Raw genomic sequence first — 57322 nt, 5'->3', positions numbered from 1 at the left:
AGACCCCTTGCAGTTCCGGCGAAAAGCCCGGCAGCAGGTTAACCCCCTCCTCCAGCGCCAGGAAGTAGCGCTGCACCGCGCCGCCCCACACTTCCCCCGGCACCACGCAGAGCACGCCCGGCGGATAAGGCAGCGCCCCTTCGGCGGCCACCCGCCCTTCCGCCTCGCTGATACGCACCAGCTCGACGTTGCCGCGAATAAATTCGCTGTTGGCATCCTGCGGGTTCATCACCACAGGCGGGAAGCTCTCTTTGCGGAACATCGCCTTTTGCAGATCTTTAACATCAAAGCTGACGTAGAGATCGTGCATCTCCTGGCAGAGCTGGCGCAGGGTGTAGTCACGATAGCGCACGGGGTATTTGTTATAGATGGTCGGCAATACGTCGGCGAGCGGCGTATCGTCTTCAATATGCTGTTCGAACTGCGCCAGCATCGCCACCAGCTGCGCCATTTTCTCCGCGCTCTCTGCCGGTGTAAGCAGAAACAGAATGGAGTTCAGGTCGCATTTCTCCGGCACGACGCCGTTTTCACGCAGGTAGTTGGCAAGAATGGTCGCCGGGATGCCAAAGTCGGTGTACTCCCCGGTTTGCGCATTGATACCGGGCGTGGTTAGCAGCAGCTTACAGGGATCGACAAAGTACTGATCCTGCGCGTAGCCGGCAAAACCATGCCAGCGGGCGCCCGGCTCAAAGCTAAAGAAGCGACGCTCACGGGCGATGATATCGGTGGGATGATCCTGCCAGGGGCGACCGTTTATCTCCGGCGGCACAAAGGGCTGAATCATTTTGCAGTTAGCAATAATCGCTTTACGCGCCTCGATGCCAAGCGCCACGCACTCCGCCCACAGGCGGCGGCCGCTTTCACCCTGGTGGATTTTGGCGTTCACGTCCAGCGCGGCGAAGAGCGGATAAAACGGACTGGTTGAGGCGTGCAGCATAAAGGCGTTATTCAGTCGCTTATGGGGGCAGAAGCGCGCCTGGCCGCGCAGGTGGTTATCTTTTTTATGGATCTGCGAGGTCTGCGAGAAGCCGGCCTGCTGTTTGTGCACGGACTGGGTAACGAAAATCCCCGGATCGTTTTCGTTCAATTCCAACAGCAGCGGGGAGGTGTCCGCCATCATCGGGATAAACTGCTCGTAGCCAACCCACGCCGAGTCAAACAGCACGTAATCGCACAGGGTGCCAATCTTATCGATCACCTGACGTGCGTTGTAGATGGTGCCGTCGTAAGTGCCAAGCTGAATGATCGCCAGGCGGAACGGACGCGGCTGGTCGGCCTTTTCCGGCGCAACTTCGCGGATAAGCCCGCGCAGATACGTTTCGTCGAAACAGTGGTCGTCAATGCCGCCAATAAAGCCGAAGGGGTTGCGGGAGGCCTCAAGATAGACCGGCGTCGCCCCCGCCTGTATCAGCGCGCCATGATGGTTGGATTTATGGTTGTTGCGGTCGAACAGCACCAGGTCGCCGCGGGTCAGCAACGCGTTGGTGACCACTTTGTTGGCGGCGGAGGTGCCGTTAAGCACAAAGTAGGTTTTATCCGCGTTGAACACCTTCGCCGCGAATTTCTGCGCGTGTTTGGCGGAGCCTTCATGGATCAGCAGGTCGCCCAGCTTGACGTCGGCGTTACACATGTCGGCGCGAAAGACGTTCTCGCCGAAGAAATCGTAAAATTGCCGCCCCGCCGGATGCTTTTTGAAAAATTCACCGTGCTGATGCCCCGGACAGGCGAAGGTGTCGTTTTTCATCTCCACGTACTGGCGCAGGGTGTCAAAAAAGGGCGGCAGCAGATTTTCTTCATATTCACTGGCGGCGGTTTCCAGCTCCAGCCAGTCCTGCTCTTTACCGTCAATAACCGCCGTCACCCCTTCCGGCAATTCGACAGGCTCATGTGCGAATAAAAATACCGGCAGGTTGAAGCCCGTCCGTTTGAGTAAAGCCAGAATGCCGCTGCGGCTCTCCGCAAGCGTAATGACGACTGCCGCCACGTCCGTGAAATCGGTACTGTCCAGCGTCACCTGTGCGCGATGAGTAGACAGCTGTGAAATCAGCTCGCGGCTGACGGCAATTTTCATTGTTTTCATAAGCACAAATACCCGTTGCAGGGGAAGAAAAGGCCCCGGGCGAAGCTATGACTTCACCCAACGAACGTGTCTGGCTGGAACCAGCTCCGACCGCCAGACATCAGTAAAAGCAGACCGCTTCTGATTTTACTGTTGTCCTGCAGCGAGCGTGCGTTAGCCTCACCGCATGGTGAGCAGAGTACAGGAGAAAACAGGAAGGCCGCCCTTACGCGCGCTGGCGCAATGCGTCTGGCGTAACGATGATGATGTGCTCATCCCAGGCGGCTCCGTTCAGTGAGAGGAAAATTTGCGCAATCATGTCATTATTTATAAGCAGGCGCAACCAACGAAGAGGCCCCCTTAACTGCATGCTTTTGCATGCGGATTTGTCGTTATTTTCATAAATAATTATTTTATAAGGCTTAAAGATTAGACAGCGTCAGTTCTCAAGGCATAATTACGCGTTTCGCTTCGCCTGGCTATGCCGTTTTTTTACCTCTCTGGAGATTATGTGTGTTAACTGGACCTTATATCAACGCCGCCGCGGTTTTACTGGGTGGTTTGCTCGGCGCGTTAATGAGCCACCGTTTGCCGGAACGTGTACGCGCCAATATGCCGTCAATTTTCGGGCTCGCGTCACTGGCGATTGGCGTATTACTGATTATCAAATGCGTTAATTTACCGGTGATGGTGCTCGCCACGCTGGTAGGCACGTTGATTGGCGAAGTGTGTTATGTGGAGCGCGGTATCAGCGGCCTGGTGAACGGCCTGCGTAAGCTAGTGCAAAAACGCCGGGTGGGTGACCATGTGGTCAACGCCCATGAGTCTTTTATTCAAAGTCTGGTGGCAATCATTATTCTTTTCTGCGCCAGCGGCACCGGTATTTTCGGCGCGATGCGCGAAGGGATGACCGGCGATCCCAGCATTCTTATCGCTAAATCCTTTCTCGACTTTTTCACGGCGCTGATCTTCGCCACTACCCTCGGTTTCGCCGTGGCGGCGATTTCCGTGCCGATGCTGATTATTCAGCTCACCCTGGCCACCTGCGCGACGCTTATCCTGCCGCTCACCACGCCAGGCATGATGGGCGATTTCACCGCCGTGGGCGGCGTGCTGCTGCTGGCGACCGGGCTGCGCATTTGCGGCATAAAGATGTTTGCCGTCGCCAATATGCTGCCCGCGCTGGTTCTTGCTATGCCCCTTTCCGCCCTCTGGACGGCATTTTTCGCCTGACAGCGCGTGCATCAGCGGCAAAGTGATGATAGATTGTGCAGTCTGCGTTAATTTGAAGAAATTTCGTTGACGCGACGAGGCGGATCGGTTTTAATGCGCCCCGTTGCCCGGATAGCTCAGTCGGTAGAGCAGGGGATTGAAAATCCCCGTGTCCTTGGTTCGATTCCGAGTCCGGGCACCACTATTCCAAAGGACCCGCCCAAAAGGCGGGTTTTTGCTTTTGGAGAGCCGGACTCTCCATCGAACTACGTTCGATTATTCGCCGCAGGCGGCCTGGAGCCTCTCTCAATACCCCTTACTGAATCAGTAATCCAGCGTCGACAGCGCATCCTTGCCGGCCTGTGTATATTTATCTTTCAAATCTTCTGTGACATTGAAGGAGGAGATCAATAACTTGCCATCCAGAGAAGAGAGCTGCATCACGTTAAAAATCTTCCCATCCGCAGCAGGGGTGGTGATTTCCAGGCGACTCATTTTTTTGCCATTCACGGTCACATCGGATATTGACGGTGAAAATGCCTTCATCTGGTTTTTCATCATCCCGGCAAACTGTTGAATTTGCGCTTCGCTCATGACATTTTTCGTCACGCTAAAGGCAATGGCGACTTTGCCATTCTCACTTTCCACATACCATGCTTCTTTTGGTCGCTGTGAGGCAGGATATTTTTTCTCCAGCAACTCTTGCGGCATTCTGACATAACCTTCCGGCAGTACCATTGTAGCCTGACCGTCCAGTATGCTGGTTCCTTTCTTCGCTGTTTCATCTGATGTATTGCTACTGTCACAAGCTGACAGCGCCAGCACTGAGCAGAATAAAAGCGGGGCGAGCAGCGTTTTGCAATTCATTGTTAAAACTCCATTTTCTGATTAAAGTGTGCAACTCGACTTCTTGTTTACTTCATAAAATGCTGACGCACATTATTAATAACGGTTGCGTCGTCCAGATACCCTATTTCCAGAACTTCTGGTTTCGATTTACCGTCCTTCATTCGCATGAATACATAGTCGCCAGTCCTTTGACTCGAAATACCATAGACCTCAGGGCCCGTGTTGATCAGCAGCCCTTCTTTCATATCTCCGGTATTGAACACCACTTTCAATTTACGGGGTCCGTTTGCCTCGTTCATTACAGCAGAGTGGTTTATTTTTCCTGCATAATAAGACACCCCCGTAGCCCGCTTACAGACCAGTACTTCTTTGCTGTTATCTTGCGACTGACCGTAAAAAACGACAGGCTCAGGCGCACAACGCTTTGCCGCCATCTCCGGAATTTTCTCAGCAGCGATTGCACTGTTCAGTAACATACCTAACGGAATGGTAAGCAATGCGATATATTTATTCATAATTTACTCTCTTAATAGTTCCCCTGAATTAATAAACACCCTATATCCTTACAACAACACGATGATGGAATATCCGCACCGTGAGACAGGAGATATCGGTATTTACTGAAGGTGTAATGCAAAACAGTGCAAGAAAAATGGCTCCACCATCTGCTAAAGACATTATTTTATCGAATGGTATTGATTGTCATTTTAAATGATTTTATATTGCATTAAATAAAAAACAGTAGAGTTTAAGATAGGGATCGCTTAGATTAAGCTATTGATTTTTAATTGATATATTCTTATATCTATAATGCTATCTTATATGTAATAAGCTTTCATTATGAGAATAAGAGTGGCTTCGTAAAAAAATAGCATAATGGTTATTTAATAATGACTACTGGCACTTTGCAAGTTTGCAACATAAAACCAACATAAAGAGTAATCAGGTTTTTTAGCAAACCTGCTGAGTATTGATGGCGTTAATTATCATCTCGTCAGGAGTCGGGATGGGGCCACATGATATGCCATTTAACTGTACCTCACTGCCGCAGTACCAGGAACAAAAGTCCATCGCCACGGATAATCCAGACGCTGATCAACCGTTGATAAGGTTCAATTCCAGTTCCTGGCCCTTTCCCTGCCACCATAGCGCCTTCAACACTGGTTGACAGAATAAATTAATGACATTAATTTAATGCAATTAATTTAACGAAAAAAGGGGCTGTATGTCACGTCCACGTAAAGATCAACAGCTTGATATTCAGCGTCAGGCTATCAGGGAAACCATCCGCCTGCTTGATGAGCGGGACGCGCATGAGATCACGCTTGCCGATGTCGCAGCGGCGGTTGGATGTAAAGCCCCCGCGCTGTATGCCTATTTTGCAGGTAAGGAGGCGCTGTTAATCGCGGCGCACAACGAAGGCTTTCGCATTTTGCTGCGAGAAAAATTAGCCGTCGCCAGTAAAAATGCCCGCGATCCCCTTAATCAGTTGTGCGAGGGTGGTCTCATTTATTTACGTTTTGCGTTTGAACGACCAGGCCTGTATCGACTGATGTTTTCTCCGCCGCTCGTTAAGGGTTTATCCCGGGATCCCTTTGCTACCGATCCCGGCGCGGAATGTCTTACTGTTTTACGCTCCGCCGTCACCGCCTGCCAGAAGGAAGGATATTTACCCGGAATGGATGCCGCACATATGGCTTTTGTCTTATGGTCTGCTGTGCATGGGGCTGCGTCATTGCTTTTACTGGGAAGAGCGCCCGGTCAGACGAAGCCGGACTCCCATGCCGCCGCGAGCGTTATTCACTCCATCATGTCCTTCATCCAGTCAAGCCAGGCTGGCAATTAATCGCTGATAATACATGCTAATAGGGATATTTTATGCGCCGTTTCATTCGTTTTCTCTGTATACCTCTTATTGCTCTTGCCGCCTGGATTGGAATCTCTACGCTGCTGACGGAACGCGAAATTAACGCGCATTTCGAATCCGTCCGGCAGGTGGCCAGACAAAATGCTCCCGTCCTCACCAGCCCCGATGCGCTACATGCCCTCCCCGCCCCCGTTCAGCGCTATTTCTTGTTTGCGATCCCTGACATGAACGTTCGCTACAGAATGGTGGAGATATCGGCAGAAGGGCAATTCAGACGCCCGCTAACCACGGAATTTGAGCCCACTACCGCAACACAGGTGATTGCAACGCAAACCCCGGCAATGATGTTTGCCGCGACAACACCGGTCGGATGTTGCTTATGGGCACGGGCTTATGATGCCTATACTGACGGCCATATGGAGATGCGGGCAAAGGTCGCCTCAACGCTTACCGTAATGAATGAGAGTTCCACAGAAGCATTGAACCGCACTTCGCTGCGACGCTGGTTACTGGAGAGTCCGCTTTATCCAGTTGCGCTGCTGCCCGGCGGACCAGTGCGCTGGGAGGCCATTGATGATAACCACGCTAAGGCTATTGTTTCTGCTTTTGGGCTGGAAGAGTCGCTCATTGCCACTTTCGATGCCGATGGCAGTCTTGCGAGTTTCAACGCTATACAGGATGGTGATTTAACAACGCCTTACCACGGCGCTGGAGAACACGTCACACGCAGCGACTATCGTCTGGTTGCGGGCATGATGATTCCTCACGCTTTCGAAATATCCCGCGCCGCTAAAGGCAAGATCCTGCCATTCTGGAAGGGGCATATCACCGCTATTGAATTTAAATAAGACATTGCTCTTTCTCATTATTAAACGCCCGCGCCAGATCCGTTTTCTTAAATCTGGCGCAGCGTTTCGCAGGCCTCAGATTTTTTCCTGGCGGTGCTATAAAAGTAGGAATTATAGTTCCCGAAGGGCACTTCACATCTTATTTTAATCATACAACAAAAAAATAACTCGTTGATTTAACTGCCTATTTAAAATGCAAAACCATAAATAAGAGTATTTAAGGGTAAATAACTTTCATTAACCACATATATAAATATGATAACTAAACAGGGGATTTTTTAGGATTAGAACAATAAAACAGGGGTTGTCCGTGGCTGTTTTTATTATTAGCAATAATTGCTTCTTCCAGCATGGAATCATCTGCGCCGGGAAAGATAAGGGCTGGGAGATTGTTTGCTGTCAGTTTGGAGATGCGTTACTGGATAAGTTAAGTTATAACGATATCGTCATCTTGCATCTCAATTTGGAAAATAAATCTCATGCCCGGAAGATATCCTCACTTAATCAACAATGTAAAATATTACTGGTTGTTGGTTCGACCCAGGGAGTATTAATCTGTGATGCTGATATTGTTATGAATGACAGAGTTTCGCCTGACTCCATCATGGAAGCACTTCTTCGGCTGAGCAATCAGATAAAATTCAAACCTACAAAAAACCGTCCGTTAAATAGAATAGAGAGGATAATTATTAATAAATCTCTTGAAGGGAAAAATGCTCACGTCATCGCTCACGCGCTGTCTATGTCCAGCAAGCTTGTCTGTAATTACAGGCACAAAGCCTGCCGCAAGATTGGCGCGAGAAGATTAACCGATCTACTAATCATTAAGGAACATTTGATAGATGATTGCGTAATATAGAAGTGGATGATGAAGCGCCAGACCCCATCATCACTTTTTAGTTAGCACAATATAGTAGTGGCCTTGAGCCAATTTTTATCAAAAAGCTATGCTGATTTTGCTTTGAGATGATATAGCTAATCTTTTCATTTGGATAGACGTAAAAGTCCGGCAGCATGCTGGCCAAAAAATCATCACTTACAGAGTCAATGTTACCATACTTGTTGATTTCTAAAGAATGGAACTGGTAAGCGTTATAATTCTTATCGAAATCGTAAATAACATCTCTTCTGATATTGCCTTTTACTTTCCCGCCATCAAGATAGCTGCCGCTAACAGCAACAATACCTTTTTGTTCATCAAGTTCATACATAAAATTCAGCGTCAAATGTGTCTGTATGTTCTTGTTGAAAACGAAAAGGGATGCTGTGCATTCGTCTTTACGATGCGCTCTGTCACTTAAAAAGTTATAAACGAGGCTTAAGACAACACCGGTAACAAAGAAGAAAAAACAAACTTCACTCTATTCATGTGTAAGCCCACGAAAAGACAGAGTCACGCACCCTGCGGAATCCTTGACCATATAGCTTTTGCGACAAATAAAAGCTATAAACGTTGGTGAGATTTGTGGCAGTGAAAAATAGACATAGGGGTATCGCTTACAATTAAGTCCTGAATTGATAACCAGAGATTTATAACGATTAAATCTATCATCACTGGTGTGATTTTCATCTTTGATATAAAAGTTGCAACCATTTTCCTGTGCTACCAGGGCGTAGTCACTAAAAAAAGGCGTCTCATTATGGAAGTGCCAGATGTAATGAGTCAGCTGAAAGCCGGCCAGCAAAGCCAGTGCCATTACGATAAAAGTAGAAACCCTCGTCAGGTAAGTTTTTTTATCTGTGGTCGGTATAACATTTACCGAGTCTGCGCTGGCAGTAAAGTCAGGCTCAACGTCCTGCGCGGGCACTTCGGGATCGAGAGTATGGCCCGCGTTTAAGGCCTGCTTCTGGCATTTTTCGACATCCACGCTGGCATTAATATGAAAACCTTTCCGTGGCACCGTCACCACCAACGTCTCATCAGTTTCGCCGACATCGCGTAAACCGCGTCTGATAATGGAGATGTTTTGATACAGCGTGTTTGCGGGAACCAGAATGCCCTCATCTTCCCAGACCTTTTTAAAGAACACCTGCTGGCTTACCAGATCCGGTGCGGCTTCCAGTAAAAGCGTAAGGCAGTGGCTGGCCGGGGCAGTCAGCGTAACGCCCAGAGCAGGATTATTCACAGAGGTTAATCTTTTGCTCTCGGGCCAAAATTCAATATTTTTGTTTATGATCCAATACATATGCTGCTCACAGCTGATACGTTGCAAGAGGTTTATGGGAAAAAGAGATAATCAGTGCAGCCTTGAGTAGTATGTATTATAGCTAATCATATGCTGGAAAAAACACAGGGAACATTCATTTTTTAATTTTCGTCAGATTCAACCTATATGACATGGTTAAGCCTCTCCTCACAGCTTTCCGCCTGATGCTGGCGATACCCTGCAAGCCAATCAGTACGGCACAATAGAAAGCGTTTAAACAATTTTTAAAACAATCTATTACCCCTCTTTCTCATAAGGTTATCATCAAGGAATGCCATTACCTGGACAGGTTTAAGCCTTTCACCCGGTTTATCAAAAGCCCTCTTTATTTGCTTTTCAATAGCCTTACTAAATTTCATAGTACAGTAGCTCGCAAATATTCCCTTATGAGCCTCTTCCATTACGGCGGTTGCACAATTTCGAATACCTTCATGGCTAATAATATTGTAACCTGTTTTGCAATTAAACTGCCTGGCATTGGCTTACGCAGGTTACTGTGGCAAGCGACAGCCTTGAGTCAGGATTAGAAAGCCCATAGGTACATCCTGCCTTTTGCAGCCTCATTATATTAGCCCCGCCCACAATGCGTCTAAGACCATACTCAAAAGTACGTGAATCACTCATTGGCGTGTAGCCAGGGAAATATCGTTTGTTTTCAGCATGATTATCTCACCAACCATTAAAAACTGTTACGACATTTTTCATTAAGACATCTTAAATAACCTTAAAAGGCCTTAATTAGATTTGACCGCAGAGAATAGCGCCGAAAAGTATGGCGCAACCTATTGATTTTAGGGGACATAAAGTTTTTTCACAAAATCACTATTGAACTGATAAAAATAAATCACTTTTTTTGCTAACAGGACCCATGCTATCAATGTTAAATAGAGTTTAAATTCAGCCCGCCAAATATATACAAAAATTTAACATCAAAAACAATATTATTACCACAAATAAAAGCCGCTGACGGCATAAATAACAGAGACCGGCACCAGGATAAATCATTAACGACGGATTTTCTTCAACTTTTCGGCAAAAGGCTATCGCATTACCAGAGATAACAAAAACTAAAGCCGGAATTATTCTCACCAGGATAAAATTTATTTCTATGCCCCCTGCTACAACACCCTACCTCCTTAATAAGACGCTTTCAGATGCATCTTAATAGCACAATGATTATGTTGTGGCTCCAGGGCATTGGTATTCAGTGGCTCTGTTAAATTTTAAAACAATACGCTGCCGAAGTGTTTAGGTAGCTTATAGTAAGGATGATGTTATGAAAAAATTATCAGCAGTTGCGTTTGCATTTGGTCTGTTATCTGTGTCTGCATCTCAGGCGCTGGCAGCGGATGCCACCGTTAACTTCAGCGGAACCATTCTTCAGGAAGCCTGTAGCGTTGCTACCTCCAACAATACTGTAAACGTTCAGCTCGGCACATACGGTGTCGCGCAATTCCCGACCGTGGGAACGACGACGCTTCCGGTTCCTTTTTCCATTAACTTAACAGGTTGTCCGGCATCAGGCGGCCCGACTGCCGCGCTGGTTACCTTTTCAGGCGCTGCGGACGCCGCAGGCGATCTGGCACTGACCGGCGGCGGCGCAACCGGCGTGTCTATTAATATCAAAAAGGCTGATGGCACCAATATCGATATTAACTCCGCCGATTCTGGTATTGCGTTGACATCTGCCGCTACGCAGCAACTCAACTTTACGGCTAATTATATTAGTACCTCAGCCTCTGTTGGCGCGGGCGTGGCTAACGCCGTGGCCCAGGTAAATATCTCTTATATGTAAATATGTAATACGGTGGGGGCGGCAGCACCCCTGCTCCGGAGTTGTCATGAAAGCGTTTCTTTTTTGTCTTTATTTTTAACCTCTGTTTCATTTAGCACAAGCAGCATTGCGGCCGTTTCTGTCGGGGGCACTCGTCTGGTTTTTAACGGTAATGAAAAAGAGGCTTCCATTACTGTGAGTAACTCAAACAAAGGGATCCCGGTACTTATTCAATCCTGGGTAGACAGGGGGGAGAATAACACCACTAAAGCTCCATTTACCATAACCCCGCCCTTGTTTCGCCTTGAACCAGGGCAGGATAATACCTTACGCGCTATTTACAGCGGCGAACACCTCCCGGAAGATCGTGAATCTTTATTCTGGCTAAATATTAAAAGCATCCCGTCAATTAAAAAAGAGGACATGCGCGACAACACGCTACAGCTGGCGATTAAAAAAAGGCTCAAATTCATTTACCGCCCCGCATCCATTAAGGGTGTACCGGAAGAAAGCGCCAGCCAGCTTAGCTGGAAAAGAGTAGGTAACCAGCTTCAGGTGACTAACCCAACGCCGTTTTATATGAACTTTGGTGTTATCAAGGTAGGCGGACAGATGTTTAAGCCTGTGCTACCCGAGCAAACCTACGTAGCACCTAAATCAGAGCTGTTAATTACTGTTCCATCCGGTGCCGCCAGCAATACCGTTGACTGGAAAATAATTAATGACTACGGAACGAGTGGCAAAGAGTTTCACGCCACATATTAATTCTCACTGCTGTTTTTGCATAACAGGTATGGAATTTTGCGACAGATAAATTTTACAGCGAAATATACATCCCTTTTGATTATCACTACGCTTCTGAATGTTCCTGATAAATCTTTTGCGGATGAATACTTTAACCCTGCCTTGCTTGAGGTTCGGGATGGTGTTTCAGCGCGTACAACCGACCTCTCGGTGTTTGAAGTCGCCAATGGTCAGCCTGCGGGAAAATACCGCGTCGATATCTCAGTGAATAATGAGATGGTGACCGCCGAGGCCCGTGACGTGATGTTCTCGAAAAATGCGGATGGCAAGCTGGAGCCCTGCGTCACCCTGGCGGAACTCAACGAGTGGGGGATTAATACCGCCCCGTTTCCAGAGCTTAAAGTTAGCGATAGTGAATGCATTAAGCTGGACGCTATTCCAGACGCGTTTACTGATTTTCAGTTTAACCGCCAGCGGCTAAACCTGAGCATTCCTCATGCGGCATTAAAGGCACGCAGTCAGGATGAGGTGCCCGTCAAGCTTTGGGATGAGGGCATTCCTGCCGCGTTACTCAATTACAGCATGAACAGTTATCAGAGCCAGTATAACGGTGCGGATACCTATAAAAGTACGTACCTCAACCTGCGGCCGGGAATAAACATCGGGCCGTGGCGTCTGCGGAACTACACCACTTATGAGCACAACAGTCAAAGCGGCGGCGAGTGGGATACCGTTTATAGCTATCTCCAGCGCAATATTATCGCTTTGCGAAGCCAGCTCACTTTAGGTGATAGCTCGGCCCCGTCTGATGTCTTTGATAGCGTGCCATTTCGCGGCGTTCAGCTGGCCTCGGATGATGACATGCTGCCTTCCAGCGTACGCAACTATGCGCCGGTGGTGCGGGGGATTGCCCGCAGTAACGCCCTGGTCACCATACGCCAGAACGGATACGTGGTTTATGAAACCAAAGTGGCGCCGGGAGCATTTGAAATAACGGATCTCGCCTCTACCGGCGGAGCGGGCGATCTTGACGTCACGATTAAAGAAGCGGATGGCAGCGAACAACATTTGATTATCCCCTACGCCTCTTTGCCTGTGCTGCAGCGTGAAGGGAAGTTTCGTTATAGCGTCACGGGTGGCCAGTTTCGCGCCTACGATCCGCAAACGGAAAAGAATCTGTTTGTGCAGGGAACCGGTATTTATGGTCTCCCGTTAGGTTTTACGCTGTACGGCGGGGTGCAAAACGCAGGCAGCAAATACCAGTCTTACGCTCTGGGCGTGGGCAAGAACATCGGTGCATGGGGCGCTTTTTCAGCCGATGTCATCCACTCTGTGTCAACGCCGACGGATACGGGCAGGCAGCAGGGTCAGTCGCTCCGGGTGCGCTATAGCAAAAATTTTCTGCAAACGGGAACAAACTTCACCATCGCCGGTTATCGCTATTCAACCTCAGGATTTCGCTCGCTGGAGGAGACGCTCGGCACCTACAGAAGCGACAGTAACCTTCCCTCTTATATTACTGACCGCCGTCGTAACCGGGCTGAGCTGTCGGTGAATCAGGACCTTGGCCCTATTTTTGGCGCGTTTAATGCTTCCCTGATCAGTGAGGATTACTGGCATAACAGACGTAACAGCCTGTCGGCGAACCTGGGGTACTACAAAAACTTCAACGCCGTTGGCATCAGCCTGAACTACTCCTGGAACCGCAACACCGGCCTGTATGGCCATGCCGATCAGGATAATGTGGTCTCTTTTGAAATTAATGTGCCGCTGGATAAGTTCCTGCCCCAGACTTACGCCTCCTATGGCACAACCCGGACAAGTGGAAACGGGACCAGCCATAACCTGAGACTCAACGGCTCGGCATTTGATGATGGCAGTCTTGACTGGGGCATCAACGCCACCCACTCCAGCCATAACGAACAACTGGTAGGAGCAAATGCCAGCTGGCAGACAAGTTATGGAACGGTAAATGGTTCTTATAGCCACAGCCGTGACACCCGGCAATTGGGGTACGGCATCGCCGGCGGGCTCGTCGTTCATGAAAATGGTATCACCCTGTCACAACCCTTAGGTGAAACCATTGGCTTAGTTAAGGCACCGGATGCCGCAGGCGTCGGTATCAATAACTATAGCGGTATCACTACGGACAGCCGCGGCTATGCGGTTGTTCCTTACCTGACCCCGTACCGCCGCAACGATATCAGCCTGAATAGCAAGACCCTGCGGGACGATACCGATATCACCTATATGACCAGTAAGGTCGTTCCTACCCGCGGGGCACTCGTCAGAGCGGAGTATAAAACCGCCATTGGCCACCGCGTCCTGATGACGTTAACGCTGCCCGGCGGTAAACCGGTCCCCTTTGGGGCGGTGGTATCGCTGCTTAAAACAGAGGGAAACACCTCTATTGTCGGTGACGGTGGAGAGGTATTCCTGAGCGGTTTACCGCAAAAAGGAACTCTGCTTGTACAGTGGGGCAACGGTCAGGGGCAGGAAACAACCTGTCAGGCTGATTATATCGCCCGTAAACCCGCTGGCGCATCCGGTCTCTGGAGCGCGACGAGTGTCTGTCAATAATTCTGCGCCCTTGGGCGAAGTAAATAGCACGCCTTACGAGGAAGAATAGAATGAAGTGGTTTGTTTTTATGTTCGTTGCCATTGCAGCGACGCTGATGGTCACCCCTGAGGCCAATAGCGGATCGTTTGATCCGGTAACCGGCGCTTATACTACCGATACGATAACCGTCACGCTGACGCCAAAGACCGTTGCGGCCAGCGCATCGGTAATCGCGAATGGTGAAAAGGTTCGCAGGGCCACCAGCACTACGTATGCCGAACAAGGAGGCTCGTTGTACTGGGGATCGCGTACATACACCATGGAAAATGCCACTGGAGCTACAAGGGCCGCCACCGGTATTAATGCCAGCGGGGTCTGTACTGCAACCGCCAGCGGTACATCTCTTACCATAAACGGATGTTTCACCTTTTCAGATGAAGACGCAATCTACATGGGAAAAAGCGCCTCTTGTAAATCCTTTTTTAGTTTACATAGCAATATAAGTTATTTAACGAGTCTTGGCGATTTTGTTGGGCTTAATTTTGGTCCTGGTACAAACTCTTTTCAGTTGAACAAGACTGGTAATACAGACGTCAATACGACCTCTATTACCTATCCAAGCACGACTCGATCAACAAGTCTCGGCTGGTCAGGTTACGATATAAATCTACAGGCAACACTATCTGCCAAAACGCCGCCTTATACCTATCTTTATTGCAGCGTATCGCAAGGCGTCACGGTCGTGATGGACAATGGGGGGACAATTACCTACTCTTTTGCGATGGTGCCTGAGACCAGTAAACCCGCTTATGCCCCAACGATTAGTTACTCGCCAGCGCTCCCTATCACCAATACTATCGCCGTTAATATCCGTAATATTGCCGCGATAGAAATTCTCCCCAGTACGGTATTTAACACCGGTACTATCTCTTCCTGGCGCACAACCTATATGGAACAACCGCTTACCGTAACCGGGCAGGGCAATATCACCCGCAGTTTTGGCGCAACAGAAAACTTTAACGTTCTTGAATCCTGGACCTGCGCGACAACAGGGCAAATCGATTTTCGAATAATGCGCAACAATACCAACACCAATGTCTGTTCAGGAGCAACTTATACCCATCGAGTGCAGACGCCACAGTCGTTGACGGCGCAGTGGAAAGCGTTAAATCAGACCTCATCAGGCCCATGGAGCGCGGCGGCAACGGTCACCTTTACGCTTCCTTAGATAACAGGCTGGCGGTTTTGTGTGCTTTATTAATACTCTGAGCCATTATGCCGCAAGCCACCGCAGCTGGCCCGTCTTATCCTGAGTGAGGCGGGCGCAGGACTCCCCGGCGAAATGGGCGCTGAACCACAGGGCATTATTCTGCTGGCACCAGGTTATAGCCTTCCGCCGGGAGCTTTCCGCCTGCTGATGATCGTGACAAAAAACGGAATTCCACTCCGGGTGGGCAAGTTGCAGGGGGGAATGCATAAGATCCCCGGTAAATAAACCGTACTCGCCCCCTGAGGAGATTATCAACGAGGCGTGGTCGGGGCTGTGCCCAGGCGTAGGAATATATTTTATGGTGTTACCAAAAACGGGCTCCGCGGCTACGTCTATCGTTTCCAGCAATCCTGCCTCGATGATCGGTAATAAACTGTCGAGCCATAAATTCCGATAGCGCTCCATATGCTTTACCCGCTCCAGCTCTTTTGCCGAACAAATATAGCGGGCGTTAGGAAACATCGGAACCCAGCGGTTGTTATCCTCAACGGTATTCCAGCCAACGTGATCGGTATGCAGATGAGTCAATAATACCAGCGTCACCTCCTCGGGCTTTACTCCTGTCGCCAGAAAATTATCCTGGTAGGGTGAAGAAATATGATCATACAAGGGATTATTGCCCCGATCGCGACCGTTCCCTGTCCCGGTATCAATAACAATAACATCGTCCGGGGTGTGGATTAACCAGCTGTGTATTGACAGAGGAACAGGTTGACCATGGAGTGGATCGCCTGAATGAATAAAACCGGAGAAAAGATTACCGGCGGGAATTTGCAATTCACGTTCCATTACTTTGACAACGGTGCATTCACCCACATTAAAAGTGAGATGTTGATTATGCATAATTCTCTCCTGCTATAACGCGCCAGCACAGATTATCGCTGGCGCAGGGTTGCTTTATCAGAGCAATATTCAGTATTCTGCTGGCAGCAACAACATGCAAATCGAATATTATGATGAAGAAAATCATCGAAAATGATTTTAGCCGCATAGATTTGAATCTTATGACTGTATTCCTGGTGCTATATCGGGAAGGCAGCGTCACCCGCACCGCTCAGGCGCTGCATTTAGGGCAGCCTGCAATTAGCGGCGCGCTGAAAAGGCTACGTGAGATTTTTAACGACCCGCTGTTTATCCGCAGCGCGCAGGGGATGTTGCCCACCTCCCGGGCTGAAGCGTTAATGGCCAATATGCAGCCGCTAATGGCAAACTTACATACGGTAATTTTTGGCAACCTGGAATTTCATCCTCCCACCGCAACCCATACTTTTCGGCTGGGAATGAGCGACTGGGTAGAACACTGGTTGATGCCCGCCCTGCTCCCTGCCGTCGCAAAAGAGGCGCCGGGGATACAGCTACATATTGTCGCCTCGGATCCTTTTCGGGTTCGCCAGATGCTGGCAGAGGAGAGCGTTGATATTGCCATCTCGCTGAATAAACAGAGCACGAGCGAGACGCAGAGTGAAGCGATTCTCTCTATGGGCCTGCGCACGCTCTGGTCGCCGCAGCAAATTGCGCTTAGCAGCCCTTTGTCCGTTGAGGATTTTGTCGCACATGAACATCTGCTGGTCTCTTACCGCGAAGCAAACCGCAGTGAACTGGATAACGACCTTATGGCGCAAGGGTTACAACGGCGTATTCGCTACGTTTCTCCTCATTTTTCCTCTTTTCCGCCTGTGCTCAGGGCGATGCCAGTGTTTGCGACGGTCCCGGAAGGGCTGGCCAGCCGTTGGCAGCAGGACTTTGATTTACGCGCAAGTGCTCCACCGCTGGAATATTCGCCCTTCACGTTATGTTTATTGCGCCATAAACGACGGGCGCAGGACCCGGCCCTTAACTGGCTGATGGCGCAATTACGCGACGTCATGAAAAATAGCTTAAATAGAAATAACTAATACATTCCTCTAAAGCATACATCCCATTAATAAATATAACTTTTATTTTCCTGCCCGGTTTGCGCTGTATATAATTGCATCTCACTCCTCCTCCCCGGCAAATATCAGGGATCGATACAAGGCCATTTTCATGAATTCAAAAGTCTGCTTAATTTTATGCACCAGCCTGCTGCTGTTAGCTGGCTGTTCTAAATCCTCCATCGACGCCCGCAAAACAGGCGCGCCACGCGCTAACAGCGCAACCAGCAAAAATGTGGTAACCCAGCTCACCGATAAAGATGTGTTTGGTAATGAAGCTACGCTGGCGATATCGGAAGAGGATATTCAGGACGCGCTTGCGGGGGAACCATTCTCCGTACCCCTGCATTCACAGGTCATACTTGTGCAGTCGGGCAGCAAGGCCCCGGAAACGCAAATGCAGCAGGAGATGAGCAAGTACTACCAAATCGCCACCTTCGCAGGCATACCGGACAGGCCGAAAAGCGCCTCATGCAATAAATCCGGCGCTGAGAGCGGCAGCGAAAATATGAATTATATGCAGGCGCTGCGTTACATTGCCGCCAAAGGCCGACAGAAGGCGATAATCGTTTACTGGGATACGTTACAAAGCGGAAAGTACGATCCCGTGACAAAAACCACAGTCTGGTCTGATTACCGAAACGGCTCCCTTGCCGATGCCACGACGCTGCGTTATCTGGTACGCGTTGCGGTAACCGATGTAGCCACGGGCGAATGGGCCGTCTGGTCGCCGGTGAATTATGAATACAGCCTGCTGCCCGCGCTGAACGGGCAAACCCCTGCCACCGAGCAGCAGCTTGCGCAGCTAAAACAGAAAACCTATGCGGCGGTCGCCAAAGATATCGCCAACCGGTTCAAATAAACACCCGCCTTACGCCGCCGCTCTGGCGGCGTTTTATCTTTATGTGGCTTAACGTTTTTTGCGCCGCGCCCTCCTCCCTGCCTGCTGCTAAACTGCATCAACACCGTAAAGAAAAGGCAGGTCAACATGTCAGAAAACAGCTATCAGCCCCCAAAAGTCTGGACGTGGAATCAATCCGGCGGCGGCGCGTTTGCCAATATCAACCGCCCGGTCTCTGGCCCGACCCATGAAAAAGCGCTGCCGGTCGGCAAGCATCCGCTACAGCTTTACTCGCTGGGGACGCCGAACGGCCAGAAAGTCACCATTATGCTGGAAGAGCTACTGGCGAAAGGAGTTCAGGAAGCGGAATATGACGCCTGGCTTATTCGTATCGGCGAAGGCGACCAGTTCTCCAGCGGTTTTGTTGAGGTTAACCCCAACTCTAAAATCCCCGCGCTGCGCGACCACTCCGTAACGCCGCCGCTCCGGGTGTTTGAATCTGGATCGATCCTCGTCTATCTGGCAGAAAAATTTGGTCATTTTCTGCCAAAAGATCTGGCCGCACGTACCGAAACGTTAAACTGGCTTTTCTGGCTGCAGGGTTCGGCTCCCTTCCTGGGCGGCGGTTTTGGCCATTTTTACCACTATGCGCCGGTAAAAATCGAATACGCCATCAACCGCTTTACGATGGAGGCTAAACGCCAGCTGGACGTGCTCGATAAGCAACTGGCGAAACACCGTTTTGTTGCGGGAGACGAATACACGATTGCTGATATGGCCATCTGGCCCTGGTATGGCAACGTGGTGCTGGGTAATGTCTATGACGCGGCGGAGTTCCTCGAAGCGGGCGAATACAAAAACGTACTGCGCTGGGCGCGCGAAGTGGCAGAGCGTCCGGGCGTTAAGCGTGGCCGGATGGTGAACCGCACCAATGGGCCGCTCAATGAGCAACTGCATGAGCGCCATGACGCCAGCGACTTCGACAACAACACCGAAGATAAACGCAACGGCTGATTTTCACCCGGGCCGCCGCGCCCGGGTTATCCCCGGCTTCGTTTTTACCACGCCGTATTTACTTCCCCTGCAATAAGCGGTCAGAATGCGGATTATGTGTCGCCGCGTTTCCTTGCAAAACGTCAGGCGAGTTTCGCTGCCATCATGCCAGCCGGAGCCCCTATGAAAACCACGCGTCAGCACTCGCTTTTGCAGTTACTTACGCGCCATGACACCCTGACTACAGAAGCGCTGGCCAGCGAACTGGGCGTCAGCAAAGAGACTATCAGGCGCGATCTCAAAGCGCTGCAGACGCAGGGCAAAATCGTCCGCCGCCATGGCCGGGCGCGGTTGTTGCATACCCAGCAGGATGGCGGCGAGCCATTTTATGCGCGGCGCAAAAGCCATTATGCCGATAAAGCCGATATCGCCCGCCACGCCCTCAACTGGATTGAGAAAGGCATGACCCTGGCGCTGGATGCCAGCTCCACCTGTTTTCACCTGGCCCGCCAGCTGCCGGATATTCCGCTTACCGTATTTACCAACAGCTTACCGGTCTGCCAGGAGATGGCGCGTCGCCAGCATATCACTCTTATCTGCTCCGGCGGGCGGCTGGAGCGCAAAAACCGCTGCTATGTTAACCCCGCGCTGGCCGCCCAGCTCAAGCCGCTGGAGATCGATCTGTTTATTTTTTCCTGCGAAGGCGTGGATGCAAACGGTGAGATGTGGGACTCCACCCCCTATAACGCGAGCTGGAAAGCGCATCTGTTACGCCGGGCGCACCAGTCGCTGTTGCTGATAGATAAAAGCAAATTCTACCGGGCGAGCGAGGCGAAAATCGGCAGTCTGGCGCAGGTGACGCAGCTGATCACCGATGCCAGAATCCCCACCGGCCAGCCATAAAGCCAACAGGAATTTATGGAACGGCGTAGCCCGGGTAAGCACAGCGCACCCGGGACTCCCGGATGCGGCGAAACGCCTTATCCGGGCTACCGTGATTGTGCTGCTCTTTCGCCACTCCCGGGTTTGTCAACGACCTCAAGCCACGTCTCAGGCGTGGCTTTTGGCGGCTGTGTTTATCAGAATGAAACCCACTCATCCGTTGCGGCAACCGCTTTTTTGGCAGGGGTGCGCAGCGTTGGCGATTTCAGCGGCGCAGGCGTCACGAGCTGCGGCCGATCGTCATTTGTCAGGCGGAACTGCTGAACCGAACGCTGTAGCTCTTCGGTCTGGCGCTCCAGCGCGGCGGCCGCGGCGGAAACCTCTTCCACCAGCGAGGCGTTCTGCTGGGTAACATTGTCCATCTGCGTAATAGCCACGCCCACCTGCGAAATACCTTTGCTCTGCTCGGCGGACGCGGACGCGATCTGCTTCATGATGGTGGTCACTTCGGTTACCGCGCGCAGAATACCTTCCATCGTGGTACCGGTATCGTTGACCAGCCGTGCGCCTTTCTCCACCCGGGTTACCGAATCAGCAATCAGCGTTTCGATCTCTTTTGCCGCTCCGGCGCTGCGGCTGGCAAGGTTACGCACCTCGCCTGCCACTACCGCAAAGCCACGCCCCTGTTCACCCGCGCGTGCCGCTTCAACCGCCGCGTTGAGCGCGAGGATATTGGTCTGGAAAGCGATGCTATTGATGACCGTGGTTATCTCGGCAATTTTCTTCGAGCTTTCAGAGATACCGGCCATGGTGCTAATCACCTCTTCGACCAGCGCCCCGCCTTTACTGGCGGTGGACGAGGCCACATCCGCCAGCTCGCTCGCCTGGCTTGCGTTATCGGCGTTATGTTTCACCGTGGCCGTTAACTGCTCCATACTGGCCGCGGTTTGCTCAAGCGCCGCCGCCTGTTCTTCGGTACGGGAAGAGAGATCGTTATTACCGCTGGATATTTCGCTCGCTCCGCGCCAGATATTTTCGCTGCCGTTGCGAATCGAGCTTACGGCTTCGCGCAGGCTGTCCTGCATGGCGCGCAGTAACGGCACGACCTGCCCGACGCAGTTACGGCCAAAATCATCAATCGGCTGGCTCAAATCCCCCTGCGCGATTTTACGGAAATGCTCACGAATAGCGGCCAGCGGTTTTACCAGCATGGCGACCAGATAGCGGTCGGTAAAGAGCAAAATCAGCAGGCCAAGCACCATCGCCACAATGATAATCGCCCGGGTAACGCTGGTCTGGCTGTCTACCATAACGCGGGTGTGATCAAGCATATCGTTGGCAGCGTTGTTGAATTGCTCCGTCGCGGTGCCGAATGCCCGGCTCAGCCCAGGCGTTACGTTATTGGCCTGCTGGCGATAGGCTTCTGCAGACCCCTGCGTAGCCGCCTGCATTTGCGGCGTCACGCCCTGATCCAACAGCGCCTGCCAGCTACTGATGATCTGCCCGGAGATAGCAGGATCAAGCGGTCCCGGTGAGGCCGCTTTGAAAGCGTTAAGTTTTTTCGCCATGTTATCCAGCGCCTGCTGGACCGGCGCGAAATCCACCGAGCCGCCTGCGGCTTTGGTTTCCATCGCACGCCCCAGGCGTGTTACAAAGCGAAAGTACTGATCGTTGCCCTGGCTAAGTAATGTCATCTGTGTCACCAGTTGGCGGTCAACCTCATTGCCATCGGCCACTTTTGACAGAGAGTAAACACTAAACAAACCGACGCCGGACCACAGCAGGCCAAAAATGCCCAGGATCACCAGCAGGACGATTCGAATAGTAAAGTTTTGAAGCATACGCATAATTATTTCCTTACTGTGAAGGTAGAGGCTCACCAGAAGGTGAGACTTACCCTCGTTATCGGCAGGATTTAGAAAACTTGTATGCTTTAAAGTAAAAATTTTGTTTTTCTCAAGACGGCGTAAAAAACCCTTTTTATAGTAAGCCCGGCGTCCCGGTAAAAAAGAGGCCGACCTTCAAACGGTACAAAAGATGATTATTACCAGACAGATAATTACTCATCAAATCACCCATAACACAATGATTTATATAGATTTAATTTTAAACCCTCGTCATAGAATGGGTTAACTACAGCTTAATAACCAGCCTTTTAATTTTTTTAAAAGCAGCCCTTACGCGAAACCACTTTAATTTATAAAAACAAGCAGAATAATCTTAAATAAAAATTACCAAAGAGAACTTAAATTAAGCATCATTCAAATAAAAGCGATATAACAAATGTAATTTAAACATATTTAAAAAGCTACATAAAGAAATTCAAAAATATATTAAAGGGTATTTTAAAAATAGACTTTAACCCTGCTAAAAGTTAAGTTTAGTGTGGCTAATTGTGACAGGTCAGGCAAGCTTTCCATGTCCCATCTCACCTCACAAAGCCAGATAGCACGCGGTTTGTGGGCCAGTGCACAGCTAAACAAAGTGACATTTATCACATCCTGATAATTGAGATGGCGTGCATTCTCTTAATATTCATTGAAAGCGGGGAAATAGGCGCGCGCTGTGTCATCCTACAGAATATTTAATGGGTTAAGCGCCGCTACATCAGAATTTTCTCAGAAAAGTTGCGCATCACGGGCAATATTTAAGCCCTATGTAAGGCCATGCGCTGAAACAGCAAACCCACAATTGAAATAATAACGCTTATAAACCATCCACCCTTTAACGCTGACGAATTTTAACCTGACTTTGCGAAGCGGTACGCAAGTCCGGCATCTGTGGCTTGTTGGACGCTGCTGACGCGTTAAAATAGAAACAGCGTTTCAAACTTACATTGATAAGAAAGGAGACATCATGCCCTGGTTCGCCAGTCCTGCTCGTTATGAGCACATGCAGTATCGTTACTGCGGTAAAAGCGGCCTGCGCTTGCCTGCACTGTCGCTGGGGCTGTGGCACAGCTTCGGCCACGGCCACGCGCTTGATTCACAGCGCGCGCTGCTGCGTACCGCTTTTGATTTAGGCATTACCCATTTTGACCTCGCTAACAACTACGGGCCGCCGCCGGGCAGCGCCGAGGAAAATTTTGGCCGCCTGCTGCGGGAAGATTTTGCCGCCTATCGTGATGAACTGATCATCTCCACCAAAGCAGGTTATGACATGTGGCCCGGTCCTTATGGCTCCGGCGGCTCGCGTAAATATCTGCTCGCCAGTCTGGATCAGAGCCTTAAGCGTATGGGGCTGGACTATGTCGACATTTTCTATTCCCACCGGGTAGATGAAAACACCCCGATGGAAGAGACGGCGGCGGCGCTGGCGCAGGCGGTGCAGAGCGGTAAAGCGCTGTACGTCGGCATCTCCTCCTACTCCACCGAGCGCAGCCAGGCGATGGCCGATCTGCTGCGTGAATGGAAGGTTCCGCTACTGATCCACCAGCCGTCCTATAATCTGCTCAACCGCTGGGTGGATAAAACCGGCCTGCTGGATACGCTGGAAGCGAACGGCGTTGGCTGTATCGCCTTTACCCCGCTGGCTCAGGGTCTGCTGACCGGTAAATACCTCAACGGTATTCCGCAAGGGTCGCGTATGGAGACGGAAGGCAAAAAAGCGCGCGGACTGACTGAAAATATGCTGACCGAGGCCAACCTCAATAGCCTGCGGCTGCTCAATGAGATGGCGACCGCCCGCGGCCAGTCAATGGCCCAGATGGCGTTGAGCTGGCTGCTGAAAGATTCACGCGTCACCTCCGTGCTGATCGGCGCAAGCCGTCCTGAACAGTTAGAGGAAAATGTGAAGGCGTTAGCCAACCTCTCTTTCAGCGCGGATGAGCTGGCGCAGATTGATAAACATGTGGCAGACGGCGAACTGAACCTCTGGCAGGCTTCATCAGATAAGTAACACAACGGCGCATCCGGTATTCCCGGATGCGGCTACGCCTTATCCGGGCTACTTGTTGGGCGTAGCCCGGGTAAGCAGCGCAGCAAAGCTTAATAAATCAATGCTTGCCGCGCGTCAGGCGGTCAAGATAACCCATCACAAAAGCGGACAGCACAAACGTCAGGTGGATAATCACGTACCACATCAGCTTATTATCGGGGACGTTCTTCGCGTCCATAAAGACCCGCAGCAAATGGATGGATGAGATAGCCACAATGGACGCGGCCACTTTGTTTTTCAGCGAGGTGGCGTCCATTTTCCCCAGCCAGCTCAGCTTCTCTTTATGGGCGGCAATATCCAGCTGTGAAACAAAGTTTTCATAGCCGGAGAACATCACCATTACCAGCAGGCCGCCGACCAGCGTCATATCGACCAGCGACAGAAGCGTCAGAATAAGGTCTGCTTCGGCCATGGTGAAAATGTTGGGCAGAACGTGAAAAATCTCCTGAAAAAATTTGACCGTCAGCGCCAGCAGCGCAAGCGACAACCCAAAGTAAACCGGGGCAAGCAACCAGCGCGAGGCGTACATTGCGTTTTCCAGAAAGCGTTCCATAGAGTCCTTGCTGTTAACTAAACCGGCGGTCAGTATAACTCAGCCAGGCAAAGAATTTGCAACACTAAACCAACATAACTGCCTACACTTCCGCCGGGTCAACCTGCGGGCGCTGGTACTCTGGCCACACCAGCACCACCAGTTCAGGATAGGCCTCCATGCTGAACTCACGGAAACACTGTCGCAGATTGAGCACGTCCAGATCGGAGTGCAGCACCTTTTCACCGTTCAGACAGCGTTTCTTTATATTGTCGTAATATTTGTACACGGCAGAATTGAGATCGCTACAGCGCCGCTGAGCTTCGAATAAGCCTGGAACGCTATTAATTTCCGCCATGTTCATGCGTTTTATTGTCGCATGTAAAAAGTCAATATATTCGTGATTAACCCGCCAGTACCATACCGGCGTAATCACGTTCATTAGCATCGAAAAATGGTCTTCACCTTCCTCTTTAGACAAAGGTTTGGCTGGTTGCGGCGGAGTGTCGGTTTCGTCAACCAGCGGCTTTTTATTGTTTTCGCGCATCAATAAAAGCACCCCACCGGTCAACAGCAATAAAATCAAGACAGAATAATAAATACTGTTCATGTGCAGGCTCCATTTTTTTTGATTTTAAAAGTGCGCCATGATATTGTCAACGGAACTCACGCCTGGATCATTCCTACCTCGTTGAAATTAAAGGATATTAGAAATGCTGCCCGAGAATCTGGTCCCGGCTCGCTTTCACATTTCCGCTGCGGAAACGAAACCGGAAGAAGCAGAAAAAGACAATAATTTAGCTCAGGGAAAAAGATCGCTCTCCGATTATGCCAGCGACATATTAGCCAACGCCAGACCTGGCGGGCAATCACGCAATATGTTGCTTGAGGAGCGCGACCGGCATATTAAAGATCGTTTATTTCGCGTAGTTAAAATCGAGGCTTTCGCCCGGCTACTCAACGATTTGCAGGCCGAGGGCGAAATCGATGCTCAGGCACTAAGTCAAATAATCGCTGAAAAAACCCAACAAATTAATGATGCCGGTAATGAAATTTGGCTTAATCTCATTACCCGGGAAAAAACTGGGCCTTTGTTTTATAAACTGGAGGATGAATAACGTGAAGGAGATAGATAATAACAACGTTTATTTAGCTTTAGATAATCACAAAAGCGATGAATTTATCTTAAAGCAGAATCTTGACGTATTAATCCAGACAAAAAACGCCACCATTCAGCGTATCGCCCATGAGCTTATCTCCATTCCCGCCGCCCTTGTCAGGCTGAAATGGCAGAACCGGCGGGAAATTTACGCCTACCAGGTGAAAGAAGAAATTTACGGCGCGACGATTAACGCCATCACGCAGCAGCACCCCGAACTGCGGGATAAAATCATGGCGCGGCTGGAAGCCCATTATCAGCACATCCTGGCGCGGGAAGTGGCCACGCTGCGCATCAGCCGCAAGCTGGCCGAGGGGGGCTTTCGCACCGCCAGCGTCACCACCGTCGCGCTGGAAGAAGATCTCGCCACCCTGGATGTGGCGAGCGCTCCTGCCAGCCCTGCGGCTAATCCGCCACGTTAAAGTGGCTAAAGCGGCATACCCCCCCGGCGTTGACGCCAGGCGCGGCGGCAAAGAGGCCGACTTTCGCGCCAACCCACTTCCCTTTACCGGCAGCAAAAGGACGGTTCACGGTACGCCACTCCCCCTCATCGTTTTCGCGCCAGGCAAAATGACAGATTCCCCCCTCTTTAACCTCAACGCGCAAAGCGCAGGTGGACGCGCGCAGCGGCTCAAGCGGCTGGCGAGTCTGCAGAACATGCCCGGCATCGGTCATCCAGCCGTAGAGATAAACAAGCCAGCAGGCGTCTTCCCGCTTTTCCAGCGTTAGCGCCGCATAGCGTTCGCCATAAATAATCAGCCCGCCAGCATCCCCGTCCTGTTCGGCCTGGAGCGAAAGCCGGGTCATCGCGCTAAAGCGTAAGGCCGGGAATTTTTGCAGCAGCAGGTGCGCCGCGCCGTACAGCACGCCATCGCCGTAGCGAACCGGCAGAGGCGTACAGCGCAGGCTAAGCCCTGATGCGCTCTCCACCAGCCAGTCGGCGCGGGGCCGGGCCTGCCACTGCCATTGCAGCCCGTACTTACCGCTGGCGAATTCATCGCTGGTTTGTGGCTGGCAGGTTGCGTAATGCTCCGCGCCTACCGCCGGACGACGCCAGCGCAGCACCGGCTGGCCCGTACCGCTGTCGTCGCGCTGTTCGCCGATGCGCGGCCAGCCGTCATCCCCCCACCACATCGGCTGCAGGTGAACCACGCGGCCATAGAGATGGGCATCCTGAAAATGGACAAACCAGCACTCACCGTTATCGAGCTCGACCCAGCCTCCCTGATGAGGGCCATTAATTGCCGTTTGCCCCTGAAAAAGCACGTTCTTCACTTCCCACGGCCCGGCCATTGTGCGGGCGCGCAGAACCGACTGCCAGCCCGACTCCACCCCGCCCGCAGGGGCAAAAATATAGTAATAGCCCTGCCGTTTATAGAGCTTCGGCCCTTCCAGGGTGGGCAGATCGCAGGTACCGTCATAGATGATTTTGCCCTCGCCGAGCAGGCTGCGGCCATCGGGCGTCATTTCGAACAGCTGGAGCTGATGCTTGATGCCGCTGCGGCTTTGGGCAAAAGCATGCACCAGCCAGGCGCGACCGTCGTCATCCCATAACGGGCAGGGGTCGATCCAGCCCTTGGCTTCAACCACACAGTGGGGCTCGCTCCATTCGCCCCACGGGTCGGCGGTGTGACACATAAAAATGCCTTCGTCCGGGGTGCTGAAAAAGATCCAGAACCGATCATCATGAACGCGTAATGAAGGAGCCCACACCCCCTTCCCCGGCTGAACGTATTCATACCCCGGCAGGTTTAACGCCGGGATGGCATGGTTGATAATCTGCCAGTGCACCAGATCGGTCGAGTGCAAAACAGGCAGCCCCGGCATATGGTTAAAGCTGGACGACACCATAAAAAAATCGTTACCGACACGAACGATATCCGGGTCCGAATAGTCGGCGCAGAGAATAGGGTTCTGATAAAATTCGCTGTTCATCTCTTTTCTCCTCAGGCTTTAGAGGGAGCGCTGGCAGCCACCGGCACCGACTCTGGCTCCATGGCGTGCGCCTGCTGGCGGGCGGCCAAATCGCGCTGGATGGTTTCCATGGTTTTATCATCGAGCTTATAGAAGCGGGCCAGCCACCACAGCAGCAGGTACGAGAGAGAAGGCCCGAGCGTCAACAGGCTGATAATGCCGGTTGTCGCCAGCGGCGTCTGCTCCGCCACGCCGGCCTGATAGCCGAATAACCCCAGTGAAAAGCCCACCACGGCCCCTGCTACCGCCATACCCATTTTTAGCGCGAATAAATTTCCTGAATAGATAAGCCCGGTACTGCGGCGGCCAAATTTCCATTCGCCGTAGTCGGCGGAGTTCGCCATCATATTCCATTTAAACGGCTGGTACATTTGATGGAAAAAGCCAACAAGGAAATAGAGCGGGAACACCACCGGCAGCCAGGTCGGCGGAACGAAAAACATAATCACGCCCACCGCCACCAGCAGCAGGTTAATATTTTTAAATAACGAGACGGCGCGATACCGTTTCGCCAGATAGCCCGCGACAATACTGCCGATAATTGTGCCCACCACGCTTGTGGAAACAAATGCGGATTTCATTGCCGTACCGGCAGCGGAATTAACGCCGCCCATCATTAAATAGGTTGCGTAATAGAGCGTCGCCGCGCTGCGCATGACCCCCGCCATGCTGGAAAAGAAGGTGATAACCGCCACAATACGCCACTGGTCATTAGCCAGTAAAAAGCGCAGGTCTTCACGAATTGAGCTTTGTGTATCAATAGCGGGCTGGACCCTTTCCCGGGTTGAGAAAAAGCAAAACGCCAGCATCGCCACCGCAATAACACCCATGATTGCCATGGTGGCCTGAAAACCAAACTGTTTATTCTCTTTGCCAAGCCAGTCGACCAGGAACAGGGTCGCCACCGAGACTAGCAGCCCCGCGAGCGAGGAGATAGTAAAGCGGTACGCCTGTGCTGAAAGGCGGTCTTTTTCATCGCGGGTAATCACGCCGCCCAGCGCGCAGTAAGGAATATTGATAAAGGTGTAGCAAAGCATTAAAAGCGTATAGGTAATGTAGGCGTAAATTAATTTGCCCGAGGCGCCGAATTCCGGGGTGGTAAAGGTCATCACCGCCAGCACGGCATAAGGAATCGCAAACCAGATAAGCCACGGGCGAAAATGGCCCCAGCGCGTTTTTACCCGGTCTGCGACAATGCCTGTCAGCGGGTCGGTTATTGCATCTAAAATACGGGTGACTAAAAACATTACGCCCACCGCCGCAGCGGACAGGCCATAAATATCGGTATAAAACCAGGTCAGAAACATCGTCACGGAAGAATAGACAATCCCGCAGGCCGCATCGCCCATACCAAAACCCAGTTTTTCTGCAACGGACAACCGGTGGTTATTTTCCACGATTTCATCCTCTTAAATAATGGCGTCGTCAGGAACGATAAGAGGATCTCCCCCCCTGGGCTATTGCTAAAATTCATTTCAATTTTACGTTTTTTATTAAATGCGAAAGTTGTCACACAACCGTGCAAATTGGTAAGACAGGGAACAAGAGGTTATAAACCAGATGAGTTTCCCCACGGCTCAGGCTGGCCTTTTTCTAAGGATAATCCTGGTTTACCCGCAAACACGCGGCAGTTATGACTACCCTTAATGTATGTTCAACCAAAAGGGAGACGCATAATGCCTAATCTCAACGACCCAACAACTCAGTATTACACCGGTGAATATCCGAAGCAGAAGCAGCCCGCGCCAGGGGTGCAGGCTAAAATGACGCCGGTGCCGGATTGTGGTGAGAAGAGTTATCAGGGCCGTGATCGTCTTACCGGCCGTAAGGCGCTGGTGACAGGGGGCGATTCGGGTATTGGCCGCGCTGCGGCGATTGCCTACGCCCGTGAAGGCGCGGATGTCGCCATCAACTACCTGCCTGCCGAAGAGGAAGATGCGCAGGAAGTGAAAGCGCTGATCGAAGCCTGTGGCCGTAAAGCGGTGCTGCTGCCCGGCGATTTAAGTAATGAAGCTTTTGCCCGCTCACTGGTTCATGACGCGCACAAGGCGCTGGGCGGGCTGGATATCCTGGCGCTGGTTGCCGGCAGGCAGACCGCGGTTGAGGAAATCAGCGAGCTGAGCAGCGAACAGTTCCAGCACACGTTTACCGTTAACGTCTTTGCGCTGTTCTGGATAACCCAGGAAGCGTTGCCGCTGCTGCCGGCGGGAGCGAGTATTATCACCACCTCCTCCATTCAGGCCTATCAGCCGAGCCCGCATCTGCTGGATTACGCGGCAACAAAAGCGGCCATTCTTAACTACAGCCGTGGCCTGGCAAAGCAGGTTGCGGAGAAAGGTATTCGGGTGAATATCGTCGCCCCAGGCCCCATCTGGACCGCGCTGCAAATTTCCGGCGGTCAGCCGCAGGAGAAACTGCCGCAGTTTGGGCAGCAGACGCCAATGAAGCGCGCAGGTCAGCCTGCCGAGCTGGCGCCCATCTATGTTTACCTGGCGAGTGAAGAATCAAGCTACGTGACTGCAGAAGTGCACGGCGTGTGCGGCGGGGAACATTTAGGCTAGATATATACCCGGTGGCGCATCGCCACCGGGCTTTAGGGTTACTTCGCTTTCGCGTTTTCTTCCCCAACGAGACCAATCTTGAGATAGCCGGCCTGACGCAGGCTGTCCATCACTTTCATCATGGTGGCGTAATCGACCGTTTTGTCGGCGCGGAAAAAGATCGTGGTATCTTTTTTGCCTTCGGTCGCCGCGTCCAGCTGACCAATCATGGTCTCTTCCGTCACCGGATCGTTACCCACAAACAGGCTGTTGTCGGCTTTAACGGAAAGGTAAATCGGCTTTTCCGGGCGCGGCTGCGGCTGGCTGGAGGATGCGGGCAGATTGACCTTAACGTCAACCGTCGCCAGCGGCGCAGCCACCATAAAGATAATCAGCAGAACCAGCATGACGTCGATAAACGGCGTCACGTTGATTTCATGCATTTCGCCGTTATCGTCCAGATTTTCATTAAGACGCATTGCCATGGAGCGTTAACCTAAGCGTAGTTTCTGAGCATTATGAACTGGCTTTACCGATGCGCTGGCGGCCAGATCGAGGTCACGGCTCTGCAGCAGCAGAACCTGGGCGGCAACGTCGCCAAGTGTCGCTTTGTAACCGCCAATCATGCGGGCAAAGATGTTGTAGATGACAACGGCAGGGATTGCCGCGATAAGGCCAATAGCGGTCGCCAGCAGCGCTTCGGCAATGCCCGGCGCAACCACTGCAAGGTTGGTGGTCTGGGTCTGGGCGATACCGATAAAGCTGTTCATGATGCCCCAGACCGTACCAAACAGCCCGACAAACGGCGAAATAGCGCCAATCGTCGCCAGATAGCCGTTGCCACGCCCCATATAGCGGCCTGTTGCAGCAACGCGACGCTCAAGACGGAAACCGGTACGCTCTTTGATGCCTTCGTTGTCTTCGCTGCCAGCCGAAAGCTCCAGCTCGTTCTGCGCCTCATTGATAAGCTGCGCGCTGAGGCTACGGGCGTGAAAACCCGCAGCGATTTCAGAAGCCTGGTTCAGCGAGCGGGCTTCCGCCAGCTGCTGCTGTTCACGCTTGAGGCGGCGCTTGTGGCCAAGCATTTCTGCGCTTTTGCTAAAGAAAATAGCCCAGGTGATGACTGATGCCAGGATCAACCCGATCATCACAATCTTTACTACGATGTCGGCATGTTGATACATACCCAGGACGGAGAGATCCGTCTGCATCAAATTGTTACCCACTCTCATCTCCACGACGCAAATCACAAAATCTGAGCATAATAATATCAAAACATCATCGAATTGATAGTCGTTCTCATTAGTATTTACATACTGCATGAATATCCCCTCTTTTTCCTTGCGCTTACGCAGTAAAAAAGTACCGTTGGCGAATATTCATAAAATTTTCTGCTTTATCTCCGCAGCGCCAGTACACGCTCTGTTAATCATGGTAGTCTGGACGTCCAGACGTATAAAAACAGGTTGACTACTATGACGGCGAAGCATATCGATACGGCGCTGGTAAATGCCGGGCGCAGCAAGAAATATACTCAGGGTTCAGTCAATAGCGTGATTCAGCGCGCTTCCTCATTGGTGTTCGACACGGTAGAAGCGAAAAAACAGGCCACGCGCAACCGGGCGAAGGGGGGGCTGTTCTACGGGCGTCGCGGTACGTTGACCCATTTTTCTTTGCAGGAGGCGATGTGTGAGCTGGAAGGCGGTGCGGGCTGCGCCCTCTTCCCCTGCGGCGCGGCGGCGGTGGCGAATACGATTCTGGCGTTTGTTGAGCAGGGCGACCACGTGCTGATGACCAACACGGCCTATGAGCCAAGTCAGGACTTCTGCACCAAAATTCTGGCAAAGCTGGGGGTAACGACCAGCTGGTTCGACCCGATGATCGGCGCGGATATTGCCCGTCTGGTGCGGCCTGAAACCAGAGTGGTCTTTCTCGAGTCCCCCGGCTCCATCACCATGGAGGTGCATGACATCCCCGCCATCGTCAGCGCGGTCAGACGCGTTGCCCCCGAGGCGATCATTATGATCGACAATACATGGGCGGCGGGCGTGCTGTTCAAAGCCCTCGATTTCGGTATCGATGTCTCGATACAGGCCGCTACCAAATACCTGATTGGCCATTCCGATGGCATGATCGGCACCGCGGTCGCCAACGCCCGCTGCTGGGACCAGCTGCGGGAGAATGCCTACCTGATGGGGCAGATGGTGGACGCCGATACCGCCTATATGACCAGCCGCGGCCTGCGCACCCTTGGCGTACGCCTGCGCCAGCACCATGAAAGTAGCCTGCAAGTGGCGCAGTGGCTGGCCGCCCATCCGCAGGTTGAGCGGGTCAATCATCCGGCGCTGCCCGGCAGTAAAGGCCATGAATTCTGGCAACGCGACTTTACCGGCAGTAGCGGGCTGTTCTCGTTTGTCCTGCGTAAGCGGCTAAATGAAAAAGAGCTGGCGGACTATCTCGACCATTTTACGCTGTTCAGCATGGCCTACTCCTGGGGCGGCTATGAGTCACTGATTCTGGCGAACCAGCCGGAAGAGATCGCCGCCATCCGCCCGGCGGGTGAAGTGGATTTCACAGGCACGCTGGTGCGCGTACATATTGGTTTAGAAAATGTTGAAGATCTGATCGAGGATTTAGCGGCAGGGTTCCAGCGTATCGTCTAAATTTAAAGGCAGAGGAAATTGTGCCGACGCCAGCGGATTACTCTGTATTTATTGCGCCCGCGATCAAGGTGTTTCGGGCAATAAGGGAGTACAATAGTTCTTTCTACGCGGTACCACAGGAAAGCCCATGGCTGTAATTCACGATATTATCGCTGCGCTCTGGCAACATGACTTTGCGGCGCTGGCGAATCCCCACGTTGTAGGCGTTGTCTATCTCGTGATGTTTGCCACCCTCTTTCTGGAAAACGGCTTGCTTCCTGCTTCGTTTCTGCCCGGCGACAGCCTGCTGTTGCTGGCAGGCGCACTGATTGCCCGCGGCTGCATGGATTACATCTCCACGGTGGCGATTTTGACCTCTGCCGCCAGCCTCGGCTGCTGGGTAAGCTATTTGCAGGGGCGCTGGCTTGGCAATACGCGGGTGGTGAAAGGCTGGCTGGCGCAGCTGCCGGAAAAATATCATCAGCGGGCCACCTGCATGTTTGACCGTCACGGTCTGCTGGCGCTGCTGGTTGGCCGCTTCCTCGCCTTTGTGCGAACCCTGCTGCCAACGATGGCGGGCATCTCGGGCTTATCCAGCCGTCGCTTCCAGCTGTTCAACTGGCTGAGCGGTCTGCTGTGGGTCGGTCTGGTGACGTCGTTGGGCTACGCCATCAGCATGATCCCGTTCGTTAAGCACCACGAAGACCAGGTGATGACCTTCCTGATGATCCTGCCGGTGTTCCTGCTGGTCGCCGGGCTGCTGGGCACGCTAGTGGTGGTGGTGAAGAAGAAGTACTGCAATAGCTGACAGTTTCTGCCTGTTCCCGGATGCGGCGCTGCCTTATCCGGGCTACCCCAACGCTACATTCCCTGTATAGTGCGGATCCTTGCCGCATCTTCGCCCGGCGTCACGCCAAAGTAGCGCTTAAACTCCCGGCTGAACTGCGACGGGCTTTCATAGCCCACGCGGATTGCCGCCGCGCTGGCTTTCATCCCGTCATGAATCATCAGAATACGCGCCTTATGCAGGCGGTAGGTTTTCAGATATTGCAGAGGGGAAGTGCTGGTGACCGATTTAAAGTTATGATGAAAAGCCGACACGCTCATATTGGCCTCGGCGGCCAGCTGGTCCACGCTGAGGTTTTCGGTGTACTGGCTTTCAATCCGCTTAAGCACCCGGCTGATTAAACTAAAGTGGGTCTGGCGGCTGACCAGCGCCAGTAGCGCCCCGCCGCGCGGGCCTGTCAGCACATGGTAAAGCAATTCACGAATAATCTGTTTCCCCAGTATGCGGGCGTCCAGCGGACGCTCCATCACATCCAGCAGTCGCTCGGCGGCGCAGAGAATTTCATCAGAAAGGGTGGCGGAGTTGATGCCGCTTGCCGCCACCGAGGGCTGAAAGTGTTCATCCTCGCCAATGTCCATCAACAGCTCCTGCAGCTGCAGAATGTCAACGTTAAGCCGCAGCCCGGCCAGCGGAACTGCCGGGGTGGCAAAGGTTTCACACTCAAACGGCAGCGGAACGGTGAGCAGCAGATAGGCATTGGCATCGTAGCGAAACACCCTATCGTTAATGTAACCAATTTTATGGCCGGAAAAGAGAAATACGATCCCCGGCTGGTACATCACCGGCGTGCGGGTCCCCGGCTGCGTGCCGTACAGCAGGCGGATATCCGGCAGCAGCGAACTGAGATGATTTTCATTATTTTTCAGTAGTTTTATTTTATGGGTAAGCTGCTGGCAAATTTCGTTACGATTCATAGCGCGCCGCTCCGGCTGGTTTTTTCAACCCTTATAGTGTGCATATTCAGATGACGTTTCTCCAGCAGGATGGAGAAACAGGCAAGACATTGACAGGAATGTGCATTGAGAGCGGGCCGCCGTGGGCTGACAATGTTCCCCATCGGGCAGAGTACTGCCCACTGTTGTTAAACCATAAAGGGAACGAGCAATGAACAACTTTACTCTCCATACCCCGACCCGCATTCTGTTTGGCAAAGGCGCGATTGCCGATCTGCGCGCGCAGATCCCCGCGGACGCCCGCGTTCTGATTACTTACGGCGGCGGCAGCGTGAAGAAAAACGGCGTGCTGGACCAGGTCTACAGCGCGCTGGAAGGGCTGAGCGTGCAGGAGTTTGGCGGCATTGAACCGAACCCCTCTTACGAAACGCTGATGAACGCGGTGAAGATTGCCCGTGAAGATAACATCACCTTCCTGCTGGCGGTGGGCGGCGGCTCGGTGCTCGACGGCACCAAATTCATCGCCGCGGCGGCGCACTACGCCGAAGGGGTCGACCCGTGGGAAATTCTGCAAACCTCCGGCAGCAAAATCAGCAGCGCCATCCCGATGGGTTCCGTGCTGACGCTGCCCGCTACCGGCTCGGAATCCAATAAGGGCGCGGTGATTTCCCGTAAAACCACCGGCGATAAGCAGGCGTTCCACTCGCCGTTTGTACAGCCGGTTTTTGCCGTGCTGGACCCGGTTTACACCTATACCCTGCCGCCGCGCCAGGTGGCGAATGGCGTGGTCGACGCCTTTGTGCATACCGTTGAGCAGTATGTCACTTACCCGGTTAACGGCAAAATTCAGGACCGCTTCGCCGAAGGCATTCTGCTGACGCTTATCGAAGAAGGCCCGAAAGCGTTGCAGGAGCCGGAAAATTACGATGTGCGCGCCAACGTGATGTGGGCGGCGACGCAGGCGCTGAACGGCCTGATTGGCGCAGGGGTGCCGCAGGACTGGGCGACCCATATGCTGGGCCACGAACTGACCGCCATGCACGGGCTGGATCACGCCCAGACCCTGGCGGTGGTGCTGCCTGCGCTGTGGAATGAAAAACGCGATACCAAACGCGCCAAGCTGCTGCAGTACGCCGAACGCGTCTGGAACATTACCGAGGGCAGCGACGACCAGCGTATCGACGCGGCTATCGAAGCCACCCGCGGTTTCTTCGAGCAAATGGGCGTGCCGACGCGGCTGTCCGGCTACGGTCTTGATGGCAGTTCTATCCCGGCGCTGCTGGCGAAACTGGACGAACACGGCATGACAAAACTTGGCGAACATCAGGACATTACCCTTGATGTCAGCCGTCGCATTTACGAAGCGGCGCGCTAAGCTTTTTGCTCCTCTTCCTTTCGTTTTTGCGCTTTTCGTCCAGAATTAATGCACACAACCTTACCGGGATACGTCCCGGTAAGCTCATAAAAGGAGGAATGCATGACACATCCAACCGTGATTAAGCTTGCAGACGGCAGCATGATGCCGCAGCTGGGTCTTGGCGTGTGGAAAGCGGGCAATGAAGAGGTCGTTTCCGCCATTCATAAAGCGCTGGAAGTCGGCTATCGCTCCATCGATACCGCTGCGGCCTACAAAAACGAAGAGGGCGTCGGTACGGCGTTAAAAAGCGCGGGACTGGCGCGCGATGAGCTGTTTATCACCACCAAGCTGTGGAACGACGACCAGAAGCGCCCTCGTGAGGCGCTGCAGGAGAGCCTGGACAAGCTGCAACTCGATTATGTGGATCTCTACCTGATGCACTGGCCAGTACCGGCGATTGACCACTACGTCGAGGCGTGGAAAGGGATGATCGAACTGCAACAGCAGGGGCTGGTGAAGAGCATCGGTGTCTGTAACTTCCAGATCCACCATCTGCAGAAGATTATTGATGAGACAGGCGTTACCCCAGTGGTCAATCAGATAGAGCTGCACCCGCTGATGCAGCAGCGCCAGCTTCACGCCTGGAATGCGACCCATAAAATCCAGACCGAATCCTGGAGCCCGCTGGCCCAGGGGGGCGAAGGGGTATTCGACCAGAAGATTATCCGCACCCTCGCGGACAAGTACGGCAAAACCCCGGCGCAGGTGGTGATACGCTGGCATCTGGATAGCGGGCTGGTGGTGATTCCGAAATCGGTTACGCCCTCGCGCATTGCCGAGAACTTTGACGTCTGGGATTTCCGTCTGGATAAAGACGAAATGGCGGAAATCGCTAAACTGGAGCAGGGAAAACGGCTTGGCCCGGACCCGGATCAGTTTGGCGGCTGATAAGCTCAAGGCCCGGCATCCGTTGCCGGGCTTTTTTTTACTTCGTTTCCTGCTGGCAGATATCCGCATCCCCGGTCTGCGGGTCCGGCGTTTGCTGCGACGGCGGTAGCGTACAGACCACGCGCATCCCGGCAGGCCCGCCGCCGTAAGGCCCGCTCAGACCGTAAGAGAGCAGAACATTATACCGCTGCCCCCTGGCGCTGATATCCAGCCGCGACATGTTGATCTTATCAATGGGGCCGATGGGCAGGAAAAATGACCACTCGTGGTCGGCGGTGAAAGCGAAACGGCCCGCGCTATCCGAAACCGTGCTGGCCAGCGGCTTGTAGCTTTCCAGCACAATCTCCGCCCCCGCCACCGGTTGTCCGTGGCTGTCCAGCAGCCGCCCTTCTACCTGCGGTCGGGACTGGGTATAAGCGACGCAGCCGCTGAGCAACAGCGCCGCCAGCAGCGTGAACGCACGATAACGTTTTGCCATCTCTCTTTCCCTGATATGGGTTAACCAACAGATTCCCGGATGCGCTTCGCTTATCCGGGAACCTGACCTACCTGGCCTTGCGCTTAACGCCGTTCTGGCGCTGATGCACGATGGGCGTGTGTTTGGTCAGCGCCGGACGGGTGTTGCGGTTCTGACGACGCGCCTCACGCATCTCTTCAATTGTCGGTGCCGGTACCAGGCAGTCGCGGCGACCGCCAATCAGGTGCTTTTTACCCATATCTTCCAGCGCCTGGCGGATCAGCGGCCAGTTGGCCGGATCGTGATAGCGCAGCAGCGCTTTGTGCAGACGGCGCTGTTTATCGCCCTTCGGCACCACCACCTCTTCGCTCTTGTAGCCAATCTTACCCAGCGGGTTCTTACCGGTGTAATACATGGTGGTTGAGTTCGCCAGCGGCGACGGATAGAAGTTCTGCACCTGATCGAGACGGAAGCGGTGGCGTTTGAGCCACAGCGCCAGGTTTACCATGTCTTCGTCGCGCGTACCGGGGTGCGCGGAGATGAAGTACGGGATCAGGTACTGCTCTTTGCCCGCCTGCTTCGAATAGAGGTCGAACAGCTCTTTAAAGCGGTCATAGCTACCCATGCCCGGCTTCATCATCTTCGACAGCGGCCCCTCTTCGGTGTGCTCCGGGGCAATCTTCAGGTAGCCGCCGACGTGGTGGGTCGCCAGCTCTTTAATGTAGCGCGGGTCTTCTACCGCAATGTCGTAACGTACGCCGGAGGCGATGAGGATCTTCTTGATGCCTTTCAGATCGCGGGCGCGGCGATAGAGGTTAATCGTCGGCTCGTGGTTGGTGTCCATATGCGGACAGATATCCGGGTAGACGCACGACAGGCGGCGGCAGGTCTGCTCCGCGCGCGGCGATTTGCAGCGCAGCATATACATGTTGGCCGTCGGCCCGCCAAGATCGGAGATAACCCCGGTAAAGCCCGGCACGGTATCACGAATGGCTTCGATCTCGTTGATGATTGAATCTTCCGAACGGCTCTGGATGATGCGCCCTTCGTGTTCGGTAATCGAACAGAACGAACAGCCGCCGAAGCAGCCGCGCATGATGTTGATCGAAAAGCGGATCATCTCGTATGCCGGGATACGGCTGTCGCCGTAGGCCGGGTGCGGCACGCGCTTGTACGGCAGGGCAAAGACGCTGTCCATCTCTTCGGTGGAGAGCGGGATAGCCGGCGGGTTAATCCAGATATAGCGGTCGCCGTGCTTTTGCATCAGCGCCCGCGCGCAGCCGGGGTTGGTTTCATGGTGCAGAATGCGCGAGGCGTGGGCGTAAAGCACCTTGTCACTCTTCACTTTTTCAAAGGAGGGCAGCAGTACATAGGTTTTTTCCCACGGCTTCGGGCGCGGCGGCTGCACGGTAACGGCTTTCGCCTCCTGCTTTTTCGGTGCGACCGGCTTGTTGTCGGCGCACGGCAGATCTTCGCCGTACGGATGCGGGATCGGGTCGATTTTGCCCGGCGTGTCGAGGCGGGTTGAATCTACCCCGCTCCAGCCCGGCAGCGCCTCTTTCACCATAATCGCGGTGTTACGCACGTCGCGGATCGCCGCGATCGGCTCGCCCATCGCCAGACGGTGCGCCACTTCCACCAGCGGACGCTCGCCGTTGCCGAACATCAGCATGTCGGCTTTAGAATCCACCAGCACGGAACGGCGCACGGTATCAGACCAGTAGTCGTAGTGGGCGGTACGGCGCAGGCTGGCCTCAATGCCGCCGAGGATCACCGGCACGTCTTTCCACGCCTCTTTACAGCGCTGGGTGTAGACCAGCGTGGCGCGGTCCGGGCGCTTGCCCGCCACGTTATCCGGGGTGTAGGCGTCGTCATGGCGCAGCTTACGATCCGCGGTATAGCGGTTGATCATCGAGTCCATATTGCCCGCGGTGACGCCGAAGAACAGGTTCGGTTTACCGAGGCGCATAAAGTCCTCTTTGCTGTTCCAGTCCGGCTGGGCGATGATGCCAACCCGGAAGCCCTGCGCCTCCAGCATGCGGCCGCAAATGGCCATGCCGAAGCTCGGGTGGTCGACGTAGGCGTCGCCCGTTACCAGAATGATGTCGCAGCTATCCCAGCCAAGTTGGTCCATTTCCTCACGGGACATCGGTAAAAAAGGAGCCGGGCCAAAGCAGGCCGCCCAGTATTGCGGCCAGGAAAACAGGTCACGATCCGGCTGGATCAGGGATATTGCGCTCATCTTGCTTCCGGGAAAAATGGTAAAAAAATAATCAAAAGGGCGTGGATTATAAGCCGGAACGCGCAAGAAATCGAAACTATTGTGAGTACTCGTCGTCCTCAGCAATCTGACGACCAGGCCCGCAAATTCGCCGGGTATCGAAACGCAGATGCGGCACTTTTACTATCACCTTTTCCGCCATCGCTTTTTGCTGCTGGCAGCTGAGCCCGGCATCGCTTAATGCATCGGAAAGTATGCCCCTTCGGTCCAGTGATAAATAGCGTGTGGTTTGTTCTTCTGGCAAAGCACGTTGGGCGATCATCCCACGCAATATGGGCTGCAGAATCTGGGCTGAAAGGACCTTGCTCTCCTCATTTTCTCTTACGCGTTCGAGGGCGTTTCCGAGTATTTTGCTCTCCCCATTTCTATCAACAAAGCGTTGCCAGTCAACGCTCCCGCTATTGACTATACGCTGAATAACCTCCGGTTCGGCCTCGTAGACAATGTCACTCAGTAATGTCGAATACGGGCCGCTCTGTTTTTCCAGAATTTGCGGCGTGTTGTTGATTTGCGCTATTACCTGCGGCGTTTTACCCATTATCGCCAGCGCCAGAACACTATTTTCCCGCTTTTCCGGCGGCCGATAGCGCCAGAATAATTCGATAATCGCTTTATAACGCGCGCGTAAAACCCCACGCCATGCGGCTTCATTTAATAGCTCCGGCTCTTTATCGAGTAACATTTTACTTATCAACATAAAATCGGCCTCAGCCACCGGCGAACCATTAAGCGTTATCTCTCGCAACCCACGCGCCAGTAGTCTTTGATCCTGTCGTAGAATTCGGCGATTCTTTTCCGCCTGCGCAGAGGAACCCGCCAGGGCGTCGCTAAAAAGGCGGATAGCCGTCACGTTTAACGCGTTAAACGCGGTAAAGAAGGGGGCGTTTTGCGCAGCCTGAGTGTCTGTTGCCGTCGTAAGATAGAACGGTGACTCAACGCGATCCGTCAGTAGACGGATAACTGTTTCACTCTCATCGGAGCGCAACACGGCAATATCAAGCATCTCCTCCAGAATGGCCGGATCGTCGATGGCATCGATAACCTCAGACTCTTTTCCCTTTTCAATCTGCATCAATTGCCTGTTGGCTTGCGTGCGTAAGTCGGCTTGCTGGGTGGCCGAAAAAAAGCCCGGGGAGAGTAAGTACAGGCTCAACGAAAAAATGATAATAGCCAGAATATGGCAAGCCAGACGCAGGGAAACAGCATGGCGGCGTTTATCCACCCACAGCATGACAATAAGCGAACCGGTCATGATAAGAGAGCCCAGTCCGGTTAGCGTTTTTAATAATAAGGTGATGCCTAAGCCGATGGAGGATAACCAACCACAAAAAAACGTCAGCATAAGAAACTGGGGAAGCACAACCCACAGGATGATTTTTTGCAGGCGCGGCTTTTTAAAAGAAAAGATTATCGTGCCGACAGCAATGGCTGAAAATAACCACGGCATCGCATCCTGCAAAAAGAAGATAAAAGTTTTCAATAACAATTCAGGTTCCGTCCTTTATCGTGTTTATCAGCGTCTGAGCCTGCTCCCGCAAAACGGGGTTTTCAGGCGGCGCGATATCCCAAAGAAAACGTAAAGATTCAGCGTCGCCTTCGCTGACAAACCCTTCATAGACGTTGTCATCCAGTAACGCTGGCATTCTGTGCAGAAGTGTTTTCATCATGGCAATACGGTCTGTTTTCGCAGCCGTAGAGAGATGGATATCAAAACGTAGCGGGTTATCATGCTGAACCCTATCACGATAATCAGCGGAGCCTGGCGCGTTATCAGCCAGCATTTCGCTGAACATCCGCACCGCCGTAAGATTATTATTGCGTACTGCATAGCTTAGCGGTGAACGCATGGAAAAGGAGGAGGCATCCTGCGGGTACATTTCGTACCAGCCGGCTTTGAATGGATTCGCCCCGCTGCTGATAAGCGCCTGAAAGGTGGATGCAGGCATATCTGGCGCCGCAGCGGACCAGGCCAACGCCTGCTGGCGAAAAACCTCGTCTTGCAGGCGCGCTTTAACGTCGTCGCTGGCCTGGTCAAGCTGCCGTAGCTGACGCATCGCCACGCTCTGTTCTCTTGCCTCGACAAGCTCTGAGAAAACGCTCGCGCCAGGAGCCAGGCTCTGGAAAAGGATAAAGACGGCCACGCCAGAGAGATGCGCGCAAATTACAGCGCCCGGTTTTGCAGCGTTGCGCAGAAGCCAGAAAAGCAAGCCTGCGCTCAATATCGCCGGGGTGGTTAAGTACAACACACTGGAAAAATTAAACGTGACGCCATAGCAAAGGCAGCACAGCCACAGGGCAAGCACGGCAATCCCCCAGGGGAGCAGCCACCAGAGCAACACCTTGTACTGACCGGTAAAGATAAGACGCAGGATGATAAGTCCTGACAGCCAGGGGCTGGCCAGGATAACGCAGTGAAATACAAACAGTAGGATCATAAGGACTTCCCTGTAACTTTAATTTCGCATCCATGCGAATAGCTAACGGCTAATACTCACCGCCGCCGTTTTTTACGGTGCCGGGTTCACCAGCAGTTGCCCGATTGAGCCGCGATCCGCCATCTCCAGCGTCTGGCTGCCGTACTGGAATGGGAACCGCGCCCAGGAGGGCTGCCCGTACCAGACCAGCAGCTCTACCTGCCCGTCAACCCAAACCGTATCCTTCCAGCCCCTATCTTCCGGGAAGGGCATCGCGCCGTTGACGCTGCGTATCTGGAACTGCACCCCTTCGATATGGAACGACTGCGGCATATCCGACCGTACCGTCCAGCGCTCCCAGGTTCCCTGCTGAGCGGTGATATCGAGCCGCTGCGGGTCCCAGAGCTGGCCGTTAATCCCCGGATCGTCGCCAAGGGTGATATCGCGGCTGCGCGTCGGCGTGCCGGTTAAGATATCCGCCGGCAGAAGCCGGATCGGCAGCGAATCGGTGACCAGCGGCAGCAGCCCGGTCGGGCGCAGGGTTAACACCAGCGTGGAGATAAGAATGCTCGACGGCTCGAAGAAGCCGCGCAGTCGGTCCATAATGCCCGCCGCTTCGCCGCAGGTGATGGAGACCTCATCGCCGTTGGTCATATCAACCAGGATTTCGCGCCGTTCGCCCGGTGCCAGCGCAAGCTGTTTGATCGACACCGGCACCGGCAGAAAACCCTGATCGCCGGCGATCACATGCAGCGGACGACCATCGCTCATCTGCAGCAGGTAGCGGCGGGAGTTAGAGGCGTTCAGCAGGCGCAGGCGCACCCACCCGCGAGACACTTCGACATAGGGGCTTTGCGCGCCGTTGACCAGCAGCGTGTCGCCAACAAAGCCGCCGCTGCCCGGCTCGCTGTATTCCGGCGTGCCGAAGTTATCCAGCCGCTTGTCCTGAATGATGACCGGGAAATCATCCACCCCGTAGTGGTTGGGAATAGGCAATGATTTGCTAACTTCGTCTTCAATCAGCCACATCCCGGCCAGCCCGTTGTAAACCTGCTTTGCGGTGCGATTCGGCGTATTAGCGTGATACCACAGCGTGGCGGCGCTCTGACGAATCGGCAGCACCGGCGCCCAGTCGTTATTGGCGGTGATCATCCGCGCTGCGCCGCCGATAAGCGGCCCCGGCACCTGTAGCCCGCCCACCGTCATCGCTACGTTTTCCGTCAGGCGGTTGCTGTAGATAAGCTTGACGTCATCGCCGTTCCAGACGCGAATGGTCGGCCCGAGATAGCGACCGTTAATGCCCCACACCTGGGCGCGGGTTCCAGCGGTAAATGCCCAATGGGCGCGCTGGAGGGTAAGAAACAGCGGCTGCCCCCGCCGGGACTCCAGCAGCGGAGGCACCGGCAGCGGCTGTTGTTGCCCGGCGGCATGAGCGCTCAGCGGCATCGCGCCGACACAAAGCGCAGCTCCGGATGCCTGAATAAATTGACGCCGACTGAGTGACATAGTTGCTCCGTGTAAAAACTGACTAAACCGCGTGGGAACTCATTTCCCGTTATTTTCGCAAAGTAATTAAACGCGCCCTGCGGCTTCCCGCTCCGCGACTTCTTTATCCAGCTCGGCGATTTTGTTTTCCATCAGCGTGCGGCAGTGCGCCGCCAGATCGCGAATCTGATCTTTACCGTACTGGCTGACATCCACCGGCGGCAGCATCTCAACAATAACCAGACCGTTTTTCAGGCGGTTAAGGTTGATTTTGTTCGACGTATTGGAAACGCAAACCGGAATAATCGGCACCCCGGCGGCAATGGCGGCATGGAACGCGCCGGTCTTAAACGGCAGCAGGCCGCGGCCACGGCTACGGGTGCCTTCCGGGAACATCCAGATTGAGATCTTACGTTTTTGCAGCTGCTTCACCACCTGAGCAATGGTGCCATGCGCTTTCGCCCGGTTATTGCGGTCGATCAACAGATTGCCGGTCAGCCAGTAGAGCTGACCAAAAAACGGGATCCACACCAGGCTCTTTTTCCCCACGGTGACCGTAGGCGGCTGGACGATATTGGATGCCGTTACCATATCGTAGTTGTTCTGGTGGTTAGCGATATAAATCGCTTTGCCGAAATCTGCGGACTCGGGCGGAATACGGGTTTCGACCTTCAAGCCAAACATCGGCGCCAGGCGGCCAAACATATGGCCGAAGGTCGCGACATGCTTCGGATTACGCGGGCTAAACAGGCAGTACAGAGAACCAAAGACACACACCAGAATGGAGTAAATCACAACAATAATGACGCGAAAAATCACTAGCATAGCTACCTCGAAAACCCATCCTTATGTGCATTAACGTTAGCCGTCAACATGCGGCCTGGTCAGATGCGGGTACGTAAAAACGTATTGTTAATCGCAATCGCCGATTTAACAACGCTTTTACGGGAAAAATTCGTGACTCCCCCGCCGGGACGGAGGGGGAGTAAGGCGGCGATTACTCTTCGCTACTGCCGCCGGTGGTGCGGGACGGCGCGTCGATTTCAACGCGGTCGATCCGCTGCAGGCCGCGCATCAGCGTACCGCGGCGGCCGCGCTCGCCCTGCACTTTTTGCAGCTCTTCGGGACGCAGTTTGATCTTACGCTTGCCGACGTGAATCGTCAGGGTGCTGCGCGGCGGCAACAGGTAGAGATGGGCAAGCCCGTCTTCCCCTTTCGCCGCTTCCGCCGACGGGATGCCAATAATCTTATTGCCCTTGCCTTTTGACAGCTGCGGCAGGTCGCTGACCGGGAACATCAGCATCCGGCCCGCCTGCGTGATTGCCAGCAGCATATCGCTTTCATCTTCGATCACCAGCGGCGGCATGACATGGGCGTTATCCGGCAGGGTAATGAGCGCCTTACCGGCGCGGTTACGGGCGATAAGATCGTTAAAGGTGCACACAAAGCCATAGCCGGCATCGCTGGCCATCAGCAGCTTCTGCTCTTCGCCGGTCATGACCATATGCTCAACAGACGCGCCCGGCGGCAGGGTCAGCTTACCGGTCAGCGGCTCGCCCTGTCCGCGCGCCGACGGCAGCGTGATCGGGTCAAGCGCATAGCTGCGCCCGGTGGAGTCGATAAAGACCACCGGCTGGTTGCTCTTGCCTTTAACGGACGCTTTCCAGCTATCCCCCGCTTTGTAGCTCAGCCCGGTGGCGTCAATATCGTGGCCTTTGGCGCTGCGCACCCAGCCGCCCTGCGACAGTACAATCGTCACTGGCTCAGACGGCAGCATATCGTGCTCGTTCATCGCCTTCGCCTCTTCACGCTCGTGCAGCGGTGAACGGCGGTCGTCGCCGAAGGCGTCGGAATCGGCCTGCAGCTCTTTTTTCAGCAGGTTATTCATTTTGCGCTCAGAGGCCAGGATAGCCTGAATCTGATCGCGCTCTTTCTCCAGATCGCTCTGCTCGCCGCGAATTTTCATCTCTTCAAGTTTGGCGAGATGGCGCAGTTTCAGTTCGAGAATCGCTTCCGCCTGGGTTTCGCTGATGCCAAAGCGCGACATCAGCGCCGGCTTCGGCTCATCTTCCGTGCGGATGATCTCAATCACTTCGTCGATATTGAGAAAGGCCACCAGCAAACCTTCAAGGATATGCAGGCGACGGAGCACTTTCTCCAGACGATAGTTCAGGCGGCGGCGCACGGTATCGCGGCGGAAGGCCAGCCATTCGGTGAGGATCTCCAGCAGGTTTTTCACCGCCGGGCGACCGTCCAGGCCAATCATATTGAGGTTAATGCGGTAGCTCTTTTCCAGATCGGTGGTGGCGAACAGATGGTTCATCACCTGGTCCATATCCACCCGGTTCGAGCGCGGCACAATCACCAGACGGGTCGGGTTTTCATGGTCCGACTCGTCGCGCAGGTCGTCCACCATCGGCAGCTTTTTATTGCGCATCTGGGCGGCTATCTGCTCCAGCACTTTTGCGCCGGAAACCTGATGCGGGATCGCCGTGATCACAACCGCGCCGTCTTCTTTCTTCCACACCGCACGCATACGCACGGAGCCACGTCCGTTTTCGTAAATCTTCCGGATTTCCGCGCGGGAGGTGATGATCTCGGCTTCGGTAGGGTAGTCCGGCCCCTGCACAATATCCAGCAGCTGGTCGAGCGTGGTTTTCGGCTGTTCAATCAGGGTAATGGCCGCTTTCGCCACTTCGCGCAGGTTGTGCGGCGGAATGTCGGTTGCCATACCCACTGCGATACCGGTGGTGCCGTTGAGCAGAATGTTCGGCAGGCGCGCAGGCAGCATTTTCGGCTCCTGCAGCGTGCCGTCAAAGTTCGGCACCCAGTCAACGGTGCCCTGACCCAGTTCGCCGAGCAGCACTTCAGCATATTTCGACAGGCGCGATTCGGTATAACGCATCGCGGCGAAGGATTTCGGATCGTCCGGTGCGCCCCAGTTCCCCTGCCCGTCCACCAGCGGATAGCGGTAAGAGAACGGCTGCGCCATTAAGACCATCGCTTCATAACAGGCGCTATCGCCATGCGGATGATATTTACCGAGCACGTCGCCCACGGTACGGGCGGATTTTTTAAATTTAGCGCTGGCGCTAAGCCCCAGTTCCGACATCGCATAAACGATGCGGCGCTGAACAGGTTTCAGGCCATCACCAATAAACGGCAACGCCCTGTCCATGATGACGTACATGGAGTAGTTCAGGTAGGCGTTTTCCGTAAATTCATGCAGCGCAAGGCGCTCTGCCATATCGCTCATTAATCGTGATTCCTCAACGTATGCAGCCGCCTTTTCGGCGGCAATATTGCCGCAGATACTAACCTATCTGCGGCGAGGAGTCATAACTATGCGCGATTTTTTAACGGCGCGCGAAGCCGTTACTGAGTGACCTTGCTGACTTGCTTCACGTCGATTTCTACCGAGTTCCAGTCTTTATCGACTTCACCCTGGATTTCCACCAGATCGTTCGGCCCTACGTTGACGCCGTTCCAGCGTTTGTGGTCGATATCGACGTTAATCGTGCCGGAGGCATCTTTAAAGGTGTAAACATCGTCGGAAACGCGCTCTACAATATTGCCGCGCAGCGTAACCCAGGCGTCGTCGCGCATGGATTTGGCGCTCTCCACCGTCGTGACGGCGCTGGACGGGCCGGTGAAGCCGCCGCCCTGGCTGGCATTGGCCGCGGGAGTCGCCGCGAAAACGGGCGCGGAGCACAGCATTACGATAGCGGTTACAGCAGCAATCTTTTTCATTTTGTCTCTCCTTGTGTCATTCGTTTCACCCCCATTAAACCGCCATGTTCTTAACAACTTCTTAAGGCGCAAAAAGAAATTTTTTTGCTGTACAGCGCCTGCTGGCTGCATGTTTACTGCTTAAAAAAGGGAAAGGGAGGCCGCATGCGGGTACTACTGATCGAAGATGACACATTGATTGGCGATGGCATCAAAGCCGGGTTGGGTAAGCTCGGCTTTAACGTGGACTGGTTCACCGAGGGGTTGCAGGGCAAGGAGGCGCTTTACAGCGCGCCCTATGACGCGGTGGTGCTTGATCTCACCCTGCCCGGCATCGACGGCCTTGAGATCCTCCGCGAATGGCGCGATAAGCATCACGACGAGCCGGTGTTGATTCTGACCGCCCGCGACGCCCTTGACCAGCGGGTTGAGGGGCTGCGGCGGGGGGCGGACGACTATCTCTGCAAGCCGTTCGCCCTGGTCGAAGTGGCCGCCAGGCTGGAGGCGCTGGTACGGCGAAGCCACGGCCAGGCTCGTAGCGAATTGCGCCACGGGAATGTCACCCTTGATCCCGCCAGCCTTGTCGCCACCCTTAACGGCACGCCCCTTAGCCTCAAGCCTAAAGAGTTCGCGCTGCTGGAACTGCTGATGCGCAACGCCGGGCGCGTACTGCCGCGCAAACTGATTGAAGAGAAGCTCTATAGCTGGGACGACGACGTCACCAGCAACGCGGTAGAAGTGCATGTCCACCACCTGCGGCGCAAGCTGGGCAGCGAGTTTATCCGCACCGTGCACGGTATTGGTTATTCGTTAGGTGACGCATGAAACGCCTTAAAACCGGAAGCCTGCGCCTGCGGCTGACGCTGCTGTTTTCCGTCCTGGCGGTGGCCGCATGGCTGTGCGCGAGCCTCTTCGCCTGGCAACAAACCCGCAAGAATCTTAATGAGCTTTTCGATACCCAGCAGATGCTGTTCGCGAAGCGTTTAAGCACCTTAAGCCTGACGGAGGTAGGAAGCTCGCCGCTCGCCCTGCCCTCCGACAGAAAAATCAAACACGGTCATCTGGATGACGACGTACTGGCCTTCGCCATTTATACCGTCGATGGCAGGCAGGTGCTGCACGATGGCGAAAACGGCAAGCGGATCCCGTGGGCCTACCACTGGGACGGGTTTGAAAATGGCCATCTGCAAAACGATGACGATGAGTGGCGTTTTCTCTGGCTTACCTCTGCGGACGGGCGCTACCGCATTGTCGTAGGCCAGGAGAAGGAGTACCGCCAGGAGATGGCGTTCGACATTATTACCTCCCAGCTTACCCCCTGGCTGGTGGCGCTGCCGCTGATGCTACTGCTGCTTATTATGCTGCTGAGCTATGAACTACAGCCGCTGAAAAAGCTCTCGAGGTCGCTACGCACCCGCGAGCCGGACAGCGCCGCGCCGTTAAGCATGAGCGGCCTTCCCGGCGAAGTGCGGCTGCTGGTGGATGCGCTGAATCACCACTTCGCCCGCACCCACGAAATGATGGCCCGGGAACGGCGCTTCACCTCCGACGCCGCCCATGAGTTGCGCAGCCCGCTCGCCGCGCTGAAAGTGCAAACCGAGGTTGCGCAGCTTTCGCAGGACGATCCTCCCGCCCGCCAGAAAGCGCTGACGCAACTGCATACGGGCATTGACCGGGCGACCCGGCTGGTCGAGCAGCTGTTGACGCTGTCACGGCTCGACTCGCTGGATAAATTGCAGGATGTCGAGACGGTTTCGCTGGGAAACCTGCTGCAGTCGGCGGTGATGGATATTTATCCTTCCGCCCGCCAGGCCGGTACAGATGTGCGGCTGCATATCGCCGCTGATGTCAGCCTTGCGGGACAGCCGCTGCTGTTGAGCATGATGGTCCGCAACCTGTTGGATAATGCCGTGCGCTACAGCCCGCCAGGCAGCGTGGTGGATGTGACTCTGGAGACGAACGTTTTACGGGTGAGCGACAACGGCCTCGGCATGAGCCCGCAGGCCCTGGCCCGCGCGGGCGAGCGCTTTTACCGCCCGCCGGGGCAGCAGGCGACCGGCAGCGGCCTGGGGCTGTCGATTGTCCGGAGGATTGCGCAGATGCACTATCTGTCGGTTGCCTTTCGCAATGGCGACCCGGCAGGCTTCGTGGCGGAAATCCGCTGGTAGTATTTTTGCGATTATCGCAAAAGTCTTTGCACGTTTTGCCAATTTTGTTATCAGCGAAGACGGGATAAAATCTTCGCCATTCCGGTTTCGTTGAGGACAAAAAATGAGCAACATCCTGATTATTAACGGCGCAAAAAAATTTGCCCACTCCAATGGCCAGCTGAACGACACCCTGACGTCGGTTGCGGAAAGCTATCTGCGCGATGTAGGGCACGCGGTTAAAGTGGTACGTACCGACGGTGATTACGATATCAAGGAAGAAGTGCAAAACTTCCTGTGGGCCGACACCATTATCTGGCAAATGCCCGGCTGGTGGATGGGCGCCCCCTGGACCATCAAAAAATACATGGACGATGTGTTTACCGAAGGGCATGGCGCGCTGTACGCCAGCGATGGCCGTACCCGCTCTGACGCCGCCAAAAAATATGGCTCCGGCGGCCTGCTGCAGGGGAAAAATTATATGCTGTCGCTCACCTGGAACGCCCCGCTTGACGCCTTTACCGACGAAGATCAGTTCTTCCACGGCGCTGGCGTTGACGGCGTCTATCTGCCGTTCCACAAGGCGAATCAGTTCCTTGGCTTGAGCGCTCTGCCGACTTTTATCGTTAACGACGTCATCAAAATGCCCGATGTCCCGCGTTATATTGAGGAATATCGCAAGCATCTTGCGCAAATTTTTGGTTAACTGTAGGCAGGACTTAGAAGGAGTTAACCATGTTGACAGTGATTGCTGAAATTCGCACCCGCCCCGGCCAGCACCATCGCCAGGCGGTACTTGATCAGTTTGCCAAAATTATCCCGCAGGTACTGCAGGAAGAGGGTTGCCACGGTTACGCGCCGTGGGTGGATCACGCCGCTGGCGTGAGTTTCCAGACCACCGCCCCGGACTCCATCATCATGGTGGAGCGCTGGGAAAGCGTGGCGCATTTGGAAGCGCACCTGCAAACGCCGCATATGAAAGCCTGGAGTGAGGCGGTCAAAGGCGATGTGCTGGAGACCCACATCCGCATTCTGGAGCAGGGCGTTTAACTATCCTGTGGCGTCATCATCGCGTCGTCGGGCCCTCCCGATGGCGCGTTCCCCTTCCCCTCTTTCCCGGTAAGTTTCCATCGCCTGCTATGCTTATTCTGACTTCACTGTAAACAGGAGGCATGAATGGGTATTTTCAACTTTGTAAAAGAAGCAGGCGAAAAACTGTGGGACAACCTCACCGATCATAAAGCGCAGGGTGACAAAGTTACCGAGCACCTCAAGAAACTGAACCTGCCGGGGGCCGATAAAGTTCAGGTCAACGTCGCTGACGGTAAGGCCAGCGTAACCGGCGACGGGCTGACCCAGGAGCAAAAAGAGAAAATTCAGGTCGCCGTGGGTAATATCGCGGGCGTCAGCGAGGTGGAAAACAACATCTCCGCCACCGACACCCAGGACGAAGCCACGTACTACACGGTGAAATCCGGCGATACCCTGAGCGCCATCTCTAAAACCGTGTATGGCGATCCTAATCAGTACAATAAAATCTTCGAGGCCAACCGGCCAATGCTCTCCAGCCCGGATAAGATCTATCCAGGCCAGACGCTGCGCATCCCTAAAGCGTAACGGCATATGAAGATCGCCTGTCTGGGCTGGGGCTCGTTAATCTGGAAAAGCGGCTCGCTGCCGGTTGCTGGTGAATGGCGCCACGATGGGCCTTCACTGCCGGTGGAGTTTTGCCGTGTTTCCGACGGCGGCGAACTTGCCACCGTGTTGTGTATGAATGCCCCGGTCGTGCCGGTGATGTGGGCATGGTTAAGCGAAACGCAGCTTAATCTTGCCTGCCGGGCGCTGCGCCTGCGGGAAGCCATTCCCGACGAACGCTGCGACGGCATAGGCTCGCTGCTGGTTACAGGGCGGCCCACGGGCGTTATCGCCAGTTGGGCGGCGCAACGGGGGATCGAGGCGGTGATCTGGACAGACCTGCCGCCCGCGAGCGCGTCAATAGAAGGACGCGTGCCCGCCCTGGACGAAGCAGTCGCCTACCTCAACGGCCTGACAGGCGAAGCCAGAGAGCACGCCCGCGACTACATAAGCCGCGTGCCTGCACAGATTGATACGCCCTATCGCCGGGCGATCGGTGAAACGCTGGGCTGGTAGGCTTTTCCCCGGTGCGCTGCGGACCGTAGCCCGGATAAACGCAGCGCATCCGGGACACGCGCCTTACCAGTACAGCTTCCAGCTTTGACTAAAACGCATCAGCGCCTCAACGTAGAAATAGTCCCCCCAGCTACAGCATTCATCCACCCCTTTGTTGCTCGACAGGTGATAAACCGAATGTTTGAGCAGGCCGTTGGTCGCTTCGTTTTTCCCGGCAAGATAATGTTTACCCAGCGAAGACATCATGCGCATCGCCCACTGCTGGTAACGTTCGCGGTCAGGGTCGGTCACCGGCAGATGTTTAATCAGCTCCAGTAGTCCGCACACGGCAATCGCCGCCGAGGAGGAGTCGCGCAGCGCGTCCGTGCCCACCAGCGCCAGATCCCAGTGGCACACCGCATCTTCCGGCAGGCGGTTAAGGAAGTAGTTAGCCAGCTTCTTCGACAGCGCGACCATCTCTTTATCGCCGGTGTAGATAAAGCTCAGCAGGAAGCCATAAATGCCCCACGCCTGCCCGCGCGACCAGCAGGAGTCGTCGGCGTACCCTTGCTGAGTATTGCCGTAGCGCGCCGCCCCGGTCTCCACATCCATATAATAAGTGTGGAAGGTAGAGGCATCTTCACGAATCAGGTATTTCGCCGCCTGCATGACGTGCGCCTGCGCGGCGCGGCCAAAGCGGGGATCGCCGGTCTGCTCGCTGGCCCAGTAAAGCAGCGGCAGGTTCATATTGCAGTCGATGATCATTCGCCCCGCCTGCTGCGGATCGTTCAGATCCCCCCAGGCCTGAATGATCTGCGCTTTCTCATGGAAGCGCTCAAGCAGCGCTTCCGCCGCCTGCAGGGCAAAGCCCCGGGCGTCACGGTTCCCCGTCAGTCGCCAGGCGGCCACGCAGGAGAGCGTATAAAGAAAACCCAAATCATGGGTGTTGGTGTCTGAGCGCCCGGCGATGCGCAGGCCAAAAGAGCGCACATGCTTTTCCGCCAGTTCCCGGAAAGCCTCGTCACCGCTCATCTCCCACGCCAGCCACAGCTGTCCGGTCCAGAAGCTGGTGGTCCACTCGATATTTTCCGTCAGGGGGTAATAGCCCTTCACGCAGGTTTCAGCGGGAAACGCTTCACCGAATTCCGTTAAATGACGGCGAATCAGTTCAAGGGTATGTTGACGTGCGCTATTCAGCTCATCGGAAAACGCCTGCCGGTTGAACGGCGCGCCCGGACATTCACGTAACGGCTCCTCAACGATTTGACTTAACATATTTCGGTTCCTTATTTTCTGGCAAAAATATCCTGGTATTAACGCGACACATTATTACCGGCGACGTCCAGATGCGCCGGTTGCCGCCATTTACTCTGGCAGGCGGAGAGCGTTATCGCCGAGATGGCGGTAAAGGTCAGGGCAATGGCGCCCATAATGATATAGGTGTTTTCGAAGCCGATTCGGTCATATAGCAGCCCGGCCGGCGACGATACCACCACATTGCCGACGTACAGCATCGCCTGATAACCCAGCAAATACATGGTCGCATTAACGCGTTTATCAAAATGTTCAGCGATATATTTGAACACCGACACCAGCAGCAGGCAGATTTCCAGGCCGTAGAGCGGTTTCAGTACTGAAATCAATAAATGCGAATCGCACAGACCGGAAATAATCAGCCGCGCGCCCACCACTAACCCAACAATTAACAGGCCGCGTTTCGCGCCGATAAAATTAACGAACAGCGGGATAATCATGTACATCACAAATTCGGTACCGGACTGTACGGTACCGAGATAGCCAAACACCGCGTTGCCCTGATGAATATCATCAAAGAAGGTGACGAAATAGCGTGAGAACTGCTGCTCGGCGATGAACATCATCCACGCCACCCCCGCCACGTACAGGCAAAATGCCCAGAACTTGCGGTTGCGCAGCAGGGCGTAAACGTCCGCCGGAACTATCTTCTCTTTCGCCAGCACATCGCTGGCATTGGCGGCGTTAACGTTGACCTTAAGGCTCAGCAGCACAATCAGCATGATAACCGAGGCGACGCTGCCCATAATAAAGTTCCAGGCCGGAGAAATATTAAACAGCAGACCAGAGAAAGAGGAGGCTACCGCCCAGCCGAGCGAGCCCCACATCCGGATCTGACCAAACTCCATGCCGTTCAGGCGACTATAACGGTCGCTGTAGGATTCACAGGCAGCAACGCCGGCATACCAGGCGAAGCTTAAATAGATAGCGCCGACAATTATCCCCAGCAGGGTATTCGAGAGTAATAACGGCTGATACACATAGATAAAGAACGGGGCCATCATCGCCGACATCAGTACGACAAAATAGAGCAGATATTTACTCATGCCGATTTTATCGAGGATATAGCCGTAGATCGGTTTGAGGATCACGGAAAATATTCCGTTAACGGCAAATACCGTGCCGATAACCGTGCCGCTGAGATTGGCTTTTTGCCCCAGCCAGATCGCTAATAAGCCAATACTGGCCGACCAGGTAAAGAAATAGAGAAAAATAAAACTGCTTATTTTGTAATATTCAGTACGGGTATTTATGGTTAGCTTTTCCATACTATCCTCGACAAAAATACAGGGTTCAGAGGTGCAGCATTAAATGACTATTACGGCGGGGAATTTCCCCGCTACAACATAATGGTGATAGCGTTATTTTCATTTGCCGGTGTGACGCACAAACGATCGTCTTCAAGCCTGAATTCAGGCACGGCTTCGGTGATGTCTTGCGCATCCGGGTTGGCCTGCACCGCGCACGCCAGCCAGTGGGTGCCGGGCGCGAACGCCTGCTGTAATAGCGGGATGGTCGCGCATTCGGCGAACATAATGCTGCTGTTGGGCGGCGTGACGATGCTCTCCGGCTGGCGCGCGTTCGTGGGGGAGAGATCGTAGATCAGGCTAACGCCATTTTCCGCCGCGACCCGGCAGCCACGCGTGCCGATACTCTGGTGCGGCGCTTTTTTCACGGCAAAGCCCCCTTCCACGCTCTCCAGCGCCCGCGCGGTTTCCAGCCGGTGGACGCGCACATGCCAGTCACCGCACGGGATAAGCCAGGTCGAAACATGCACATCCTGCCACGGGGACCAGCGGGAAAAGATATGGTCATCACGCACCTCCACCTGCTCGCACTCACGGCGGCCGCGATAATAATTGTCCCCTTCGCTGAGCAGCAGCATGGAGTCGCAGGCCGCGTGTTTAATACCGTAGCGACCGCGTTCAATGGTAAAGCCGAAGGCGCTGGAATAGGCGAATTTGGTGTATTTCGCCTCGGTATTAACGTAGTTGTTCAGCTCCAACTGCCCGGAGGTCAGCATATAGACGTGCCGCGAGGTTTTGCTGTGCACCAGGATTTGCTGCGCGTGGGGAATCACCCGTTTTCCGCTCAGTTCCGGTAACGGCTGCTCTTTAGCGCGCCAGAAGTCGTGCTCTTCCGGCAGTGCCAGCATAAGAAACACTTTCAGCGCCCAGTAGGGCGAGCCGGGGGAGTTGTAATCCTCACACATAGCAAGATTCGGGTAGGCAAAGCCGAGGGTCAGTATGCCATCGCGATCGAATATCGGCTGGCCCAGCCACCAGCGCAGATGGCGTAAAATCAGCCCTTTTACTACGCCGTGAGAGAAGCCCTCCAGCCCGGAAAAGGCTACCGCGCTCCAGAACGCCACCATCGCGAAACGGTAGGTCAGACTGCGGCCAAACGGCATAGATTCACCCCCTGCCGCCGACATCCAGATAAAATCGGCGGCAAACTGCCGTGAGCGCTCGCGCAGGGTAGCGGCGCGCTCAGGGTCGTCTTCACCGTTGAGGGTGGCGTAAATCAGGCCGTAGAAGTGAAACGCCATTGAAATATAGTAATCTTTCGGCCTCCCCGGGCCGTCGGAGTACCAGCCATCGCCCAGGTAGTAGGCTTCCATCAGGGCGAAACGCTGCTCAATAGCCTGTTGATCCCAGGGCAAACCGGCGCGTTTAAAACCTAACTGCACCAGAATAGCGAAATAGTTCCAGTTGCTGTCGGGCATCTGCGCATCGCTAATCTGATTGAGCCAGCGGTGCAGGTTGTCGCGCTCGCGCGGGGAGAAGCCCGCCAGCCCTTTTTCCTGCAGCAGCGCCAGGCCAAGCCCCCAGGCCGCCATCTCCACCAGCCGCTGATCGTAGGGGCCGGTTTCGCCCCAGTAACCGGGGCTTTGCGGGTCGGTACCCATTTTGAGCGCTGCGAAGTATTTTTCGCTCAGCGGCACCGTTTCGCCGCTCGCCAGCAGTGGAAACAGTCCCCACATTGCCCGTGACAACCCTTCCATTTCGGCTATTTTTGCCCCGTAATGGGCGCAGGTATCCCCCAGCGAAAAACCGGACTGCCCCGGCGGAAACTGCTTATCCAGCGCCTCCAGCATCGCCATTAACGCCGCGACCACCTCGCTGCGGGAAGACAATGGAATTGATTTTTTGCCTGCTGCCATGTGCATGTGTTCACCCTCCGGTAAGTGGCCCAAGCATAGTGAATGGCAGCAGGGCCGAAATGTTACCCCCGTCACACTGGAGAGCTTTCTGTAAACCCGCAGTTGAGAAAATTTAAAATGGTGGTTTATAACTGCGGGTAGAGCGAGAAAAATTGAGAATGGTTGCACTATGGCTGAGCAGTGGCATGCGGAACGTCTGGAACTGATTGCGCTGAACGACGCTATCGTGTCGTTCAGTCGGCTGTTTGCCAACACGGTGCGCTACCACCACTGGCACCAGTGCCTTGAAGTGCTCTATGTCGAAGAGGGGTTTGGCGTAGTGATGGTGGATAACCGCCAGTACACCATGCGCCCCGGCAGGCTCTTTTTCTTCCCGCCATTCACCCTGCATAAAGTGATGGTGGATGAGCAGGCGCAGGACTGCTACCGGCGCACCATCATCCATGTCGATCAGCATGCGATTCTGAAACTTTTCCGCGATTTTCCGCAAAATCAACGACGTTTACAGCGGCTCTCGGCACGCAACGGCCCGGCGGTGGTGCTGGATGCTGCCGGCATTCACCCCCATCTTGACCATCTTTTTAGCCTGTACGCAACGCTTGCGGCCAGCGCCAGCCTGACCAGCGAGCAGGTCGCCTGCCTGCTGCTGACGCTGTTGAATATGCTGCCGGAAGAAAATGAAAAATTACCGGAAGACCAGACGGGCATTGCCACCCCGGTCATGTTCTGGCTGGAGGAGAACTATCAGCGCAAATTCAGCCTGGCCCGGCTGGCGGACGATCTGGGTAAATCACGCAGCTATATTTCGCGGCGCTTTCACCTGGAGACGGGGGAACATATTCATCAGTATCTCAATACCATCCGCCTGCGCAAAGCGTGCGAGATGCTCCTGCACAGCGACCACAGCATCGCGGATATCGCCTGCGCGGCGGGGTTTTCCGATGTGACCTATTTTATTAGCGCCTTTAAGAAAGGCATCGGCGAGACGCCCCTGCAATATCGCAAGAACCATACTCGCCGGTAGTTTATTTTACTGTCGAACTGGCAAGCTCGTCTTTCGGCTCGCGTTCCAGATTAAACATCATTAATAAACCCAAACTGATGGCATGGAAAATAGCGGGAACGCCAGCGATTAAGAAAAGAATGGCCTTCATCGCTTCCGGCGTCACCGCTTCACCCGCTTTATAACCGCTGGCTGAAAGTACCAGCCCTACCATCCCACCCGCTAACGCCAGTCCCACCTTCATGGAGAACAAAGTTCCGGCTGCAACGACGCCAGACATTTTAATTCCCGAACGCGCCTCGCAATAATCGGCGCAATCAGACGGTAATGCCCAGGCAATAATTGATCCTAG

The 57322-nt window shown here is 53.9% G+C and carries 53 protein-coding genes and 1 tRNA gene; 28 read left to right on the top strand and 26 right to left on the bottom strand.

Features of this window, described 5'->3' with window-relative positions; genetic code table 11:
• Positions 1 to 2080: ornithine decarboxylase (locus ENTHG_RS12020; protein ID WP_044179977.1), on the bottom strand; the 2080-nt coding region annotated here is incomplete at its 3' end.
• A gap of 492 nt (positions 2081 to 2572) precedes the next feature.
• Between ENTHG_RS12020 and ENTHG_RS12015 the strand changes: the two genes are divergently transcribed.
• Together ENTHG_RS12015 and ENTHG_RS12010 are read left to right on the top strand one after the other, a co-directional pair.
• Positions 2573 to 3292 carry a DUF554 domain-containing protein gene (locus ENTHG_RS12015; protein ID WP_044179975.1) on the top strand — a complete coding sequence of 240 codons (720 nt, stop codon included), beginning with the start codon at positions 2573 to 2575 and terminating at the stop codon, positions 3290 to 3292.
• A 105-nt stretch (positions 3293 to 3397) separates the two neighbouring features.
• Positions 3398 to 3473 (top strand) — tRNA-Phe (locus ENTHG_RS12010).
• 122 nt (positions 3474 to 3595) lie between these two features.
• Here the strand turns inward: ENTHG_RS12010 and ENTHG_RS12005 are convergent.
• Both ENTHG_RS12005 and ENTHG_RS12000 read right to left on the bottom strand, forming a co-directional pair.
• Entirely contained in the window at positions 3596 to 4138 is a 543-nt protein-coding gene (locus tag ENTHG_RS12005; protein WP_044179972.1) for a hypothetical protein, read from the bottom strand.
• 47 nt (positions 4139 to 4185) lie between these two features.
• Positions 4186 to 4635 carry a hypothetical protein gene (locus ENTHG_RS12000; RefSeq protein ID WP_044179970.1) on the bottom strand — a complete coding sequence of 150 codons (450 nt, stop codon included), beginning with the start codon at positions 4633 to 4635 and terminating at the stop codon, positions 4186 to 4188.
• Positions 4636 to 5345: 710 nt separating this feature from the next.
• Between ENTHG_RS12000 and ENTHG_RS11995 the strand changes: the two genes are divergently transcribed.
• The 3 genes from ENTHG_RS11995 (at position 5346) to ENTHG_RS11985 (ending at position 7694) form a co-directional block, all read left to right on the top strand.
• A complete protein-coding gene (locus tag ENTHG_RS11995) occupies positions 5346 to 5966 on the top strand; it encodes a TetR/AcrR family transcriptional regulator (RefSeq protein ID WP_044179969.1) in 621 nt (206 codons plus the stop codon).
• Positions 5967 to 5998: 32 nt separating this feature from the next.
• A complete protein-coding gene (locus tag ENTHG_RS11990; RefSeq protein WP_044179967.1) occupies positions 5999 to 6835 on the top strand; it encodes a DUF6920 family protein in 837 nt (278 codons plus the stop codon).
• A gap of 310 nt (positions 6836 to 7145) precedes the next feature.
• A complete protein-coding gene (locus ENTHG_RS11985; protein ID WP_044179965.1) occupies positions 7146 to 7694 on the top strand; it encodes a helix-turn-helix domain-containing protein in 549 nt (182 codons plus the stop codon).
• 37 nt (positions 7695 to 7731) lie between these two features.
• Here ENTHG_RS11985 and ENTHG_RS11980 read toward each other — a convergent pair whose 3' ends face one another.
• Both ENTHG_RS11980 and ENTHG_RS11975 read right to left on the bottom strand, forming a co-directional pair.
• Positions 7732 to 8061, bottom strand: coding sequence for a hypothetical protein (locus ENTHG_RS11980; RefSeq protein ID WP_489884335.1), 330 nt, complete (start codon positions 8059 to 8061; stop codon positions 7732 to 7734).
• Positions 8062 to 8196: 135 nt separating this feature from the next.
• Positions 8197 to 9021, bottom strand: coding sequence for a winged helix-turn-helix domain-containing protein (locus ENTHG_RS11975; protein WP_044179963.1), 825 nt, complete (start codon positions 9019 to 9021; stop codon positions 8197 to 8199).
• Between the two features lie 1297 nt (positions 9022 to 10318).
• Here ENTHG_RS11975 and ENTHG_RS11970 point away from each other — a divergent pair.
• From ENTHG_RS11970 to ENTHG_RS25840, 4 genes are all read left to right on the top strand, one after another.
• Positions 10319 to 10837: a fimbrial protein gene (locus ENTHG_RS11970; protein ID WP_044179961.1), complete on the top strand. Its 519-nt coding sequence runs from the start codon at positions 10319 to 10321 to the stop codon at positions 10835 to 10837.
• Between the two features lie 63 nt (positions 10838 to 10900).
• Positions 10901 to 11581 (top strand): fimbrial biogenesis chaperone, encoded by a 681-nt coding sequence (locus ENTHG_RS11965; RefSeq protein WP_044179959.1) that lies wholly within the window; start codon positions 10901 to 10903, stop codon positions 11579 to 11581.
• A gap of 36 nt (positions 11582 to 11617) precedes the next feature.
• Complete coding sequence (locus ENTHG_RS11960; RefSeq protein WP_044179956.1) at positions 11618 to 14140, top strand: fimbria/pilus outer membrane usher protein; 2523 nt, start codon at positions 11618 to 11620, stop codon at positions 14138 to 14140.
• A 50-nt stretch (positions 14141 to 14190) separates the two neighbouring features.
• Positions 14191 to 15348, top strand: a complete 1158-nt coding sequence (locus tag ENTHG_RS25840; protein WP_187371647.1) for a hypothetical protein — start codon at positions 14191 to 14193, stop codon at positions 15346 to 15348.
• A 45-nt stretch (positions 15349 to 15393) separates the two neighbouring features.
• Here ENTHG_RS25840 and ENTHG_RS11950 read toward each other — a convergent pair whose 3' ends face one another.
• Positions 15394 to 16233, bottom strand: a complete 840-nt coding sequence (locus ENTHG_RS11950; protein ID WP_044179954.1) for an MBL fold metallo-hydrolase — start codon at positions 16231 to 16233, stop codon at positions 15394 to 15396.
• 113 nt (positions 16234 to 16346) lie between these two features.
• Here ENTHG_RS11950 and ENTHG_RS11945 point away from each other — a divergent pair, with 113 nt between their 5' ends.
• From ENTHG_RS11945 to fucR, 4 genes are all read left to right on the top strand, one after another.
• Complete coding sequence (locus ENTHG_RS11945; protein ID WP_044180698.1) at positions 16347 to 17285, top strand: LysR family transcriptional regulator; 939 nt, start codon at positions 16347 to 16349, stop codon at positions 17283 to 17285.
• Between the two features lie 130 nt (positions 17286 to 17415).
• Positions 17416 to 18165, top strand: a complete 750-nt coding sequence (locus tag ENTHG_RS11940; RefSeq protein ID WP_044179951.1) for a lipoprotein YafT — start codon at positions 17416 to 17418, stop codon at positions 18163 to 18165.
• Between the two features lie 126 nt (positions 18166 to 18291).
• Positions 18292 to 19158 (top strand): glutathione-dependent disulfide-bond oxidoreductase, encoded by an 867-nt coding sequence (yghU, locus tag ENTHG_RS11935; protein ID WP_044179949.1) that lies wholly within the window; start codon positions 18292 to 18294, stop codon positions 19156 to 19158.
• A 162-nt stretch (positions 19159 to 19320) separates the two neighbouring features.
• The gene (gene fucR / locus ENTHG_RS11930; protein WP_044179947.1) at positions 19321 to 20040 is read left to right on the top strand and encodes an L-fucose operon activator; all 720 of its coding nucleotides are present in this window, start codon (positions 19321 to 19323) and stop codon (positions 20038 to 20040) included.
• 176 nt (positions 20041 to 20216) lie between these two features.
• Here fucR and ENTHG_RS11925 read toward each other — a convergent pair whose 3' ends face one another.
• Positions 20217 to 21866: a methyl-accepting chemotaxis protein gene (locus tag ENTHG_RS11925; RefSeq protein ID WP_044179945.1), complete on the bottom strand. Its 1650-nt coding sequence runs from the start codon at positions 21864 to 21866 to the stop codon at positions 20217 to 20219.
• Between the two features lie 1009 nt (positions 21867 to 22875).
• Between ENTHG_RS11925 and ENTHG_RS11920 the strand changes: the two genes are divergently transcribed.
• Positions 22876 to 23916, top strand: a complete 1041-nt coding sequence (locus ENTHG_RS11920) for an aldo/keto reductase (RefSeq protein ID WP_044179943.1) — start codon at positions 22876 to 22878, stop codon at positions 23914 to 23916.
• A 97-nt stretch (positions 23917 to 24013) separates the two neighbouring features.
• Here the strand turns inward: ENTHG_RS11920 and ENTHG_RS11915 are convergent, their stop codons facing one another.
• The gene (locus tag ENTHG_RS11915; protein ID WP_044179942.1) at positions 24014 to 24508 is read right to left on the bottom strand and encodes a TIGR00645 family protein; all 495 of its coding nucleotides are present in this window, start codon (positions 24506 to 24508) and stop codon (positions 24014 to 24016) included.
• A gap of 82 nt (positions 24509 to 24590) precedes the next feature.
• Positions 24591 to 25097: an ESA_00282 family adhesion-associated protein gene (locus ENTHG_RS11910; protein WP_044179940.1), complete on the bottom strand. Its 507-nt coding sequence runs from the start codon at positions 25095 to 25097 to the stop codon at positions 24591 to 24593.
• A gap of 103 nt (positions 25098 to 25200) precedes the next feature.
• Here ENTHG_RS11910 and ENTHG_RS11905 point away from each other — a divergent pair, with 103 nt between their 5' ends.
• Both ENTHG_RS11905 and ENTHG_RS11900 read left to right on the top strand, forming a co-directional pair.
• A complete protein-coding gene (locus tag ENTHG_RS11905; RefSeq protein ID WP_044179939.1) occupies positions 25201 to 25605 on the top strand; it encodes a hypothetical protein in 405 nt (134 codons plus the stop codon).
• A gap of 1 nt (position 25606) precedes the next feature.
• Positions 25607 to 26068 (top strand): hypothetical protein, encoded by a 462-nt coding sequence (locus ENTHG_RS11900; protein ID WP_044180695.1) that lies wholly within the window; start codon positions 25607 to 25609, stop codon positions 26066 to 26068.
• On the opposite strand, the gene ENTHG_RS11895 is transcribed toward ENTHG_RS11900, so the two are convergent.
• The gene (locus ENTHG_RS11895) at positions 26052 to 27581 is read right to left on the bottom strand and encodes a glycoside hydrolase family 43 protein (protein WP_044179936.1); all 1530 of its coding nucleotides are present in this window, start codon (positions 27579 to 27581) and stop codon (positions 26052 to 26054) included. The two genes, ENTHG_RS11900 and ENTHG_RS11895, sit on opposite strands and share 17 nt — an antisense overlap.
• Positions 27582 to 27592: 11 nt before the next feature.
• Complete coding sequence (locus ENTHG_RS11890; RefSeq protein ID WP_044179934.1) at positions 27593 to 29017, bottom strand: glycoside-pentoside-hexuronide (GPH):cation symporter; 1425 nt, start codon at positions 29015 to 29017, stop codon at positions 27593 to 27595.
• Between the two features lie 279 nt (positions 29018 to 29296).
• Between ENTHG_RS11890 and ENTHG_RS11885 the strand changes: the two genes are divergently transcribed.
• A complete protein-coding gene (locus ENTHG_RS11885) occupies positions 29297 to 30181 on the top strand; it encodes an SDR family oxidoreductase (RefSeq protein WP_044179932.1) in 885 nt (294 codons plus the stop codon).
• A gap of 38 nt (positions 30182 to 30219) precedes the next feature.
• Here ENTHG_RS11885 and exbD read toward each other — a convergent pair whose 3' ends face one another.
• Both exbD and exbB read right to left on the bottom strand, forming a co-directional pair.
• A complete protein-coding gene (exbD, locus tag ENTHG_RS11880; protein ID WP_044179930.1) occupies positions 30220 to 30645 on the bottom strand; it encodes a TonB system transport protein ExbD in 426 nt (141 codons plus the stop codon).
• Between the two features lie 6 nt (positions 30646 to 30651).
• On the bottom strand, positions 30652 to 31386 hold the full coding sequence (gene exbB, locus ENTHG_RS11875; protein ID WP_044180692.1) for a tol-pal system-associated acyl-CoA thioesterase: 735 nt from the start codon (positions 31384 to 31386) through the stop codon (positions 30652 to 30654).
• A 249-nt stretch (positions 31387 to 31635) separates the two neighbouring features.
• Here exbB and metC point away from each other — a divergent pair, with 249 nt between their 5' ends.
• Positions 31636 to 32823 carry a cystathionine beta-lyase gene (gene metC / locus ENTHG_RS11865; protein ID WP_044179928.1) on the top strand — a complete coding sequence of 396 codons (1188 nt, stop codon included), beginning with the start codon at positions 31636 to 31638 and terminating at the stop codon, positions 32821 to 32823.
• 127 nt (positions 32824 to 32950) lie between these two features.
• Positions 32951 to 33610, top strand: a complete 660-nt coding sequence (locus ENTHG_RS11860; RefSeq protein WP_044179927.1) for a DedA family protein — start codon at positions 32951 to 32953, stop codon at positions 33608 to 33610.
• Positions 33611 to 33663: 53 nt separating this feature from the next.
• On the opposite strand, the gene ENTHG_RS11855 is transcribed toward ENTHG_RS11860, so the two are convergent.
• Complete coding sequence (locus tag ENTHG_RS11855) at positions 33664 to 34563, bottom strand: AraC family transcriptional regulator (protein ID WP_044179925.1); 900 nt, start codon at positions 34561 to 34563, stop codon at positions 33664 to 33666.
• Between the two features lie 190 nt (positions 34564 to 34753).
• Here ENTHG_RS11855 and yqhD point away from each other — a divergent pair, with 190 nt between their 5' ends.
• Positions 34754 to 35917: an alcohol dehydrogenase gene (gene yqhD, locus ENTHG_RS11850; RefSeq protein WP_044179923.1), complete on the top strand. Its 1164-nt coding sequence runs from the start codon at positions 34754 to 34756 to the stop codon at positions 35915 to 35917.
• A gap of 102 nt (positions 35918 to 36019) precedes the next feature.
• Positions 36020 to 36847, top strand: a complete 828-nt coding sequence (gene dkgA, locus ENTHG_RS11845) for a 2,5-didehydrogluconate reductase DkgA (protein ID WP_044179921.1) — start codon at positions 36020 to 36022, stop codon at positions 36845 to 36847.
• A 37-nt stretch (positions 36848 to 36884) separates the two neighbouring features.
• Here dkgA and ENTHG_RS11840 read toward each other — a convergent pair whose 3' ends face one another.
• From ENTHG_RS11840 to ENTHG_RS11805, 8 genes are all read right to left on the bottom strand, one after another.
• Positions 36885 to 37325, bottom strand: coding sequence for a carboxypeptidase-like regulatory domain-containing protein (locus tag ENTHG_RS11840; protein WP_052332706.1), 441 nt, complete (start codon positions 37323 to 37325; stop codon positions 36885 to 36887).
• A 67-nt stretch (positions 37326 to 37392) separates the two neighbouring features.
• Complete coding sequence (locus ENTHG_RS11835) at positions 37393 to 39546, bottom strand: YgiQ family radical SAM protein (RefSeq protein ID WP_044179919.1); 2154 nt, start codon at positions 39544 to 39546, stop codon at positions 37393 to 37395.
• A 76-nt stretch (positions 39547 to 39622) separates the two neighbouring features.
• Positions 39623 to 41065, bottom strand: coding sequence for a hypothetical protein (locus ENTHG_RS23735; protein WP_161624525.1), 1443 nt, complete (start codon positions 41063 to 41065; stop codon positions 39623 to 39625).
• Between the two features lie 7 nt (positions 41066 to 41072).
• Entirely contained in the window at positions 41073 to 42020 is a 948-nt protein-coding gene (locus ENTHG_RS11825) for a hypothetical protein (protein ID WP_044179917.1), read from the bottom strand.
• Between the two features lie 72 nt (positions 42021 to 42092).
• Positions 42093 to 43505, bottom strand: coding sequence for a cell division protein FtsP (gene ftsP, locus ENTHG_RS11820; protein ID WP_044179915.1), 1413 nt, complete (start codon positions 43503 to 43505; stop codon positions 42093 to 42095).
• Positions 43506 to 43571: 66 nt separating this feature from the next.
• Positions 43572 to 44309: a 1-acylglycerol-3-phosphate O-acyltransferase gene (gene plsC / locus ENTHG_RS11815; RefSeq protein ID WP_044179913.1), complete on the bottom strand. Its 738-nt coding sequence runs from the start codon at positions 44307 to 44309 to the stop codon at positions 43572 to 43574.
• 172 nt (positions 44310 to 44481) lie between these two features.
• On the bottom strand, positions 44482 to 46740 hold the full coding sequence (parC, locus tag ENTHG_RS11810; protein WP_044179911.1) for a DNA topoisomerase IV subunit A: 2259 nt from the start codon (positions 46738 to 46740) through the stop codon (positions 44482 to 44484).
• Positions 46741 to 46859: 119 nt separating this feature from the next.
• A complete protein-coding gene (locus tag ENTHG_RS11805; protein ID WP_044179909.1) occupies positions 46860 to 47234 on the bottom strand; it encodes a YgiW/YdeI family stress tolerance OB fold protein in 375 nt (124 codons plus the stop codon).
• A 144-nt stretch (positions 47235 to 47378) separates the two neighbouring features.
• Between ENTHG_RS11805 and qseB the strand changes: the two genes are divergently transcribed.
• The 6 genes from qseB to ENTHG_RS11775 all read left to right on the top strand — a co-directional run bounded on the left by qseB (position 47379) and on the right by ENTHG_RS11775 (position 51511).
• On the top strand, positions 47379 to 48038 hold the full coding sequence (gene qseB / locus ENTHG_RS11800) for a quorum sensing response regulator transcription factor QseB (protein ID WP_044179907.1): 660 nt from the start codon (positions 47379 to 47381) through the stop codon (positions 48036 to 48038).
• Complete coding sequence (gene qseC, locus ENTHG_RS11795; protein WP_044179905.1) at positions 48035 to 49381, top strand: quorum sensing histidine kinase QseC; 1347 nt, start codon at positions 48035 to 48037, stop codon at positions 49379 to 49381. The genes qseB and qseC overlap by 4 nt, the downstream gene beginning before the upstream one ends.
• Positions 49382 to 49484: 103 nt before the next feature.
• Entirely contained in the window at positions 49485 to 50066 is a 582-nt protein-coding gene (locus tag ENTHG_RS11790; protein WP_044179903.1) for an NAD(P)H-dependent oxidoreductase, read from the top strand.
• A gap of 29 nt (positions 50067 to 50095) precedes the next feature.
• Positions 50096 to 50410, top strand: a complete 315-nt coding sequence (locus ENTHG_RS11785; RefSeq protein WP_044179901.1) for a putative quinol monooxygenase — start codon at positions 50096 to 50098, stop codon at positions 50408 to 50410.
• A gap of 126 nt (positions 50411 to 50536) precedes the next feature.
• Positions 50537 to 50977 (top strand): peptidoglycan-binding protein LysM, encoded by a 441-nt coding sequence (gene lysM, locus ENTHG_RS11780; protein WP_044179899.1) that lies wholly within the window; start codon positions 50537 to 50539, stop codon positions 50975 to 50977.
• A gap of 6 nt (positions 50978 to 50983) precedes the next feature.
• Entirely contained in the window at positions 50984 to 51511 is a 528-nt protein-coding gene (locus tag ENTHG_RS11775; RefSeq protein ID WP_044179898.1) for a hypothetical protein, read from the top strand.
• A 63-nt stretch (positions 51512 to 51574) separates the two neighbouring features.
• On the opposite strand, the gene ENTHG_RS11770 is transcribed toward ENTHG_RS11775, so the two are convergent.
• The 3 genes from ENTHG_RS11770 to ENTHG_RS11760 form a co-directional block, all read right to left on the bottom strand.
• Positions 51575 to 52765: a glycoside hydrolase family 88 protein gene (locus tag ENTHG_RS11770; RefSeq protein WP_044179896.1), complete on the bottom strand. Its 1191-nt coding sequence runs from the start codon at positions 52763 to 52765 to the stop codon at positions 51575 to 51577.
• Positions 52766 to 52803: 38 nt separating this feature from the next.
• A complete protein-coding gene (locus ENTHG_RS11765; RefSeq protein ID WP_044179894.1) occupies positions 52804 to 54072 on the bottom strand; it encodes an oligosaccharide MFS transporter in 1269 nt (422 codons plus the stop codon).
• A 71-nt stretch (positions 54073 to 54143) separates the two neighbouring features.
• The gene (locus ENTHG_RS11760; protein WP_044179891.1) at positions 54144 to 55973 is read right to left on the bottom strand and encodes a DUF2264 domain-containing protein; all 1830 of its coding nucleotides are present in this window, start codon (positions 55971 to 55973) and stop codon (positions 54144 to 54146) included.
• Between the two features lie 163 nt (positions 55974 to 56136).
• Here ENTHG_RS11760 and ENTHG_RS11755 point away from each other — a divergent pair, with 163 nt between their 5' ends.
• Positions 56137 to 56991 carry a helix-turn-helix transcriptional regulator gene (locus ENTHG_RS11755; RefSeq protein WP_044179889.1) on the top strand — a complete coding sequence of 285 codons (855 nt, stop codon included), beginning with the start codon at positions 56137 to 56139 and terminating at the stop codon, positions 56989 to 56991.
• A 1-nt stretch (position 56992) separates the two neighbouring features.
• On the opposite strand, the gene ENTHG_RS11750 is transcribed toward ENTHG_RS11755, so the two are convergent.
• The coding region (locus tag ENTHG_RS11750) for an MFS transporter (protein ID WP_187371646.1) at positions 56993 to 57322 on the bottom strand (330 nt) is incomplete at its 5' end.

It is taken from the genome of Phytobacter massiliensis JC163, assembly GCF_000321045.1.
Taxonomy (GTDB): Bacteria; Pseudomonadota; Gammaproteobacteria; order Enterobacterales; family Enterobacteriaceae; genus Phytobacter_A; species Phytobacter_A massiliensis.
The sequence above is the reverse complement of the archived record's forward strand: the minus strand, read 5'-3'. Positions and strand labels throughout refer to the sequence as shown.

Coding starts and splice junctions, on each gene's coding strand:
- ENTHG_RS11860 (WP_044179927.1), top strand. CDS start 32,951: ATGGCTGTAATTCACGATATTATCGCTGCGCTCTGGCAACATGACTTT.
- ENTHG_RS11825 (WP_044179917.1), bottom strand. CDS start 42,020: ATGATCCTACTGTTTGTATTTCACTGCGTTATCCTGGCCAGCCCCTGG.
- ENTHG_RS11885 (WP_044179932.1), top strand. CDS start 29,297: ATGCCTAATCTCAACGACCCAACAACTCAGTATTACACCGGTGAATAT.
- ENTHG_RS12000 (WP_044179970.1), bottom strand. CDS start 4,635: ATGAATAAATATATCGCATTGCTTACCATTCCGTTAGGTATGTTACTG.
- yqhD (WP_044179923.1), top strand. CDS start 34,754: ATGAACAACTTTACTCTCCATACCCCGACCCGCATTCTGTTTGGCAAA.
- lysM (WP_044179899.1), top strand. CDS start 50,537: ATGGGTATTTTCAACTTTGTAAAAGAAGCAGGCGAAAAACTGTGGGAC.
- ENTHG_RS11950 (WP_044179954.1), bottom strand. CDS start 16,233: ATGCATAATCAACATCTCACTTTTAATGTGGGTGAATGCACCGTTGTC.
- ENTHG_RS11920 (WP_044179943.1), top strand. CDS start 22,876: ATGCCCTGGTTCGCCAGTCCTGCTCGTTATGAGCACATGCAGTATCGT.
- ENTHG_RS11835 (WP_044179919.1), bottom strand. CDS start 39,546: ATGAGCGCAATATCCCTGATCCAGCCGGATCGTGACCTGTTTTCCTGG.
- ENTHG_RS11970 (WP_044179961.1), top strand. CDS start 10,319: ATGAAAAAATTATCAGCAGTTGCGTTTGCATTTGGTCTGTTATCTGTG.
- qseB (WP_044179907.1), top strand. CDS start 47,379: ATGCGGGTACTACTGATCGAAGATGACACATTGATTGGCGATGGCATC.
- exbD (WP_044179930.1), bottom strand. CDS start 30,645: ATGGCAATGCGTCTTAATGAAAATCTGGACGATAACGGCGAAATGCAT.
- ENTHG_RS11975 (WP_044179963.1), bottom strand. CDS start 9,021: ATGTATTGGATCATAAACAAAAATATTGAATTTTGGCCCGAGAGCAAA.
- ENTHG_RS11990 (WP_044179967.1), top strand. CDS start 5,999: ATGCGCCGTTTCATTCGTTTTCTCTGTATACCTCTTATTGCTCTTGCC.
- ENTHG_RS11905 (WP_044179939.1), top strand. CDS start 25,201: ATGCTGCCCGAGAATCTGGTCCCGGCTCGCTTTCACATTTCCGCTGCG.
- ENTHG_RS11995 (WP_044179969.1), top strand. CDS start 5,346: ATGTCACGTCCACGTAAAGATCAACAGCTTGATATTCAGCGTCAGGCT.
- qseC (WP_044179905.1), top strand. CDS start 48,035: ATGAAACGCCTTAAAACCGGAAGCCTGCGCCTGCGGCTGACGCTGCTG.
- ENTHG_RS25840 (WP_187371647.1), top strand. CDS start 14,191: ATGAAGTGGTTTGTTTTTATGTTCGTTGCCATTGCAGCGACGCTGATG.
- parC (WP_044179911.1), bottom strand. CDS start 46,740: ATGAGCGATATGGCAGAGCGCCTTGCGCTGCATGAATTTACGGAAAAC.
- ENTHG_RS11790 (WP_044179903.1), top strand. CDS start 49,485: ATGAGCAACATCCTGATTATTAACGGCGCAAAAAAATTTGCCCACTCC.
- ENTHG_RS11840 (WP_052332706.1), bottom strand. CDS start 37,325: ATGGCAAAACGTTATCGTGCGTTCACGCTGCTGGCGGCGCTGTTGCTC.
- ENTHG_RS11765 (WP_044179894.1), bottom strand. CDS start 54,072: ATGGAAAAGCTAACCATAAATACCCGTACTGAATATTACAAAATAAGC.
- ENTHG_RS11785 (WP_044179901.1), top strand. CDS start 50,096: ATGTTGACAGTGATTGCTGAAATTCGCACCCGCCCCGGCCAGCACCAT.
- ENTHG_RS11760 (WP_044179891.1), bottom strand. CDS start 55,973: ATGCACATGGCAGCAGGCAAAAAATCAATTCCATTGTCTTCCCGCAGC.
- ENTHG_RS11775 (WP_044179898.1), top strand. CDS start 50,984: ATGAAGATCGCCTGTCTGGGCTGGGGCTCGTTAATCTGGAAAAGCGGC.
- ENTHG_RS11925 (WP_044179945.1), bottom strand. CDS start 21,866: ATGCGTATGCTTCAAAACTTTACTATTCGAATCGTCCTGCTGGTGATC.
- ENTHG_RS11855 (WP_044179925.1), bottom strand. CDS start 34,563: ATGAATCGTAACGAAATTTGCCAGCAGCTTACCCATAAAATAAAACTA.
- ENTHG_RS11910 (WP_044179940.1), bottom strand. CDS start 25,097: ATGAACAGTATTTATTATTCTGTCTTGATTTTATTGCTGTTGACCGGT.
- ENTHG_RS11945 (WP_044180698.1), top strand. CDS start 16,347: ATGAAGAAAATCATCGAAAATGATTTTAGCCGCATAGATTTGAATCTT.
- metC (WP_044179928.1), top strand. CDS start 31,636: ATGACGGCGAAGCATATCGATACGGCGCTGGTAAATGCCGGGCGCAGC.
- fucR (WP_044179947.1), top strand. CDS start 19,321: ATGAAAACCACGCGTCAGCACTCGCTTTTGCAGTTACTTACGCGCCAT.
- ENTHG_RS11940 (WP_044179951.1), top strand. CDS start 17,416: ATGAATTCAAAAGTCTGCTTAATTTTATGCACCAGCCTGCTGCTGTTA.
- ENTHG_RS11915 (WP_044179942.1), bottom strand. CDS start 24,508: ATGGAACGCTTTCTGGAAAACGCAATGTACGCCTCGCGCTGGTTGCTT.
- dkgA (WP_044179921.1), top strand. CDS start 36,020: ATGACACATCCAACCGTGATTAAGCTTGCAGACGGCAGCATGATGCCG.
- ENTHG_RS11770 (WP_044179896.1), bottom strand. CDS start 52,765: ATGTTAAGTCAAATCGTTGAGGAGCCGTTACGTGAATGTCCGGGCGCG.
- yghU (WP_044179949.1), top strand. CDS start 18,292: ATGTCAGAAAACAGCTATCAGCCCCCAAAAGTCTGGACGTGGAATCAA.
- ENTHG_RS12005 (WP_044179972.1), bottom strand. CDS start 4,138: ATGAATTGCAAAACGCTGCTCGCCCCGCTTTTATTCTGCTCAGTGCTG.
- ENTHG_RS11895 (WP_044179936.1), bottom strand. CDS start 27,581: ATGAACAGCGAATTTTATCAGAACCCTATTCTCTGCGCCGACTATTCG.
- ftsP (WP_044179915.1), bottom strand. CDS start 43,505: ATGTCACTCAGTCGGCGTCAATTTATTCAGGCATCCGGAGCTGCGCTT.
- ENTHG_RS11755 (WP_044179889.1), top strand. CDS start 56,137: ATGGCTGAGCAGTGGCATGCGGAACGTCTGGAACTGATTGCGCTGAAC.
- plsC (WP_044179913.1), bottom strand. CDS start 44,309: ATGCTAGTGATTTTTCGCGTCATTATTGTTGTGATTTACTCCATTCTG.
- ENTHG_RS11805 (WP_044179909.1), bottom strand. CDS start 47,234: ATGAAAAAGATTGCTGCTGTAACCGCTATCGTAATGCTGTGCTCCGCG.